Annotated in this window: 51 protein-coding genes (1 of these 51 running past the window's edge); 37 read left to right on the top strand and 14 right to left on the bottom strand. The window is 68.4% G+C overall.

The window, feature by feature from the left end; all coding sequences use genetic code 11:
• Positions 1-104, top strand: partial view of a CHAT domain-containing protein gene (locus OO63_RS47020; protein ID WP_051811276.1) — the 3' portion only. The gene continues 4,672 nt to the left of window position 1, outside the view; only the last 104 of its 4,776 coding nucleotides appear in the window; the start codon falls outside the window, past its left edge; its stop codon occupies positions 102-104.
• Between the two features lie 13 nt (positions 105-117).
• On the opposite strand, the gene OO63_RS47015 is transcribed toward OO63_RS47020, so the two are convergent.
• Positions 118-2,403 (bottom strand): caspase family protein, encoded by a 2,286-nt coding sequence (locus tag OO63_RS47015; protein ID WP_030357984.1) that lies wholly within the window; start codon positions 2,401-2,403, stop codon positions 118-120.
• A 210-nt stretch (positions 2,404-2,613) separates the two neighbouring features.
• Positions 2,614-2,853 (bottom strand): hypothetical protein, encoded by a 240-nt coding sequence (locus OO63_RS28125; RefSeq protein ID WP_051811275.1) that lies wholly within the window; start codon positions 2,851-2,853, stop codon positions 2,614-2,616.
• A 286-nt stretch (positions 2,854-3,139) separates the two neighbouring features.
• Between OO63_RS28125 and OO63_RS28120 the strand changes: the two genes are divergently transcribed.
• The 6 genes from OO63_RS28120 to OO63_RS28095 all read left to right on the top strand — a co-directional run bounded on the left by OO63_RS28120 (position 3,140) and on the right by OO63_RS28095 (position 10,884).
• On the top strand, positions 3,140-3,736 hold the full coding sequence (locus OO63_RS28120) for a DNA-binding protein (RefSeq protein WP_031192622.1): 597 nt from the start codon (positions 3,140-3,142) through the stop codon (positions 3,734-3,736).
• 358 nt (positions 3,737-4,094) lie between these two features.
• Positions 4,095-4,601, top strand: a complete 507-nt coding sequence (locus tag OO63_RS28115; RefSeq protein ID WP_051811274.1) for a hypothetical protein — start codon at positions 4,095-4,097, stop codon at positions 4,599-4,601.
• A 1,734-nt stretch (positions 4,602-6,335) separates the two neighbouring features.
• Positions 6,336-7,610: a type VII secretion-associated serine protease mycosin gene (gene mycP / locus OO63_RS28110; protein WP_033264533.1), complete on the top strand. Its 1,275-nt coding sequence runs from the start codon at positions 6,336-6,338 to the stop codon at positions 7,608-7,610.
• A gap of 1 nt (position 7,611) precedes the next feature.
• Positions 7,612-8,037: a hypothetical protein gene (locus OO63_RS28105; protein WP_030357989.1), complete on the top strand. Its 426-nt coding sequence runs from the start codon at positions 7,612-7,614 to the stop codon at positions 8,035-8,037.
• Positions 8,038-8,068: 31 nt separating this feature from the next.
• Positions 8,069-10,246 (top strand): DUF6571 family protein, encoded by a 2,178-nt coding sequence (locus tag OO63_RS28100; protein WP_030357990.1) that lies wholly within the window; start codon positions 8,069-8,071, stop codon positions 10,244-10,246.
• A gap of 122 nt (positions 10,247-10,368) precedes the next feature.
• Positions 10,369-10,884 carry a hypothetical protein gene (locus tag OO63_RS28095; protein WP_125262007.1) on the top strand — a complete coding sequence of 172 codons (516 nt, stop codon included), beginning with the start codon at positions 10,369-10,371 and terminating at the stop codon, positions 10,882-10,884.
• 63 nt (positions 10,885-10,947) lie between these two features.
• On the opposite strand, the gene OO63_RS28090 is transcribed toward OO63_RS28095, so the two are convergent.
• A complete protein-coding gene (locus OO63_RS28090; RefSeq protein WP_030357992.1) occupies positions 10,948-12,297 on the bottom strand; it encodes a M14 family metallopeptidase in 1,350 nt (449 codons plus the stop codon).
• 150 nt (positions 12,298-12,447) lie between these two features.
• Between OO63_RS28090 and OO63_RS28085 the strand changes: the two genes are divergently transcribed.
• Positions 12,448-13,782 (top strand): Nramp family divalent metal transporter, encoded by a 1,335-nt coding sequence (locus OO63_RS28085; RefSeq protein ID WP_030357993.1) that lies wholly within the window; start codon positions 12,448-12,450, stop codon positions 13,780-13,782.
• A 117-nt stretch (positions 13,783-13,899) separates the two neighbouring features.
• Here OO63_RS28085 and OO63_RS28080 read toward each other — a convergent pair whose 3' ends face one another.
• Positions 13,900-14,973, bottom strand: coding sequence for a chitinase (locus OO63_RS28080; RefSeq protein WP_030357994.1), 1,074 nt, complete (start codon positions 14,971-14,973; stop codon positions 13,900-13,902).
• Positions 14,974-15,864: 891 nt separating this feature from the next.
• On the opposite strand from OO63_RS28080, the gene OO63_RS41695 reads away from it, so the two are divergent.
• The 10 genes from OO63_RS41695 (at position 15,865) to OO63_RS28030 (ending at position 33,792) form a co-directional block, all read left to right on the top strand.
• On the top strand, positions 15,865-19,299 hold the full coding sequence (locus OO63_RS41695; RefSeq protein WP_234311124.1) for a LamG-like jellyroll fold domain-containing protein: 3,435 nt from the start codon (positions 15,865-15,867) through the stop codon (positions 19,297-19,299).
• Between the two features lie 100 nt (positions 19,300-19,399).
• Positions 19,400-25,879 carry an RHS repeat-associated core domain-containing protein gene (locus OO63_RS28070; RefSeq protein ID WP_234311125.1) on the top strand — a complete coding sequence of 2,160 codons (6,480 nt, stop codon included), beginning with the start codon at positions 19,400-19,402 and terminating at the stop codon, positions 25,877-25,879.
• Between the two features lie 36 nt (positions 25,880-25,915).
• On the top strand, positions 25,916-26,305 hold the full coding sequence (locus tag OO63_RS28065) for a hypothetical protein (protein ID WP_030357996.1): 390 nt from the start codon (positions 25,916-25,918) through the stop codon (positions 26,303-26,305).
• 251 nt (positions 26,306-26,556) lie between these two features.
• Positions 26,557-27,540: a hypothetical protein gene (locus tag OO63_RS41690; RefSeq protein WP_037631339.1), complete on the top strand. Its 984-nt coding sequence runs from the start codon at positions 26,557-26,559 to the stop codon at positions 27,538-27,540.
• 110 nt (positions 27,541-27,650) lie between these two features.
• The gene (cpaB, locus tag OO63_RS28055; RefSeq protein WP_030357998.1) at positions 27,651-28,361 is read left to right on the top strand and encodes a Flp pilus assembly protein CpaB; all 711 of its coding nucleotides are present in this window, start codon (positions 27,651-27,653) and stop codon (positions 28,359-28,361) included.
• Positions 28,362-28,427: 66 nt separating this feature from the next.
• On the top strand, positions 28,428-30,083 hold the full coding sequence (locus OO63_RS28050; RefSeq protein ID WP_030357999.1) for a CpaE/TadZ family protein: 1,656 nt from the start codon (positions 28,428-28,430) through the stop codon (positions 30,081-30,083).
• A 152-nt stretch (positions 30,084-30,235) separates the two neighbouring features.
• Positions 30,236-30,568, top strand: a complete 333-nt coding sequence (locus OO63_RS28045) for a TadE/TadG family type IV pilus assembly protein (protein WP_031192619.1) — start codon at positions 30,236-30,238, stop codon at positions 30,566-30,568.
• A 5-nt stretch (positions 30,569-30,573) separates the two neighbouring features.
• Positions 30,574-31,914 (top strand): TadA family conjugal transfer-associated ATPase, encoded by a 1,341-nt coding sequence (locus OO63_RS28040; protein WP_030358001.1) that lies wholly within the window; start codon positions 30,574-30,576, stop codon positions 31,912-31,914.
• A complete protein-coding gene (locus OO63_RS28035) occupies positions 31,914-32,861 on the top strand; it encodes a type II secretion system F family protein (RefSeq protein ID WP_030358002.1) in 948 nt (315 codons plus the stop codon). The genes OO63_RS28040 and OO63_RS28035 overlap by 1 nt, the downstream gene beginning before the upstream one ends.
• A 40-nt stretch (positions 32,862-32,901) precedes the next feature.
• Positions 32,902-33,792, top strand: a complete 891-nt coding sequence (locus tag OO63_RS28030; RefSeq protein WP_030358003.1) for a DUF5936 domain-containing protein — start codon at positions 32,902-32,904, stop codon at positions 33,790-33,792.
• Here the strand turns inward: OO63_RS28030 and OO63_RS42955 are convergent.
• The gene (locus tag OO63_RS42955; RefSeq protein ID WP_234311126.1) at positions 33,789-34,847 is read right to left on the bottom strand and encodes a GNAT family N-acetyltransferase; all 1,059 of its coding nucleotides are present in this window, start codon (positions 34,845-34,847) and stop codon (positions 33,789-33,791) included. The two genes, OO63_RS28030 and OO63_RS42955, sit on opposite strands and share 4 nt — an antisense overlap.
• Positions 34,848-35,271: 424 nt before the next feature.
• Between OO63_RS42955 and OO63_RS28020 the strand changes: the two genes are divergently transcribed.
• The 4 genes from OO63_RS28020 to OO63_RS28005 are packed head-to-tail and all read left to right on the top strand — an operon-like array spanning position 35,272 to position 37,395.
• Positions 35,272-35,487, top strand: coding sequence for a hypothetical protein (locus OO63_RS28020; RefSeq protein ID WP_051811273.1), 216 nt, complete (start codon positions 35,272-35,274; stop codon positions 35,485-35,487).
• Complete coding sequence (locus OO63_RS28015; protein ID WP_267885728.1) at positions 35,484-36,104, top strand: pilus assembly protein TadG-related protein; 621 nt, start codon at positions 35,484-35,486, stop codon at positions 36,102-36,104. Before OO63_RS28020 ends, OO63_RS28015 begins: the two co-directional genes overlap by 4 nt.
• Positions 36,105-36,136: 32 nt before the next feature.
• Positions 36,137-36,736 (top strand): hypothetical protein, encoded by a 600-nt coding sequence (locus OO63_RS28010; protein ID WP_030358007.1) that lies wholly within the window; start codon positions 36,137-36,139, stop codon positions 36,734-36,736.
• Positions 36,737-36,738: 2 nt separating this feature from the next.
• On the top strand, positions 36,739-37,395 hold the full coding sequence (locus OO63_RS28005) for an OmpA family protein (protein ID WP_030358008.1): 657 nt from the start codon (positions 36,739-36,741) through the stop codon (positions 37,393-37,395).
• Between the two features lie 84 nt (positions 37,396-37,479).
• Here OO63_RS28005 and OO63_RS28000 read toward each other — a convergent pair whose 3' ends face one another.
• The 7 genes from OO63_RS28000 to OO63_RS27970 form a co-directional block, all read right to left on the bottom strand.
• Positions 37,480-38,274, bottom strand: coding sequence for an SAM-dependent methyltransferase (locus OO63_RS28000; RefSeq protein ID WP_030358009.1), 795 nt, complete (start codon positions 38,272-38,274; stop codon positions 37,480-37,482).
• A gap of 226 nt (positions 38,275-38,500) precedes the next feature.
• Positions 38,501-39,109 carry a Uma2 family endonuclease gene (locus OO63_RS27995; protein ID WP_030358010.1) on the bottom strand — a complete coding sequence of 203 codons (609 nt, stop codon included), beginning with the start codon at positions 39,107-39,109 and terminating at the stop codon, positions 38,501-38,503.
• Positions 39,110-39,182: 73 nt separating this feature from the next.
• Positions 39,183-39,374 (bottom strand): hypothetical protein, encoded by a 192-nt coding sequence (locus OO63_RS27990; protein WP_199819480.1) that lies wholly within the window; start codon positions 39,372-39,374, stop codon positions 39,183-39,185.
• A gap of 71 nt (positions 39,375-39,445) precedes the next feature.
• Positions 39,446-39,805 carry a hypothetical protein gene (locus OO63_RS27985; protein ID WP_051811272.1) on the bottom strand — a complete coding sequence of 120 codons (360 nt, stop codon included), beginning with the start codon at positions 39,803-39,805 and terminating at the stop codon, positions 39,446-39,448.
• Between the two features lie 75 nt (positions 39,806-39,880).
• Positions 39,881-40,072, bottom strand: a complete 192-nt coding sequence (locus tag OO63_RS27980; protein WP_030358012.1) for a hypothetical protein — start codon at positions 40,070-40,072, stop codon at positions 39,881-39,883.
• Between the two features lie 117 nt (positions 40,073-40,189).
• Positions 40,190-40,654, bottom strand: coding sequence for a hypothetical protein (locus OO63_RS27975; protein WP_030358013.1), 465 nt, complete (start codon positions 40,652-40,654; stop codon positions 40,190-40,192).
• Positions 40,655-40,785: 131 nt separating this feature from the next.
• Complete coding sequence (locus OO63_RS27970) at positions 40,786-41,853, bottom strand: hypothetical protein (protein ID WP_051811271.1); 1,068 nt, start codon at positions 41,851-41,853, stop codon at positions 40,786-40,788.
• Positions 41,854-42,348: 495 nt separating this feature from the next.
• On the opposite strand from OO63_RS27970, the gene OO63_RS27965 reads away from it, so the two are divergent.
• The 6 genes from OO63_RS27965 (at position 42,349) to OO63_RS27940 (ending at position 48,090) form a co-directional block, all read left to right on the top strand.
• Positions 42,349-42,678 (top strand): hypothetical protein, encoded by a 330-nt coding sequence (locus OO63_RS27965; RefSeq protein ID WP_030358015.1) that lies wholly within the window; start codon positions 42,349-42,351, stop codon positions 42,676-42,678.
• A 57-nt stretch (positions 42,679-42,735) separates the two neighbouring features.
• Complete coding sequence (locus OO63_RS27960) at positions 42,736-43,047, top strand: pore-forming ESAT-6 family protein (protein WP_030358016.1); 312 nt, start codon at positions 42,736-42,738, stop codon at positions 43,045-43,047.
• Between the two features lie 55 nt (positions 43,048-43,102).
• Positions 43,103-43,495 (top strand): DUF6507 family protein, encoded by a 393-nt coding sequence (locus OO63_RS27955; RefSeq protein WP_051811270.1) that lies wholly within the window; start codon positions 43,103-43,105, stop codon positions 43,493-43,495.
• Positions 43,492-45,645 carry a hypothetical protein gene (locus OO63_RS42505; RefSeq protein WP_051811269.1) on the top strand — a complete coding sequence of 718 codons (2,154 nt, stop codon included), beginning with the start codon at positions 43,492-43,494 and terminating at the stop codon, positions 45,643-45,645. Before OO63_RS27955 ends, OO63_RS42505 begins: the two co-directional genes overlap by 4 nt.
• A gap of 18 nt (positions 45,646-45,663) precedes the next feature.
• Positions 45,664-46,443, top strand: coding sequence for a BAR domain-containing protein (locus tag OO63_RS27945; protein WP_234311127.1), 780 nt, complete (start codon positions 45,664-45,666; stop codon positions 46,441-46,443).
• 189 nt (positions 46,444-46,632) lie between these two features.
• Positions 46,633-48,090 carry a DUF6177 family protein gene (locus OO63_RS27940; protein ID WP_030358020.1) on the top strand — a complete coding sequence of 486 codons (1,458 nt, stop codon included), beginning with the start codon at positions 46,633-46,635 and terminating at the stop codon, positions 48,088-48,090.
• Between the two features lie 463 nt (positions 48,091-48,553).
• Here OO63_RS27940 and OO63_RS27930 read toward each other — a convergent pair whose 3' ends face one another.
• Both OO63_RS27930 and OO63_RS27925 read right to left on the bottom strand, forming a co-directional pair.
• Positions 48,554-48,745: a hypothetical protein gene (locus OO63_RS27930; RefSeq protein WP_030358022.1), complete on the bottom strand. Its 192-nt coding sequence runs from the start codon at positions 48,743-48,745 to the stop codon at positions 48,554-48,556.
• Between the two features lie 15 nt (positions 48,746-48,760).
• Positions 48,761-49,612, bottom strand: coding sequence for a helix-turn-helix domain-containing protein (locus OO63_RS27925; RefSeq protein ID WP_030358023.1), 852 nt, complete (start codon positions 49,610-49,612; stop codon positions 48,761-48,763).
• 283 nt (positions 49,613-49,895) lie between these two features.
• Here OO63_RS27925 and OO63_RS27920 point away from each other — a divergent pair, with 283 nt between their 5' ends.
• From OO63_RS27920 to eccD, 9 genes are all read left to right on the top strand, one after another.
• The gene (locus OO63_RS27920; RefSeq protein ID WP_030358024.1) at positions 49,896-50,411 is read left to right on the top strand and encodes an ATP-binding protein; all 516 of its coding nucleotides are present in this window, start codon (positions 49,896-49,898) and stop codon (positions 50,409-50,411) included.
• A 623-nt stretch (positions 50,412-51,034) separates the two neighbouring features.
• Positions 51,035-51,364, top strand: a complete 330-nt coding sequence (locus tag OO63_RS27915; RefSeq protein ID WP_030358025.1) for a hypothetical protein — start codon at positions 51,035-51,037, stop codon at positions 51,362-51,364.
• 50 nt (positions 51,365-51,414) lie between these two features.
• Positions 51,415-51,726 carry a pore-forming ESAT-6 family protein gene (locus tag OO63_RS27910; protein WP_030358026.1) on the top strand — a complete coding sequence of 104 codons (312 nt, stop codon included), beginning with the start codon at positions 51,415-51,417 and terminating at the stop codon, positions 51,724-51,726.
• Positions 51,727-51,828: 102 nt separating this feature from the next.
• The gene (locus tag OO63_RS27905) at positions 51,829-52,260 is read left to right on the top strand and encodes a DUF6507 family protein (RefSeq protein ID WP_051811267.1); all 432 of its coding nucleotides are present in this window, start codon (positions 51,829-51,831) and stop codon (positions 52,258-52,260) included.
• Positions 52,257-54,398 carry a hypothetical protein gene (locus tag OO63_RS42500; RefSeq protein WP_051811266.1) on the top strand — a complete coding sequence of 714 codons (2,142 nt, stop codon included), beginning with the start codon at positions 52,257-52,259 and terminating at the stop codon, positions 54,396-54,398. Before OO63_RS27905 ends, OO63_RS42500 begins: the two co-directional genes overlap by 4 nt.
• A 431-nt stretch (positions 54,399-54,829) precedes the next feature.
• Positions 54,830-55,306 (top strand): SUKH-3 domain-containing protein, encoded by a 477-nt coding sequence (locus tag OO63_RS27895; protein ID WP_030358029.1) that lies wholly within the window; start codon positions 54,830-54,832, stop codon positions 55,304-55,306.
• On the top strand, positions 55,269-55,685 hold the full coding sequence (locus tag OO63_RS43945; protein ID WP_078619401.1) for a YwqJ-related putative deaminase: 417 nt from the start codon (positions 55,269-55,271) through the stop codon (positions 55,683-55,685). The genes OO63_RS27895 and OO63_RS43945 overlap by 38 nt, the downstream gene beginning before the upstream one ends.
• A gap of 48 nt (positions 55,686-55,733) precedes the next feature.
• On the top strand, positions 55,734-56,030 hold the full coding sequence (locus OO63_RS47010; RefSeq protein ID WP_078619400.1) for a hypothetical protein: 297 nt from the start codon (positions 55,734-55,736) through the stop codon (positions 56,028-56,030).
• 13 nt (positions 56,031-56,043) lie between these two features.
• Positions 56,044-57,411, top strand: a complete 1,368-nt coding sequence (gene eccD, locus OO63_RS27890) for a type VII secretion integral membrane protein EccD (RefSeq protein WP_051811265.1) — start codon at positions 56,044-56,046, stop codon at positions 57,409-57,411.
• The last annotated feature ends 260 nt before the right edge of the window (positions 57,412-57,671 follow it).

The raw sequence follows: 57,671 nt of genomic DNA, 5'->3' as shown, positions 1-57,671 counted from the left end.
GGGTCCTGCCGCCCACGCTGCCCGCGACCCTCGCGTTCCGGGCCCGCCGCATCGACCCCGACGACCTGAGCGCGTGGGCGGGCTTCACGCACCTCGGCCAGTAGCCGCCAGTAGCCGTCAGCCAGGAACGACCGTACGCAGGCTGATCGTGCGGGCGGTCCAGCGGCCGGGGGAGCCCGAGGTGACGCCGCCGAGGTCGCGGCTGCCGACGGCACCCCCGGGCGGGTCGAGCCGCAGCGCCCCCGTACCGAAGCCGACGACGGCGTCCCGCGCACCCGTGGCTTCCGCGTCCCACGCGGGCAGATGGAACGGCACCGTGTTCAACTCGCCCTCGGCGACGACGAGCTTCAGCCAGTCCCGCGCCGATGCCCCCGGCACGGCGGGCCGGGACGCGGGCAGGGACAGCTGCACCGGCTCGCCGTCCAGCGCGTGGCCGGTCCGGCCGGGGCCGATGAAGTGGCCGGGGAACAGCGCGGAGTGGCTGCCGTAGCTGTCGGTCAGGTCGAGCAGCAGACACCACAGGGTGCGTCCGGGGGAGCGGTTGTGCAGCCGGACGGTCACCCACGGCTCACGCGGCTGCGCCCCTTCCGGCCCGTACGCGCAGACGATCTCACCGCTGCCGTTCGGCACGAGCACCTGTCCCGGCGGGGCGCCCCACGGCGCGATCTCCACCTGGACCAGGTTGTCGAGCACCGAGGGCCGCGGCGCGAGGTCGCGGATCTGGTGCCAGCGGGTGAGGTGCGCGAGACAGTCCACGACGCGCGGTACGTCGCCGGGGTCGGCCAGGGGCAGCGGGGCGGTGAAGGGGGTGTCGTCGCGCCGGAGGATGTGCGCGAGGCCGTCTCGGGGTTCCACGCGGAAGTGGAGGTCGGCGGCGGCTTCGGGGGTGGGGTCGGTGACCGCGCCCGTGCCGGTACCGGTGCCCGTGTCGATACCCGTCCCCGTACCCGTACCCGTGTCGGCGGGAGTCGTGATCAGGCGGAGCAGGGGTGAGGGGCCGTTGCCGGGGCCGGAGGTGGCGAGAGCCTGCCTCAACTCGGCTTCGAAGGAGGGGTGTTGAGGGCCACTGCCCTCGGTAGCGCGAGCCCCGCCCGAAGGCGTCCCGAAACCCACCGTCGCGGGCGCGAGCGCCAACGCCGAAAGGGCCACCGGGTACACCCGTCCGCCGTCCGGTTCCCACCCCACCGGGTCGACGAGCGTGCGATCGGCGTACACCTCCCGCGCCCGCAACACCTGCGCTCGCGCCCGTGTCCGGTCCTGGTCCTCGGCTTCCGCCTGGGCATGTCTCCGAGCCTGGTCCTGGTCCTGGCCCTGGTCTTGGTACTGGCCCTGGCCCTGGTCCTGAGTCCGGGCCTGAGACCACCCCTCGACCGCACCCCCGCCCTCTCCTCCACCTCCCTCCCGTTCGCCGCCCTCCCCTTCGTCCCCCACGACCCGGAACTCTGTCCCCTCCGCCCCCGCCCCGTCCCGCAGCCCGTGCCCCGTCCCGCAGTCGACCTCCCACCCCCGGGTGCCGAGCCGCAGCAGATAGGGGCCCGGCGCCCGGGCCACGGCCCCGCCCAGGAACGGCAGGTCGGCGACGCCCCCGGGCGCGGCCGGGTACAGGACCGGCTGCTGGCCGACGCCGCCGCGCTGGACCCGCGCGTCCGCCGCCGCGAGCAGGTTCCGGTACGTCACGTCGGGCCCCGCGTCCCGGACCGCGCCGAGGAGCGCGTACGTGAACGCGCCGTGCGGCCGGCCATCGAACCTCCCCTCGTACGACAGCTGGTCGAGCCGGCTCGCGGCGAGCAGCACGTGTCGCCCGGCGTCGTCGCGTACCGGCACGTCCCGGGCCTCGGCGGCCCACGGTTCACGAGGGCGCCACGGCTCCGCGCAGGGCGCTGACCGCGCGGCAGCCGCCGACTCCGCGCCGGGCGCCGCCTCCGCGCCGGTCGGCGGCGCGAACCGTGCGACGAGGCCCTCCGGATCCCGAGTCGCACCGCCCGAGAAGCAGCAGTCGAGGACGGCGGCCACGTGCGCGCCGCGCGCGGCGACCGCGTCGAGCAGCGCGCCGAGACGCTTGTCGGGCAGCGGCCCGTCGGCGCACAGCAGGGCCTGGTTGCGGCCGGTCGCCTCGACGAGCAGGTCGGCGCCCGTGGCCCAGGTGTGTGTGCCGTGCCCCGAGAACCAGAACAGCGCCGTGTCCCCCGGCCCCGCGGCCCCCAGGAAGCGCCGGATGCCGTCCTCGACCACGTCCACGGTCACTTCGCCGTCGCACACCACGGCGGTCCTGGCCGCGCCGCTCGTGCGCCGGGTGAGCAACTCGCGGGCGGCGGTGACGTCGTTGACGCAGCCGCGCAGGGGCCTGGCGAGCAGCGGATCGTAGGCGTTGACACCCGCGAGGAAGGCGAAGATCGATCCCATGCCGGGAGTCTGACAGCCGGCCAGCACCGAAGAAATGCCTCAACTGGGCGTTCACTGGCCACTCTTGGGTCCACATCGGGTCCCCGAGGCGGAAGGCCGCCGCCCCAGGAGCAGGTGTCGTCGGCCGCGAGGCCCGCCCCCGTACAAGTCGTCGTACAAGGGAAGCGGTCCGTCATGGAGCCCTGCCTCGCCGAGTCGCGAGACTCCCGGCTAAGGCTGGTCCTGGCTGCTCATCGAGTCTGGGGCTGCCTCGGCCGAGTGGTTGCGGTGCTCGCGGATCTCCGAAGCCGCCCGATAGGCGGCCCAGGTGTCACCGTTCGCGAGGGCGGTGTTCCGCTGCCGGGCCAGCACCCTGCAGACCTCGCAGCCGTGCATCGGAAGGCAGTCGTACAGCCATGGGTCCAGTGGGAGTTCGATGGGTTGCCCGGAGTGTCGCGTCGGCTCGGTCATGTCCGAATCGTGGCTGCGCCTCGCGGACGTATCGACGGGCTTTCGCGGACAGTTGGGACATTCACGGCTAAGGTCGAAGAAGGCCCAAACGTCCGTGTCGCGGAGGTTGACAATGAACACAGCTCTGCGAGTGGCCTTAACGGATGCAGGCCTGACACCGCGACAGTTGGCCGGCCGGGTAGGAGTGTCACGGAAACAGGTGGAACGGTGGCTCGGGGATGCCGAGTTGACCCCGCACGCAAGGAATCGTCAGGACGCCGCGCGGGCGTTGGGAGTGGATGAAGAGATGCTGTGGCCGCAGACCGTCAAGGACCGCATCAAGACCGGCGCCGACCGCGAGATCATTCACAGCTACCCGTATCGCTCGGCCTGTCCCTCGACGGTGTGGTCCGATCTCGTCGAAGGCGCCGAGTCCGAAGTCTTCCTGGCCGGTTACACGAACTACTTCTTCTGGACGCAGATCCCGCGGTTCGCCGACGTCGTGCGCCGCAAGGCCGGAGCCGGTGTGAAGGTGCGGTTCCTCGTCGGCGATCCGGAGGGAGAGGTGACGCGGCAACGTGAGGTCATCGAGGATGTGGCCCTGAGCGTGTCCACCCGCATTCGGATCACCCTCGAGCACCTCGGGCGCCTAGGGTCCCTCCCCGGCCTGGAGGTGCGGCGCGTCAGTGCGGAGGACGCCGTGAACCATGTGTCGCTGTCGGTGTTCCGCTTCGACGACGACGCGTTGGTGACGCCTCACCTGGCCCGGCTGGTGGGACACGATTCACCGCTGCTGCATCTGCGCCGACAGGGCGACTCGGGCATGTTCGCGCGTTTCGCCGAGCACGCCGAAGAACTCTGGGGCCGGGCGGTACCCCACCCTGGCGGGCCGACCGGCTCCTGAGGCCAGGTGCGGGCGCCCGCTGACGTTGCCGGGGCGCGCCGACCGCGGCAGTGCTCGCGCTTTGGCCGGTACGGCACCGTCGTCCACGCGTGCTCCTTCGCGACCGGGCCCGGACAGGGCAAGGCGCCATGCGGCGGCGATGGCGGACCAGCCCGGCAGGCCTCGTGATGGCTGGAACGTGACGCCAAGGGTGATCATCCGACTACGAATGGTCATGCCCCGTGACTAGAGTTGCGTACGCGTTAGCAATAGTTACGTAGCCAGGCGTGGTCACTCCGGGGGTGGACGGGTGGTGTCAGATTCCGGCGGCGTTGCGCCATCAGGGAGATCGGGCGGGGCATCGGGCGGGACATCGGGGATGCCGGATGTGCTCGGCGGCGTGCGGGACGCGGCTGCCGACGTGGCCACGGAGTTCTCGTCGTTCGTCAGGTTCCAGCGGCGCGTCGACGAGCTGATCCGCGACCTCAAGGGATCCCCGGCTGGCCCGGGCAAGGTCGGCCAAGAGCCGCTGGCGCGGGCCCAGTTCGGTGGCGGGGACGGCGCGTGGGCCGAGGCGTCCGGCGTCTTCGGCGCGTACGAGACGGTGATCTCCGAGCTGGAGAACCTGTCCAAGCTCCTCTCCGACTCCATCGAGGGCATGGGCATCGCGGTCCTCGCCGCACACAAGGGCTATCGGAACGTCGACGACGACGTTCGCGATCGCATGGCGGAGATCAGCGCGGGGATCGCGGAGCGGTACGGGTCCGGCGGCGCGGCGGGTGCGGAGGGCGCGGGGGGCTCCGGCGGCCGGGGGAATCAGGACCGGGCGGACCGTGCGGACCGTGGGCCCACGGATCGGGCGGGCGACGCGGGAGGGACGATCTGATGGGCGGCAAGGGGAGCGGTGGCGGCGGTACGTCCTTCGAGTCCATGAGCCACGAGCAGATGCTGGCGTGGCTGGACCAGGCAAACAGCGGCCACGTCCAGGCAGCCGCCGACCGGCTCGTCGCCGCGGCCACGGAGATCCGCCGCATCGCGGACGAGCTGAAGGTGCGACCGCAGTGGGTGCGGTGGAAGGGCGAGGGCGCGTCGGCGTTCCGCACCTGGAGCGGGGACCTGGCCAACTCGACGCTCCGCCTCGGGGACTTCAGCGAGGAGTCGGCGAAGTGGCTGTCGCGCGCCTCGGAGGCCATCGCGACGGCCCAGGCGTCGATCCCGCGCGACAAGGGCGCCGCGCAGGGCAACTTGGCGGCGGCGCAGGCCAACCCCAACGACCCGGACGCGCGGGCGGTCGGCGGGAAGTCGGCGGACGAGCTGGAGCGGATCGCGGCGGGCAAGGAGAAGGTCCGCCAGGAGGCCGCGGCGGAGATGCGGAAGCTGGGGCAGGCGTATCGGTTGGCTGCGGGGCAGCTGGAGGGGTTGGAGAGGCCGAGGTTTCGGCCGTTGCCGGATGCGGTGTTGCCGGCGCCGAGGACTGACCTCCAGACCAAGGAGCCCACCGGGGGACCTACCGCAGCTCCCTCGAGAGCTGCAGGGCCGGTCGGCGGGCCGTCTTCCGAAGGGGCGCCCCGGTCACCCATCGCAGACGACCGACCAAGCGGCGTCGGCGTGGGCCCTGACGCACCAGGCTCGGTGCAGAGGCCGCCCGCGCCGCAGGCACCGGAGCCTGTTGCTGTCGAGCCTGTGGGAGTGGAGATCGACGGGACAGCGACGCTGCCTCCGACGTCTCCGACACCGTCGGCGAATCCGGGTGGCCCACCGAGCGGAGTCAAGCCCGACACCGGTACGACACCACCGATCGGCACGTTTCCGCCAACTTCGGGTACGCGTCCCAACCCGCCCATGAACCCGGCAATCCCGCCAGGTCCAGGGCGTGCGGGGCCCGGCGGCCGCTCGCCCGTGCCACCTGGCCGTGGGCCGGTGGGGCCTGTTCCCGCCCGCGGGCTGCCGCCCAGGCCTGTAAGTCCCCCGGCCCCGACCAGGCCGGTGGTCGGTGGCCCTCCTTCGGCATCGCCTGTGGGCCCGAAGCCTGACCGTGGGCCGGGGGCTTCCCCACCCATGCCGTCGAGCCCGCCAGGCCCGGTGCGGCCCGTCGTTGGTGGTGCGCCTTCCTTGCCGTCCGGCAGGCCGACGCCTGGACCTGCACCGGGACGTGATGGCGTCGTGGGAGGTCGTCCGATGCCGTTGGCGCCCGGTCCGTCCGGCGGGCCGCCGCGAGGCACGGTCATCGGTGGCCCACATGGTGCCGGTACGGGCCCAGGAGGGTCGGGTTCTGGGCGTGCCTCTGAGACCCCCGGGCAACGACCGTTGGGTGCGAGCAACGGAGTCGCAGGGGGGCAGCCTCGGCGGCAGCCAGGCGGGGGCGGTGCCCGCGCTTTCACATCAGGGGGATCAGGCCTCGTACGGGGCAAGAACCCCAGCGGCAGCGGCACCCCTTCGACTCCGTCCGTACGCAATGCCGTGCCGCCTAACGCCTCCCAGCCGCCACGTTCGCGACGTGACGAGGAGCGGAACGGCAGGCCGGACTACCTCACCGAGGACGAGGAGACCTGGTTGCCGAACAGCCGCCGGGTAGTGCCTCCCGTCATCGACTGATCCCGTCCCGAGAGACCAAGAGATCATGAGAGAGCAGATGTCTGCCAGATCGCCGCACAGTCCGCTCCGGTGCATCTTGTCCGGTGTCGTGGGCTTGTTGCTGGGCGGCGTGGCTGCTACGCCCGCTCACGCGGAGTCCGTACGCGAGAAGCAGTGGCACCTCAGCGCTATGAAGGCTGAGCAGATGTGGCGTACCAGCACGGGTGAAGGCGTGACAGTCAGTGTCATCGACACGGGCGTTGATGACGAGATCGCGGATCTGAGAGGCCGGGTCCTCCCTGGCAAGGACATGGCCCCGGCAGAGCCGGGGGACGCGCGGACCGACTATGAGGGTCATGGAACCTCCATGGCGCTCCTGATCGCGGGCGCAGGAAAGGGAAGCAGGGGTAACGGCACGCTTGGCCTCGCGCCCGGCGCCAAGATTCTCCCCATTCGATTGCCGGACTACGGGTTGGATGCGAACCGGCACACCAAAGCGTCCAACGAGGAGTTCAGCCGAGGTATCCGTGTCGCGGCTGACTCCGGAGCGAAGATCATCAACATTTCCATGGGAACCATCAAAGGGTCAGAGCAACTCACTGCTGCGGTGAAGTACGCCCTTGGCAAGGGTGCGCTTGTCTTTGCCTCGACAGGCAACGAAGGAACATCGGCCCTGAGATACCCGGCCGCCACGCCAGGCGTGGCGGCAGTTGGGGCTGTCGGGAAGGACCTCCGTAAGACGAAGGAGTCTCAGTACGGTCCCCAAGTGGACGTTGCCGCACCCGGTGACGAGATCTTCACGGCGTGCCCGAACGGCAAGGGTGGCCCGTGTGAAGGTCACGGTACAAGCGCGGCCACCGCCCTCGCCTCCGCCAGCGCCGCCCTCATCTGGTCCAAGCACCCCGACTGGACCAACAACCAGGTCCTCCGCGTCATGCTCAACACCATCGGCGCCCCCACGGACGGCGCCAAGCGCAACGACTCCATCGGTTACGGCATCGTCCGCCCCCGCGTAGCCCTGCAGAACCCCGGCGATCCGGGCCCACCGGACGAGTACCCGCTGCCGGACCTGAAGCAGTCCAGATCCTCGTCGTCCTCGTCGTCCCCATCCCCGTCACGCTCCGCGGCGGCGACGCCCGACGACGAAGGCAGCCCCGCCGCAGCCCCTGAGACCGCCGACAGCGGAGGCGCGGGCGCTGGCGCAACAGCCTGGATCGTAACGGGCGTTGGTGCCGCGGCGTTGATCGGTGGGGCGGTCGCCGCCCTGGCGGTCCGCAAGCGGCGGGCCGCGGGGAGCGTGCACCTCACGGGGAGGCAATGAGATGGCGTGGGACGAGTGGGAGCAGCTGAAGGCCGCGGCTGCCCAGAGGGCCGCGGCCCGTACGCGGTTGAACCAGGCGGAACCCTCCACCGGTCCCGGCGCCACCGGAGATCTCGTCGTCCACGACGCCGAACTGGGCCGCCTCGGCGGCATCGCCTACCGCCTCCGGGACCGCCTCCGCAGGGACTCCGACCACGCCCGCGAGGCCACCTTCGGCGCCGCTGTCGAACTGTCCAACGAGGGACTGCGCATGGGCACGGCCCTCACCACGCTGCACGACGCGTGGAACTCCAAGTCGAGGACCCTCGTCGACGCGTGCGGCCACATCTCCAACCACCTCGACTTCACCCGCGCACAGCACAAGAAGGACGACGACAAGGTGGCTACGTCCGTCTCGGTGTCGGCCATCGACACGTACATGAAGTGACGGAGCAGGGGTTGGAGACGAGGGCACGAGCATGCTGACCGTTCCGGACCTCCTCGGACTCAGGCTCGGCAAGCTGACCTCCGCCGTGGACGACTGGGAGGCGATGGCGCGGCGCCTGAACGAGCTGGCCACCGGCGGTGGCGGCGCCGACAGTGCGGCCCTGCTCAAGCGCACGGCGGAACTGGCTGACTGGCAGGGCGTCAACGCCACGGTGGGAAAGGCGTTCGTGGTCAAGACGGCATCCGAGTTCGACGACGCCGTCACATCGGCGCGGAGCGTCCTCGCCGTCCTTCAGGGCGCACTCAAGGCTTTGGCCCGGCACAAGGACGAGATGGAGCGGGTGGAGGCCGGCGCCGCGAAGCGCAACATCCGTATCACCCCCGCGGGCGGGGCGGAGGCCCGCTCCCCGCGTGACGCCGCCGAGGACGGAGTTCCCACGCAGGCGGACCTGATCGCCGTCATGCTGGACGCCACCCGCGTCCTGCGTGAGGCCGACGAGACGGACCGCATCGCCGAACGGGCCCTGCGCGCCCTCGCCCGCGGCAAGCACGACTTCTCCGACGTCCGCGTGAACAGCCTCGACCACGCGAAGGACCTCCAGGGCCGCGCGGACGCGGACCGCTGGGCCAAGGAGATCGCCAAGGGTGACGTCGCCGGGTGGAGCGACGCGAAGCTCAAACGCTTCAACGACGACCTCGACCGCTACCGCGACACCCCCGTCTTCGCCGAGCGCTTCGCCACCGAACTGGGCGCCGAGGGCACCCTCCGCTTCTGGCGCGACCTCGCCCACCCGGCCGGCACGTTGGGCGCGGTGGATCGCGAACGCGCCGAGATCCTCGGCGGCGTACAGGACAACCTGAGCCTCACGCTGGCCGCGGCCACCCGGGTCGACAGCCCGGCGATGGACGCCTGGAAGAAGGACATCATCGAGGCTGGCGGCCAACGCCTTCCCGCCGCCCCAGGCACGGGCGGAGGCACCCCGCCGTACGGCTTCGACGTCATGTCGACCCTCATGCAGAAGGGGAAGTTCGACACCAAGTTCCTTCAGGGCTACGGCGACGCGCTCCTGGAACACGAGAAGGGGCTCCCACTCTTCGAGCCCCGGCCGTCCGGGGCCCTGTTCAACCACCTCCCCGACGCCCCCGACGACGCCGTGTCCGGCTTCCTGGAGGCCCTCGGCCACAACCCGGAGGCATCCCTCCAGTTCCTCCACAGCGGCCCTGACGCCAAGAGCCACTGGGACTACCTCGTCGGCCACGGGGAGGGCTCCCGCAACAGCCTGTACGACGCCGCGAAGCCGCTGGGCATCGGCGGCGGCGCCCGCGACCAGTACGAGACGAGCCTCGGCCACGCCCTGGAATCGGCGGCCAACCAGACCCCCTACGACGCCGACGGCCCCCGGAAGCCCCACTCGGACGCCAGCGCGTCCTTCGTCAACCGCCTAGTGGACTACTACGGAAGCAATCCGGAGCACCTGGAGGACTCGAAGCTGCGGGGGAGCATGGGGAACATCACGGCGGAGTACATGCGGGACTTTCAGGACGGGATGAACGGGGAGCGGCGGATCGCGACTCACGGAAGTAACGCGGACCTTGGCTCGGTGGGGGGTTCCACCCTGCGGGACTTCCTGGGTGCGGTCGGAAAGGACCCTGACGCCTACGGCGCCATCCTCAACGCCCAGCAGTCCGTCACCACGGACCTCGTCAATGAGGCCCTTCGCGACCGGGAGGGAATGTCCGACGGAATGCTCGCGATCGACGTGAAGAACCTGGTTTCTCCAGGAGGCCAGATCGCGGGAGTCATGGCAGAAGCGCGCACGCAAGCCGTGTACGACGACAGGATCGCGCGGGACGCGGAGTTCAACGAGGGAATTCGCACCGCTGACAAGTGGGCTGGTCGCGTCATTGACCTCGGAGCCAACAAGTTCCCGGTTGTTGGTGATGTGGTCAGCTGGATCGCTGAGGATGCCCGTGAGTCCGTTGTCGAGAAATATACCCAAGACTCGAGTGGGGCAGCAGGTCAGCAAAGGGAAGATTTCCTGAGTGATCAACTTGAGGGTTCCAGCAAAGCGGTGTTCGACGCGACCCATCGGGCTGCCATCGAGCAGGGCTACTCGGAGCGCAAGGCAACGGCACTGGCTGATGCTGCGCAAAAGGATATCCAGGTCTTCTATAGACTTGAGACTCGGAGTGGGGGCGGCGCCGGATGAGGAAATCCTTCTGGAGCGCTAGTTCAGCCGTAGTGGCAGTCCTCGTAGGAGTTGCCGTATGGCAGTTGTGGCCATCCGATGAAACGGTTGTGTCAGTTCCCGCTCGGGTGTGCGATAAATCGTTGCCTGCGAAAGCCGCAGCTCAAATTCTGCCGAAGAGCGGGAAGAAGTACTTCGAGTACATCAACGGAACTGGGTTCGGTGCCGAATTCCGTCCTGGCGAGTCGCCTCCGACCTGTACCCTCACGGGCGGGGGCCAGCGGATAAGGGTTGAGTACAACCGCCACTTCAACGCGCCCTCCCTCGAGATCATGGCGGCCGATGACGCAAGGGCGAAGGTCAGGGAAGAGTCCAGGACTCCGGGCAATGCGTCACTCTCGATCGGAGAGTCCTACGGATACACTTCGAAGCACGGCGCCGCGCTTCTGATCGACTGTCGGGATGACGGCGAGACCGGAATCATCGAGGTGAGCGTCGATGCCCGGAAGGACTCCTCGGCCAACAGCTCTGACACCGAGGCGTTCGCCGAACTCGCCGCGGAAACCCTCCGCATGGCCACCCGCCAGGTGTACCGCTGTGACAACAGCACCGCTCTCCCCGCTGGCTTGCCCACTCTCGGCACACCCAGGGGCGCCTGACGGCCCAGTGCACGGGGCGTGGGGCGCCCGAACCGGACGCCCCACGCCGTGGTTCAAGCAGGCTCACGAGCCGGAGCAGTACTGCTGCTCCTTCCCAATAGACCGATACATACAATCCGCGTTCTCCAGAAGCTGCAGCACAGCATCCCGGTTCCGCGACGTCTCCCGCTCGATGACCTCGTCCGGCGGGTAGAACCCGCCGCCACCGGCCGACCGCGGGTACATCTCGAAGGTGTAGCCGAAGATCTTCTGGTTGCCCCACAGCCAGTCGTCGATGGAGCCGTCGGTGATGTAGAGGTCGCTGGACTGTTCGGGGGTGTAGCCGTTGCTCGCGGCCATCTTGCGGCCGACCGCGGCGAACGCGTCGCGGTCGTCCTGGGTGAGGCCGGGGGCCGTGTCGGCGTAGGTGTAGCCGTACGGCCACAGGATCAGTTCGCTGTACGTGTGGAAGTCGATGCCGGCCTTGATCTGCTGCTTGCCGCCGACGACCCGGCTGCGGACGAAGTCCGCGACGACCTTGACCTCAGGGGCCGACTCGGCGCGCGGGCCGCGGTAGGTCTCGGAGCCGGTGGAGCCGGAGGAACCGCCGCAGCAGCCCCACTTGAAGTTCCAGTTGCGGTTCATGTCGGTGCCGACGTTGGCCGAACCGGCGTTGGGCTGACGGTTCTTGCGCCAGCTGCGGTAGGACCCGCTGGCGATGTCGTACTCGCCGCCGTCGGGGTTGAGGTCCGGCACGATCCAGATCTCGCGGGAGTCGACGATCTTCTTGACGCGGTCGTCGGTGGAGTAGCCGGCGCCCAGCTCGCGCATCAGGTAGAGGGCCATCTCCACCGTGAGGTGCTCACGGGCGTGCTGGTGGTGGGTGAAGAGGACCTCGGGCTCGGCCTCGTCCGTGCCGACGTTGTCGCTGATCTTGATGGCGACGATGTCGCGGCCCTGGTGCGACTTGCCGATGACGCGCTTGCTCATGAGGCTCGGGTACTGCTGGAGCCGCTGGTCGATCTCCGCGTTCATCTCCGCGTAGTTGTGGTAGCGGGAGTCGGCGGGCGGGAAGTCCCGTACCTCGACGCGCTTGCCGTCGGTGCGGGCGGGCGGCGCGGGCAGGACCTTGAGCGTGTACCCGAGGGCGCGCAGCTTCCTGGCCTGGGCGGCGTCCGCGGTGACGACGACCGCGTGGTCGTCGGCCTCGTCGATGGACACGCCGGTGGCGGCGACCGCCGTGCGGGCGGCGGGGGTCGAGGGGCCGGGGATGGAGTACTGGCGTACGTCCTCGTCGGCCGCGGTGGCGGCGGCCGCCTTCCTGGCCGACGGGGACGAGGAGTCGGACGCGTTGGCGCTGAGGGGCGCCGCGACCGCGAGGGCCAGCATGGCCGCGAGGGCCGCTGATCTCTTTCCGCGTATGCGAAGTCGCATGTGTGCTCCTGTGGGGGTGGGGGGTCGAGCCGTGCGACGTGCGGGCGTGCGGCCCCATGGTCGCGGCGTGGCATGCTCCGGTCAATGGCTCCTTTGAGCCGTCCCGGCGTACCCCTTGTGCACCAGGAGTCTTTGCGCTTTCTTGATCGCATGGCCGAAACCAAGGGTGGACCCAGCGCAGCCGGCGGGGACGTCGCGTCCGCGCCCCGCAAGTCCAGTTGGAAGTACATCGGGCCCGGCATCGTCGTCGCCGCCACCGGCGTGGGCGCCGGTGACCTGGTCGCGACCCTCATCGCGGGCAGCAACTTCGGCTACACCCTGCTGTGGGCCGCCGTCATCGGCTGCGTCGTGAAGATCTCCCTCGCGGAGGCGGCGGGCCGCTGGCACCTGTCCACGGGCCGCACCCTCTTCGACGGCTGGGCGAGCATCGGCCGCTGGACGACGTGGTTCTTCGTCGTGTACGTCGTGATCTGGGGCTTCGTGTACGGGGCCGCCGCGATGTCGTCGTCGGGGCTGCCGCTGCAGGCGCTGTTCCCGGACGTCATGGACCTCAAGTGGTGGGCGATCCTGACCGGCCTCGTCGGCCTGGTCTTCGTCTGGTTCAACAAGTACGAGGTCTTCGAGAAGGTCATGACGATCCTCGTCGGGATCATGTTCGTCGTGACCGTGTACCTGGCGATCCGCGTCACCCCGAACCTCGGCGACGCCTTCGCGGGCCTGCTCCCGGTGCTGCCGGACGAGAAGGACTCGATCCTCAACACCCTCGGCCTGATCGGCGGCGTCGGCGGCACCATCACGCTGGCCGCGTACGGCTACTGGGTCAACGCCAAGGGCTGGACCGACACGGGCTGGATGAAGGTGATGCGCCTCGACAACCGCGTCGCGTACATCACCACGGGCATCTTCGTGGTCGCGATGCTCTTCGTCGGCGCCGAGCTGCTGCACTCCGCGAACGTCGCCATCGCCAGTGGTGACAAGGGTCTGGTCCAGCTCGGCGACATCCTGGAGAAGGAGTACGGGACGGCCACCTCCAAGCTGTTCCTCATTGGCTTCCTCGCGACGTCCTTCACGTCCCTGATCGGCGTCTGGCACGGCGTGAGTCTGATGTTCGCGGACTTCGTGGAGCGCTCCCGCAAGTCGAAGGCGGGCGCCGACGGCGCGGCCCTGAGCGGCGCGGAGGTGGCGTCCGGGGCCCGCGAGAAGTCGCTGCCGTTCCGTGCGTATCTGCTGTGGCTCACGTTCCCGCCGATGATCCTGCTCTTCGAGGGGCAGCCGTTCCGCCTGATCATCATCTACGGAGTGCTCGGCGCGGCCTTCATGCCGTTCCTCGCGCTGACTCTCATCTGGCTGCTCAACTCCTCGCGCACGCCCGCCGAGTGGCGCAACGGCTGGCTGAGCAACGGCATGCTGGCGATCGCGGGCCTGCTGTTCCTGATCCTGTGCGTCAAGCAGGTTACGGACCAGGACTGGAGCAGCTTCTTCTAGCGGCCACGGCTAGCGGCCACGGCTAGCGGCCACGGCTAGCGGCCACGGCTGGCGGCCACGGCCGGGACGTGCGGCAGCGCCGCCGGGGGAGCGGCGGCGCTGCGGTGAAAGGGGGCTCTACGGGAGCCCGTGTACGTGCGGACCCACGGCGTTGGACCACGCGTTGCCGCCCGCCGCGTCCCAGTTGGTCGACCAGGTCATCGCGCCCCGGATGCCGGGGTAGGTCTTGGACGGCTTGAAGGAGCCGCAGTTGGTGCCCTTGGCGAGACAGTTGAGGGCGTTGTTGACGACGGACGGGGCGACGTAGCCCGACCCGGCGCCGCGCGTCGACGCGGGGGTGCCGATGCCGACCTGGGACGGCGCGAGCCCGCCCTCCAGCTGGATGCAGGCGAGGGCGGTCAGGAAGTCCACGGACCCCTGGCTGTACACCTTGCCGTCGCACCCGAGCATGGAACCGCTGTTGTAGTACTGCATGTTGACGACCGTGAGGAAGTCCTTCACGTTCAGGGCCGTCTTGAAGTACTCGTTGTTCTTGTTCTGCATGTCGATGGTCTGCGGCGCCATCGTCAGGACGAGCCCGGAACCGGCCTTCTGCCTCAGCGACTTCAACGCCTGCGTCATGTACGTGGAGTTGAGTCCGTTCTCCAGGTCGATGTCGACGCCGTCGAACCCGTACTGCTGCATCAGCGAGTAGACGGAGTTGGCGAAGTTCGTCGCGGCGGCGGAGCTGTTCACCGCGACGGCGCCGCGCTCACCGCCGACCGAGATGATGACGGACTTGCCCGCGGCCTTCTTCGCCTTGATGTCGGCCTTGAACTGGTCGACGGTGTACCCGCCGAGCCCGGCCGAGTCCAGGTTGAAGGTCACCTGCCCGGGCGTCCCGGTGGCGTCGGCGAAGGCCACCGCGATGATGTCGTACTGGTTCTGCACCTGGCTGAGCTTCTGGACGGTGGCGCCGTTGTTGAAGTTCTGCCAGTAGCCGGTGACGGCGTGCTTGGGCACGGCCCTGGCTCCGGCGGCGGCCTCGGTCCCGGCGGCCTGCGTCCCGGTCGCGGCCCGGGAACCGGCGTCCTTCGCGCCCGGCGCCGCGTCGGCACTCGCGGTGCCACCGGTCGCGAGCCCGGCGATCGCGAGCCCGAGCGCGGCGAGACCTCCGACGAGGGCGCTCCTTGTTCTGCGTGCGCGGTCCATCTTCTGCCTCCGTGGGGGGAGTCGGGGAGGAGGTGCGAAAACGGTGGCCACCGCTGCTTGGTCGTACAAGGTGGTCCAGACCAATGGGGTTGTCAAGAGTTTTGGCGCCGAGGGGGGTGGGTGATGGCATGTCAGGTCGGGTGCAAGCGGCGCTACGTGGAGTGACCGGGCGACTTTCCCTGTGGCTGCATCTGCTCGGTCGCACTCGGCGTGCGATCGCAGCGATGGCGTCGCTCTGGCAAACCTGGACGCCGAGCTGTCGCTGCTCCAGGCTTCTCTCGAATGGCGCGATTGTGTTGCGGGTGCACATGAATGGCTACGGCGCGTAGCGACTTTGGGTCGAAAGGCTCAGCTGGAGCCTCAAGTTCCGTTCCTCTGGGGCCCGTCAGGGGCTCGTCATTGCTCAGCTTTGTGCCGCTGTTCACCTTGACTTGGGGAACTCGCTCCGCGTTTACTCACTCCGCCTGCAAACTTGTGAAGCTCTTGTGACTCTGGGGTGGGGACTGTGAGGCTGAGGTGGGGGCATAGCCATGCCCGAATTCGTGAGAGATCACATCGCGTGACGGGGGGGGGAGTCTCGGCGGCGGCCGTGCTCCTCTCGTTGCTTCCCGCGGTCGCCTTCGCCGTTCCCGAAGGTGAGGTAAACGCCTCGACGCCACCATCCACGCTGACGGAGCAGGCGGCGTCGGAGCGGGCGGTGGCGACCGGTGAGCCGGTCGAAGTCACCATGGAGCGCACCGAGTACACGACGACCACGGCCAACCCCGACGGCAGCTTCGTGCTGACCAGTCCACGGAGCCGCAGCGTGCCCGGGACGAGAGCGGGGCGTGGCGGGACATCGACGTCACGCTGGAGAAGCGTGCCGACGGCACCGTCGGGCCGAAGTCGGCCGTGGTGGATCTAGCCTTCTCGGGCGGTGGCGGCGGCGCGGGGCTGCTGAGCCTCGGAGCCGGTGAGCAGCGGCTAAAGCTCGGCTGGCCGACGACTCTGCCCGAGCCGTCGCTCGACGGCGCCACGGCCACGTACGCGAACGTGCCCGTCAACGGCGTGGACCTGCAACTGACCGCGACGGCCGAGGGGTACCGCGAAGTGCTCGTGGTCAAGACGGCCGACGCCGCCGCGAGTCCGGAACTGGAGAAGGTCAGGCTCACCGCCCGCGGCGAAGGCCTGAGCGTGACACCCGGCGAGGGTGGTGGGCTGCGCGCGGTGGACGCCGACGGGAACGCCGTCTTCCGGGGGCCTTCTGGACAGATGTGGGACTCGGCCGGCGATGCCGCGCCCGCACCTCGCAAGGGATTGCGGTCGGCTGCCGCGGGAGAGCGGCCGACCGGGAACGGCGCCACCGAGGACCCGGCGCTGCCCGGAGCGGGTGACGCGACCGCTGACCTCCCCGTATCCGTTGGGGACGGCGCGGTGTCGGTGACCCCCGACCTCGATCTGTTGCGTGGCGAGAAGACCGTGTACCCGGTCTTCATCGACCCGTCGGTGGGCCTCGGCCGATCCGAGTGGACGAAGCTGTCGTCGGACGGCGACAAGTTCTGGAAGTTCAGCGAGCCCGAGGGCGTGGGCCGCTGCGGCATCGCGGACGACTACTACTGCAGCATGGGCGGCTATACGGACCGGATGTACTTCGAGTTCGGCGCGTCGAAGCTGGCGGGCAAGCACGTCCTGGACGCCACCTTCCGTGCGTACGAGACCTGGTCGTACAACTGCTCGCCGCACTGGGTCGACCTGGAGCGCACGGACAACATCTCCGAGGGCACGCGGTGGCCGGGGCCGAAGCAGCTGAACCAGATGGGCGATCGTTACGTCTCCGCGGGACGGGGAAACCTGTGCAGCCCGGAACAGCCCAACTCCTGGATCGAGTTCAACGACAACCCGGCCGAGAAGGACGAGAACCTCACCTCGACGGTGCGCGCCCTCGCGAACGGCAAGATGTCCCGGCTCACGCTGATGCTGCGCGCCAAGGACGAGGGGGAGCCGCGGGCGTGGAAGCGGTTCGACAACAACGCCGAGCTCAAGGTCTGGTACATGCACAAGCCGGGGGTGCCGACGTCGGTCGGGGCGATTCCGGGGACGGGAAACAAGGCGCAGTGTCGACCCGCGAAGGATCCGCTGACCGTGACGGTGGACTCTCCGAAGGTCCAGGCCAGCGTCCAGACCAAGGTCGAGCAGCACCAGGGCGATGAAGAGGGCTCGCTGCAGGCCGAGTTCGTGATGCAGCGCTCCAGCACGGATACGACGTCCGGTTCGTGGTCCGAGGTGTGGAAGGACTACGAGCCCGACTCAGGCTGGTCCCCGGACGGCACGAGGGAGGAGACAACCACCACCAAGCGCGCCGACGGCGGCCTCTACCGCTTCAAGGCGCGCACTCAGTCGCACTGGGTCTACGGCGGCAAGAAGGGCGACCTCTTCTCCCCGTACTCGAAGTGGTGCTACTTGCGGATCGACTCGACGGCGCCGAAGGAACCGACGATCGAGTCGCACATGCCGTACACGGAGTGTGTGGCCAACGACTGCGCGGCGAACGGACATCCGGGAGCACGGGGCGCCTTCATCTTCAAGCCGAACCGAGCGGACAAGGATGTGCAGCAGTACCGATGGCGGTTGTTGACCTCGGAGGCGGACGCCACGCAGACAGTGAAGGCTCGGCCCGACGGGTCCGGCGTTGCGGCCGTCAGGCCGGGACTCGCAGGGACCCAGACACTTTCGGTGGAGGCCAGTGACCTGAAGAAGGACGGGGAAGGCCGGGTCCGCTGGGGGCCGCCCGCCGAGTTCGACTTCAAGGTCGGCCTGGCCGAAGGCTCGACCGGTCGCTGGCGGTTCGACGACGCCGGCCCGGGATCGAGCAAGCTGACCGCCAACGACACCGGCCAGGTCGGTGCACACCATGACGTCGTCCTGCGCGACGAGGCGGGGACCGGCTGGTCGACGATGGGCCGCCGGGGCGCCGGGGACTACTCGCTGCGCCTCAACGACAACCTCAGCGACCCGGACAAGCAGGTCGGCTACGCCTCCACCGACGGCGTCCCGGTCAATACGCAAGACTCCTTCACGGTGTCCGCGTGGGCGTATCTGACCGACGCCTCCACCAACCGCGCGATCCTGTCCGCCCCGGGCGAGCACGGCTCGGCCTTCACGCTCTACTACTCGTCCGCCGCCAAGAAGTGGGTGTTCAACCGCACCGACCGGGACAAGAACGGTCCTGTCTACATCCGGTCCCTGGCCAACGCCGAGAATCCCCCGCTGAAGGTGTGGACACATCTCGTCGGCGTCTTCGACACCCAGGGCGACACGGACAAGAGCAACGACACGATCCAGCTCTACGTCAACGGGCGCCCGCAGGGGAAACCAGTGGTCCTCTCGGACGAGGCCCCCACGTACACGCCGTGGACAGCCGACCGGAACATGATGGTCGGGCGCTCCAAGGTCGGCGGTGGCTACGGGGACTACTTCCTGGGCCGGGTCGACGAGATCGCCACCTGGCAGCGGCCGTTGGAGCCCGATGAGATCCGCGAGGAGGGCCGCCTCGAACGCAAGGGCGCACCCACCAACGAACTCGTCGGGCACTGGGACGCCACCATCTCCTCCGCCGGCAAGGTCACGGAGAGCCCGGAGGATCCGGACGATTCGTCCAGCACGGCCTTCCCCTACCGCAGGGGCGCGATGGACCTGTCGGACTCGGGTGCCCGGCTGACGGGCGACGACGCGACGGCGCTCGTCCTGGACGGCAAGAGCGGTTATGCCTCGGCGGCGGGCCCTGTTGTCGACGAGACCGGGTCGTTCACGGTGTCGGCGCGAGTGCGGTTGACCAAGTCCGAGCTGGCGGGGAAGTCCGTCGGCTACCGGGGGCTCGTGGCCGGGCAGGCCACGCCGGTGGGCAAGGAGTCGTCCTGGGCGCTGTGGGTGGAGAAGACCGGGGACGACATCTATCGGTGGAAGTTCGGGCGGACCGCGGTCAGCGCCAGTGGAAAGGTCGCCGCCAGCGCTGTCGTCGAGGCGGAGGAGCCGATCGGCCCCGAGGAGTGGGACACCTGGGTCGACGTCACCGGCGTCTTCGATGCGGGTCTCGACTTCACGGACGACGAGGGCGACCAGCGCTTCGGCGTGGCCAAGCTCTACGTCGGGCAGTTCGCCCAGCAGGGCGAGGACGACGCCGGAATCGCACGGCCCCAGCAGGGCGACGGTGCCCTGACGGTGGGGCGCGGATCGGCCGACGGCAAGACCGGCCACTACCTTCCGGGGGATCTCGCGAAGCTGCGCATGTGGACGGGGGCGATGACCCCGGCGCAGGTGACCGACCAGATCGCAGAGCCCTCGACGTAGGCGCGCGGCGGTTTCACCTCGGGTCCTCTTCCCCAGCCTTTCCTCTGCCTTTCGACCGCGTGGGGTCGCCGTCGAGCGACCCCACGCAAGGAGACACGCAATGAAACAGCTCGGCCTCGGGCTGCCCGAAATCAGTCGTTCCGTCAGACGCCGATGGTGTCTTCGAGTCGCCGCAGTCACCGGCTTAGCCCTTCTGCCGGGCCTCCTGTCGCCGGTGGCGTTCACGGACACGGCGTCCGCGGCCACCGATCCGCTGGGTCGACCCAAGCTGGACGCGCCACGCTCGGCCAAGGTGACGCCGTTCACCGCAAGGACGAACGACAAGAACGCCGCTGTCGTACGGAAGTCCGCCGACGCGGGCCGGAAGGCGGCGGCCCGGGCACGAGGCGACCAGCGCCGGATCGTGACCTGGCCCAAGGGCGGCACGGCGACCCTCAAAGTGTCCGCGTCCGGAGCCGCGAAGGCGACCCCCGGAGCTCTGCCGCTCACACTCTCGGAGCCGAAAGCCTCGAATGGCGCTCCGCAGCGGACCGCCGACCGGCTCAAGGTCGAGGTCCTGGACCAGCGGGACGCGAGCAGGCTCGGAGTCAAGGGCGTCGTACTCACGGCGACCGGGCCCAAGGACGGCGGTAAGGCACGCCTGGGCATCGACTACTCGGCGTTCGCCTCGGCGTACGGCGGTGACTGGGCCGGCCGTCTCCAGGTCCTGAGCCTGCCGGACTGCGCCCTCGACACTCCCGGCAAGGCCGACTGCCGTACCCGCGAGCCGCTCGAGTTCACCAACGACCGCAAGGACGAGCGGCTGGACGCGGCGCTGTCGTTCCCTGCCGCCAAGGCCGGTGCGGACGCGGGCCGGACGATGGTCCTGGCCCTTGCTGCTGGCACCAAGTCGGGCTCCGGCGACTACAAGGCCACCCCGCTCGCGGCCTCATCAACCTGGGAGGCAGGCGGCTCCTCGGGCTCGTTCACCTGGTCCTATCCGCTGCGGACACCTCCGTCCGCGGCGGGCCCGAAGCCGGACCTGACGATCTCGTACGACTCCGGCAGCGTGGACGGCCGCACGGCGTCCACGAACAACCAGGGCACGGTCATCGGCGAGGGCTTCGACCTCACCTCGTCCTACATCGAGCGCAAGTACGGCTCCTGCGAGGACGACGGCCACGACAAGAAGTACGACCTGTGCTGGAAGTACGACAACGCGTCGCTGGTCCTGAACGGCAAGGCCACCGAGCTGGTCAAGGACGACACGAGTGGCAAGTGGCGGCTGAAGAACGACGACGCCTCGACCGTCGAGCACCACACCGGCGCCACCAACGGTGACGACAACGGCGAGTACTGGACCGTGACGACCGGCGACGGCACGACGTACACCTTCGGCCTCAACAAGCTGAAGGGCGCGGGCACGGACGACCGGACCGATTCGGTGTGGACGGTGCCGGTCTTCGGCGACGACGAGGGCGAGCACGGCTACGGGGACGGCAGCAGCTTCTCGGACCGGGACAGGAGGCAGGCGTGGCGCTGGAACCTCGACCTGGTCGAGGACACCCGCGAGAACGCCATGACGTACTGGTACGAGGCGGAGCACAACAACTACGACAAGCTCGGCGACGACAACACCGGCACCGATTACACGCGCGGCGGTTACCTCAAGGAGATCCGCTACGGCCAGCGCGCCGACGCGCTGTTCTCCGCCACTCCCGCTGCCTCCCACAAGGTCACTTTCACCTACGCCGAACGCTGCCTGGCCTCCGGCACCGGCTGTGACGAGCTGACCGAGGACAAGCGGGACAACTGGCCCGACGTGCCGTTCGACGCGGTCTGCAAGGACGACAAGAAGTGCACGGGAAACGTCGGCCCGTCGTTCTTCACCCGCAAGCGCATGACCGGCATCAGCACGTACGCGTGGAACGCATCCGCGCGCGAGCCCGCCTACTGGGTGATCGACGGCTGGAAGCTCAAGCATGAATACCTCGACCCGGGAGACACTGGCGACAGCACCGACCAGGCCCTGTGGCTGGAAGAGCTTCAGCACACGGGCAAGCGCGGTGCCGTCGACATCGCCCTGGACCCGGTGAAGTTCACGCACGAATTCCACGCCAACCGGGTCGACGGTGCCAGCGACAACATCATCTCCCTCGACAAGCCCCGGCTGAAGACGGTCACCTCGGAGGCGGGCGCGCAGACGATCGTCTCGTACCGGCCCGCCGAGTGCGTCGCCGGTCAGACCATGCCCAAGCCGGACGAGAACACCCGGCGCTGTTACCCCGTCTACTGGTCGCCCAACGGCGAGAAGATCCCGAAGCTGGACTGGTTCCAGAAGTACCCGGTCTACGCGGTCTCCACGACCGACCCGCGCGGCGGCTCGGAAGCCGTCCAGCACACGTACGAGTACTCCGGTGGCGGAGCCTGGCACTACAACGACGACCCGATGACGCCCGCTAAGGAGCGCACCTGGTCGGTCTGGCGCGGCTATGAAAAGGTCACGCACTACACCGGCGACAAGGGCACCGATCGCCTGAAGACGGTCAATGTCTACATGCGTGGCATGAACGGCGACCGCGTCGCGGGCTCCGACGGTGAGACGCCGGACCGCGACAAGCGCAGGACCGCCGAGTCCGCAGGCATCAAGGCCCCCAAGATCACAGACTCCGACCAGTACGCCGGCTTCGTCCGCGAGACGGTCACGTACGACGGCGACACCGAGGTCTCCGCGACCGTCAACGATCCCTGGTCCAAGCGGACGGCCACGCAGCACAAGTCGTACGCCGACACCGAGGCGTACTACGTCCGCACGGGCGCAACGCATGGGCGCACCCGCGTGACCAGTGGCTCCGAGCCCCGTGACCGGGTCCGCTCCACGAGGACCACGTACGACGACTACGGCATGGCCGAGACCGTCGAGGACCGGGGTGACGACGACGTCGCAGGCGACGAGACTTGCACCCGCACCTGGTACGCCCGCAACGACAAGGGCCTCAACTCCCTGGTCTCGCGCACCCGCACGGTCGCGAAGCCGTGTGCGACCTCGGACGCGGATCTCGAGTTGCCTGCCGACTCCAAGAAGCCCGGCGACGTGGTGTCCGACACGGCGACCGTCTACGACGACCCCGCCGCCACGACCTGGTCGGCCTCCCAGAAGCCGACCAAGGGCCAGGCCACCTGGAGCGGCCGCGCGAAGTCGTACAGCACCGACAACGCTCCCGCCTGGCAGAAGACCGCGACGACGACGTACGACAGGCTCGGCCGTCCCGTGGAGGTCAAGGACACCAACGGCCTGGCGACCGCCACCACGACCTACGAGCCCAAGGCGTCGGGTCCGCTGACGTCCAGCAGCGTGGCCAATGCCAAGCAGCACAAGACCACCACGGAGCTGGACTTCGGCACCGGGGCTCCCGTGAAGGTCACGGACCCGAACGGCAAGGTCATGGAGACGGCGTACGACGCCCTCGGCCGTACCACCCAGGTGTGGCTGCCCAACCGCCTCCGGGCCGACAAGACCCCCAACTACGTCTACGACTACAAGGTCACCAGCAAGGACATGTCGTGGGTGTCCACCGGCAGCCTCAAGGGCGACGGCTCCGGCTACAACACCTCGTACGCGTTCTACGACTCCCTGCTGCGCCCGCGTCAGACCCAGACCCCGACCCCCCTCGGCGGCCGCCTGATTGGCATCACCCTCTACGACACGCGAGGGCTTGCCGTCAGCGCGCAGGGCGACACCTGGGATGAGACGTCCGCGCCGAACAGCAAGCCGGCACAGACCGAGGGCAGCCAGGCCCCGCTCCAGACCGACACCACCTACGACGCGGCGGGCCGCCCCACGAAGGCTGTCACGAAGAACTTCGGCGTGACGCGCTGGTCGACCACCACGGCGTACACCGGTGACACGGTGACCTCGACCGCGCCCGAGGGTGGCCAGGCGACCGCCGAGGTCACCGACGCCCGTGGCCAGGTCACGCTGCGCCGTGAGTACGGCGGCCCGAAGCCGACCGGCACCGAGTTCACGAGCACCCGCTACACCTACACACCCGGTGGGCAGCAGGAGACGATCACCGGCCCGGACAAGGCCAAGTGGTCCTATGGCTACGACCTGTTCGGTCGGCAGGTGAGCGCCGACGACCCGGACAAGGGCGTCACGACCACCTCGTACGACAGCCTCGACCGCGCCCTGACCACGACGGACGTCGAGAAGCGGAAGCTGCTGTACGGCTACGACGACCTCGGCCGCAGGACCGGGATGTGGCAGACCGAGAAGACGGACGCCAACAAGCTCGCCGCCTGGACCTTCGACGGTCTCGCCAAGGGGCAGCAGGACACGGCGGTGCGGTACGACGGTGGCCTGGCCGGCAAGGCGTACACGCAGAAGGTCACCAACTACACGAGTCTCTACGAGGTCAGGGGCAGTGAGCTCATGCTGCCCGAGGACGATCCGCTGGTGGCGGCGGGTGTCCCGAAGAAGCTGGCCTTCAGTACGGGCTACCGCTTCGACGGCAGCGTCAGCCAGTCCTCGCAGCCCGCCGTGGCCGGGCTCGACGCCGAGACGATCGACTACACCTACAACGACACCGGCCAGCAGCTCAAGCTGCGCGGAACCACCGGCTATCTCCAGGGCGCCGCGTTCTCCCCGCAGGGCGACCTGCGCCAGCTCGCGCTCGGCATGAGCGGCGGCGCCACCGACAAGAAGGCCTACCTCAACTACGACTACGAGGCGGGCACGCGCCGCCTCACCCGCTCCTACGTCACCGATGACGTGCACGGATACATGCCGCAGGAGCTGAAGTTCACGCGCGACGACGCGGGCAACGTCACGTCGATCTTCGACGCGACGACGCAGGGCGGCACGAAGAAGGCCGACTTCCAGTGCTTCGACTACGACGGCTACAGCAGCCTGACCGAGGCCTGGACCCCGAAGACCGCGGACTGCGACGCCGCGAAACGCACGAAGTCCAACATCGACGGAGCGGCCCCCTACTGGACGTCGTACACGTACAACGAGGCAGGCCAGCGCAAGACAGAGACCCAGCACACGGCGTCGGCTGACGAGACCACGACGTACGACTACGGCACCCCCGAGGGCCAGCCGCACCCGCTCACCAAGACCACGGGCGCCCGGGCGGCCACGTACGAGTACGACAAGACCGGCAACACCACGAAACGCCCCGGGCCGAAGTCCCAGCAGAGCCTCACCTGGAGCCCCGAGGGCAAGCTGGCCAAGACCCTCGAAGGCACCTCGGAGACGGGCTACCTGTACGACGCCGACGGCGAACTCCTCATCCGTCGCGCCAAGGGCGACGGGGACACCGTCCTCTACCTCGGCGCCACGGAAGTCCGCCTGACGGCCAAGGGCACCAGGAAGACCCTCTCCGGTACCCGCTACTACACGGCCAACGAGCAGACGATCGCGGTGCGCACGACCACCGAAGGCGCAGCTGAATCGGAACTCAGCTTCTTGGCAGCCGACCACCACGGCACGTCGAGCGTGGCGCTGGACGCGACGACGTACGCGGTGACGAAGCGGTACACGTCACCGTTCGGGGCGCCGCGTGGGGAGAAGAGCTCCAACTGGCCCGACGACAAGGGCTTCTTGGGCAAGCCGGTCGACAAGGGGACTGGGCTGACACACGTGGGTGCACGTGAGTACGACCCGCTAATCGGAGCATTCATCACCGTCGACCCGCTTCTGGTACCGGAAAAGCATCAATCCTTGAACGGATACGCCTACGCCAACAACAGCCCTATCACCTTCAGTGACCCCACGGGCTTGGACTTTTGTGGCGATGACCACTGCAGTCCGGGGTCCGGCCGGGTCGACAGGGACGGCAAGTACCACAAGGGAAACCCGAATCCTGGCAGCATGGGCTCCGGGTACGGGGGTGGGGGCACCGCACCCACAGACAACTCGGGCTATACGAGTGCGCGGAACAACTACCAGTGTGGATATTCCTGTGGGAACACAGGAGTCACGGGGTATGGGCCGCGAGTGGACAGGAACTATGCACTGCCCAAGAAGGGGCCCAGTGACCCGTTGGGCTTCCTGCGGAGATTCGTTCCAGATGGTCCTCTCGCTAATATTCTTCAGGGTCGCTGGAAGGAAGCTGCGGCCCAACTGAAGGGTGAACCGTGCCGCGCCGAACGGATGACCTCCTGTATGAGGTCTGGCACTGTTGATGTTGGCGTCGGAGGATTTCTTGGAAAGCCTGCTGGACGGCTTGCCCCGAAGGGATTCGCCAAGCCGAAGCATGTCGTTGGTAAGGGGGACGATCCCCTGGTTCCAGAACTAGTTGACGACATCAATGCTCGATACCCCGGTCACGTGAAGGCGCAAGGGATAGACCTGGTCGGAGGGGATGGGAAGGTGCTCACAGACTTCGACATTGTGACTGGGAACGCGGTGGTTCAGGTGAAAACCGGGTCAGGCAAAGGTGCGTTGAAACAAGCCCTGGCTACACAGCGCCTGACTGACTACCCCGTGATCGTCTACCTCCCGCAGGGGCGAGGTAGTGTGATCAGGGGTCTCGAAAGCTCCGGAATCATGGTCACCCGAGACAAAGGTGTCCTGCTGGATGTCTTGGCTCCTTGATCGATAGCAAGTTTAGCAACTATGAAGGAGCTTTTCGTGCGGCCCACCATCGTGCTCATGAGTCCCTTGGGAGACCATCACCGGGAGCTTGAGGCTCGGCTGCGAAGCGTCGGTGATTACGTCGGCGGGGATGTTCTCGACCGATTGGAATGGAATACGTGCACGTTTGGTGTCGACCTGTCGGGAGACGTTCTTGCGGAATTCGATGAACAGGAGCTAGCCGAAATCGGCGACAAGCTGGGAGAGTTCAGCGCAGTGCTCCTTGAGTATCGTGACGTTCCCTGCGTGCGAGGCCTCTTGAGAGAGATCCTTCCTGGCCTGGTGGGCCTCATCGATACGAATTTCGGCGAGATTCTCGAGTACGGGCGGGTTCTGGAGCGATTCGAGCATGAACCCGATTGGGACTGGAGGGACGTCGCTCGATAGGAAGGACCTCTGCGGGCCTGGAAGCGGCATCGTGGTCCCGCCCCCGAAGGGGGCGGGACTTACTCACACTTCGACGTAGTCGTTGCCATGCTGCGGCAACGAGCCCGACAACCTGTAGGTGAACAGTGGGAAGTTGGGTGTTGAGGTGGCCCCTGCCTGGATATGGTGCTCAGGCAGTAGGTCCAGTACGGCAGGACGACAGGCCCAGGACGACAAGGTGGGCGTGAGGACTCGGAGCCGGGGGTGTGCGCATGCCGACCGCGATAGCCGTCACCAGCCCCGAGCTGGTGCTGCCCTCGCCCGACCGGCACACCCCGACCGCCGCAGTCCTGCAGAGCGCCGTGCAGGCCGCGCGTGCGCACACGGGCAAGGGGTACGCCGCCAAGTCGGCGGCCACGAAGGCCTCCACGAGAGGTTCCGGGAAGGCTTCCGGGAAGGCTTCCGGGAAGGCGCAGGCGTCCCACGCGCAGTCCCTGGACCAGGCGCTCACCGAGATGCACACCCTCATCGAGCACCACGGCTATGTGATCGTGCTCTGCCCGTCCTCCGCGCCGCCCGCCGTCCTGCACCGGCTGCACGCCATCCGGTCCGTCCTCGAGAGCGACCGCATCGCGCTGGTGAGGAGTGACCTGCCGCCGCTCGGGCTCTCCGTCCTCGCACTCCAGCTGCGGCAGTTGTCGATATGCGACTTCAGCCCCGGTGTGCTCGCCTGCGCCGCCCGGCTGCTCAGCCACTACATCTACGCGGGCGCGCTCCTCGGCTCCGTCGCCAGGCTCGACCGGGTGCCGGTGACGCTGCGGTCGCACACCAAGTCATGGGTTCCCGGCGCCCAGTTCGCGGTACTCGCCGCGCCGCGGCCCGAGCTGGTCAAGGTGGGCGGCGACGGGCTCCCGGCCGGGCCCGGGTTCAGCACGAAGCTGCTGTATGCGGCCGGACAGCTCGCCCCCGACTGGGTCGTGGACACGCTCGCGCCCGCCTGGAACGTCCAGGGCTGCGCCGACGTGGAGCTGCCCGGGGACTCGCCCCGCTGGTGGGCCACCGGCAAGCTCGTCGAGTTCGCCGCGGCCATCCCGGACATCTCCGTGCTCTACCAACTGGTGTCGTCCGTGCGGAGGGAGGACTGCCACTGGTGCGGTCTCGAACTCATCGGTGACCGCTGTGCCTTCTGCGCCGCGCCGATGCCGGCGGCCACGCCCGAGCCGTCGGTGCACGCCCTGCCCCGCGGCGGGACCTAACGCCGCACCCGCTCGCGTACCCACGCGTACGACACCCACGCACCACCCCGCTCACTGTCCGTAGCCACATGCACTCGCTGCACGATCGAACGAGGTAGGTAGTCCGGCCCATGAACTCACGCCAGCGCCGAGGCGTCATTCTGCTGGTCCTGTCGGTCCTGTGCGCGCTCGGCGCGTTCGCCGGGGTGCTCTCGGTGATCCGCGACGTGAACTCCAAGGTCGGGCCCGAGGTCGAGGCGTACGAGCTGAAGCGGGACATCGCGCCGTACAAGGAGCTGGAGTCGGACCAGTTCAAGAAGGTCGAGATGCCCGAGCGGTGGCTGTCCGACAACGCCGTGACCAATCTGCGGGAGATCCGCGGGAAGATCGCCGTCACGCAGCTCCAGAAGGGCTCGCTGCTTCAGACCGACATGATCGTGAAGCGGCCCCAACTGGAGCCGGGGCAGCAGGAGATCGCGATCATGATCGACGCGGCGACGGGCGTGGCGGGGAAGATCACGCCCGGCTCCACCGTCAACATCTACGCCACCTTCAAGGCCGAGAGCGAGCGCGGCAAGGACCAGTCGAAGGTCATCGTGGAGGGCGCCAGGGTCATCGACGTCGGGAAGCTGACCGCCCTCGACGGCGATCGCGACGACCGCGACCGCCGCCGCGACGACGAAGCCGTGCCGATCACGTTCGCCCTCGACACACGGGACGCCCAACGCGTCGCGTACGCCGAGTCGTTCGCCTCCCATGTGCGGCTCGCCCTGGTCGGGCAGGGGGGCGAGGCCGACGTGCCGCGCGGGGACCGTACGTACACCCTGGACGAGGACAAGTAAGGGGAGCAGACCTATGTACGTTCCCTCTCAGCGCATCCGCTGGGTCCGGCCCCGGGGAGGCCGCGCGTGATCACCCGCATCCTGCCCGCCGTCGGCGACGTGGACGCCGCCCGCGCCCTCACCGGCCTCGCGGCCCAGCTCCCCGACGCCGAACCCGCCCCGCCCGTCGCCGACTCCACGGCGCTCCTCGACACCCTGGCCCGGCTCGCCGCGGTCTCCCTCGACGAGCTGCCCGAGGTCGTCCTCGTCCACGAACGCATCGCGCCCGTGCCCGCGCTCGACCTGATCCGCGACCTGGTCCTGCGCTTCCCCGCGGTCGGCGTCGTCCTCGTCACGGCCGACACCAGCCCGGCGCTGCTCACCGCCGCGATGGACAGCGGCGCCCGCGGCATCGTCACGTTCCCGCTCGCCTACGACGCCCTCGCCGAACGGGTGCAGGCCGCCTCGGCCTGGTCCAGCGGGATGCGGCGGCACCTGGGGTCGAGCGCCGTCGAGCTGTACGGCGGCGGGCCCGGCGCGGCCGTACCCGGCGGCGGCCAGGTCGTGGCCGTCACCGGTGCGAAGGGCGGCGTCGGCACCACCCTCGCCGCCGTCCAGCTCGCCCTCGCCGCCCAGGCCTCGGGCCGCAGCACCGCCCTGCTCGACCTCGACCTCCAGTCCGGCGACGTCGCCTCCTACCTCGACGTGCAGTTCCGCCGCTCCGTCGCCGACCTCGCCGCCATCAGCGACATCTCGCCGCGCGTGGTCCAGGACGCGGTGTACGCCCACGAGTCCGGGGTCGGCCTGCTGCTCGCCCCGGCCGAGGGCGAGCGCGGCGAGGAGATCACCGACCGGGTCGCCCGGCAGACGGTCAACGCGCTGCGCGGGCGGTACGACGTCGTGGTCGTCGACTGCGGTACGTACGTCACCTCGGCCACCGCCACCGCCGTCGAGATGGCCGACCAGGCCGTGCTCCTGGTCACCCCGGACGTCGTGGCCGTGCGCGCCGCGAAGCGCATGGTGCGGCTCTGGGACCGGCTCCAGATCCGCAAGGCCGAGGAGACGGTGACGGTCCTCAACCGGGCCGCGCGCGGCTCCGAGATCCAGTCGTCCCTCGTCTCCCGCGTCACCGGCACCCGCGCCGCCCGCGCCACCGTGCCCGACGCCCCCAAGGAACTCCAGGCCCCCGTCGACGCGGGCCGCCTCCAGGACCTCGACAGCAAGTCCACGGTCAAGCAGGCGCTGTGGGGGCTCGCGGGGGAACTGGGGCTGGTGGAGCCGGAGTCCACGGGGCACGGGCGGAAGGGCGGCCGGGGGACGCGGCGGCTCGGGAAGTCCGAACGGGGGGACAAGTCCGACCGGGCCGAGCGGGGCGACCGGGGCGCGGTCACACTCGAGTTCGCCGGGATGTTCCCGCTGCTGCTCACCGTGATCGGGCTGCTGTGGCAGTGCGCGCTGTACGGATACACGTACTCGCTGGCCGGGAACGCGGCGGATGAGGCGGCCCGGGCGGCGACGGCGGCGGCTGCCGTGCACGGGGACCATCAGGGGGCCTGCGCGGCCGCGGGCAAGGAGCACCTGCCCGGGGCGTGGCAGGACGCCGACATCTCCTGCGCGCAGGAGGGCGACGTGTGGAAGGCCAGTGTGGACGTGGAGGTCCCGCTGTTCTTCCCGGGGGTCGACGCCGGGTGGAGCGTGAACGCGGAGGCGGGGGCGGCTCGTGAGGGGGAGGACGCGCCGTGAGGCTTCGGGTGCGGTGGTCGTCGGGCGCGCCGGACGCGCGCCGGGCGGGGGCTGTGCGGGTCGCGCCGTGGTCGTGGGGCGCCCGGAGGCCGACGTCACCCCGCCCCCGGCGCCGGAACCGCCCCCGCCGCTACGACGACGCGGGCGTCTCCATGCTCGAATTCGCCGGCTTCCTCCCCCTCCTCCTCATCATCGGCATGGCCGCGATCCAGCTCGGCCTCGTCGGCTACGCCGCGAACCAGGCGGGTTCCGGCGCGCGGGCCGCCGCCCGGGTGGCCTCGCAGGGGGAGGGCGGCGGAGAGGCGGCCGGGCACGCGGCCATGCACGACGGACTCTCCGCCGATGTGAGCGTCAGCGACGGCGGCGACACGTCGAAGGCGACCGTCGTCGTCCAGGTCCCCACCCTCCTCCCCTTCGTCGACACCGACTGGACCGTCACCAAGTCCGCGACGATGCCCAACGACGACCCCGAGGCCGGAGGCTGACCCCGATGAGCCTGAGAGCCCGTATCGCCTCACCCGCCGACGCGGTCACGCCCGACCGCGACGAGGGCCTCGTGGCGACGTACCGCGCGAAGCTCCTCGAAGAGATCGACCTCGCCGAGATGTCGTCCCTCTCCGCGGCCGACCGCCGAGCCCGCCTCGAACGCGTCCTCAACCACATCATCAGCCGCGAGGGCCCGGTCCTCTCCTCCTCCGAACGCGCCCACCTGGTCCGCCGCGTCGTCGACGAGGCGCTGGGCCTCGGCGTGCTCGAACCGCTCCTCGCCGACGCCTCCATCACGGAGATCATGGTCAACGGCCCCGACTCGATCTTCGTGGAGCGCGCGGGCCGCGTGGAACAGCTCCCCCTCCGGTTCGCCTCCGAGGACCAGCTCATGCAGACGATCGAACGCATCGTCTCCACCGTGAACCGCCGCGTCGACGAGTCCAACCCCATGGTCGACGCCCGCCTGCCCACCGGCGAACGCGTCAACGTCATCATCCCGCCGCTGGCCCTGACCGGCGCGACCCTCACCATCCGCCGCTTCCCGCGCGCGTACACGCTCCCCGAACTCATCGGCCTCGGCTCGCTCGACGAACACATGCTGATGCTGCTCGCCGCCTTCGTACGGGCCCGCTTCAACATCATCGTGAGCGGCGGAACAGGCTCCGGAAAGACCACGCTCCTCAACGCCCTCTCCGGCCTGCTCCCCGCCCACGAACGCATCATCACCATCGAGGACTCGGCCGAACTCCAGCTCCAGCAGGACCACGTCATCCGCCTCGAATCCAGGCCCCCCAACGTCGAGGGCAAGGGCCAGATAACAATCCGCGACCTGGTCCGCAACTCCCTGCGCATGCGCCCCGACCGCATCATCGTCGGCGAGGTCCGCGGCGGCGAGACCCTCGACATGCTCCAGGCGATGTCCACGGGCCACGACGGCTCCCTGGCGACGGTCCACGCGAACACCGCCGAGGACGCCCTGACCCGCCTCCAGACCCTCGGCTCCATGTCGGAGGTCCAGGTCCCCTTCGAGGCCCTGCGCGACCAGATCAACTCGGCCGTGGACGTCGTCGTCCAGCTCGCCCGGCACGCCGACGGCTCCCGCAAGGTCGCCGAGATCGTGCTCCTGGTCAGCCACGGCCGCCAGCAGTTCCGCATCGCGCCCGTGACCCGCTTCGTCCCGCAGCCGGTCGGCCCCGACCGCATCGTCCACGGCTATTTCGAGCACCTGCCGCTGCCGCGGCCCGTCGCGGAGAAGCTGTACGTGGCGGGGGAGCCGGTGCCGCCCGCGTACGGGGTGGCGGGGGCCATAGACGTACTGAACACGAGGGAAGCGATCGGCTGATGAACAACCCCACGCTCCTCGCCCTCGGCGCCACCCTCCTCACCGGCACCCTCGCCGTCGCCGGGCTCCAGACGTACGCGTCCGGGCGTGCCCAGCGCGCGGCCCTGGAGGACCGCCTCACCGGCGAGGGCTCCCGACCGGCCCTGGAGGGCGGCGGCCGCGTCCGCCGCTTCACGGCCGTGGACCGCCGCCTGCGCCGCACGCGCCTGGGCCGCGAACTCCACCTGCGCCTCTCCGCCACGGGCCTGGACCTCACCCCCGGCGAGTTCTTCACGTACGTCATGGCGGTCGTCGCCGCCCTCTGGCTGATCGCGGCCGCGTCCCTGGCCCCCTTCTTCGGCCCCATCGCCGGGATCGTGGCCGTCTGGAGCGCGGTCATCTTCCTCAACTGGCAACGCCAGAAGCGCATCGAGGCCTTCATCAACCAGCTCCCCGACGTGGCCCGCATCCTCGCCAACGCCACGGCGGCGGGCCTGGCGCTGCGCACGTCCCTGGCGATGGCGGCGGAGGAGCTGGAGGCCCCCGCGGGCGAGGAACTCTCCCACGTGGCCCACCAGCTCACCCTCGGCCGCTCCATCGACGACACCCTGGAGGAACTGGCCCAACGCCTCCCGTCCCGCGAACTGATAGTGCTTGTGACGACCTTGGTCCTCTCCAACAAGGCGGGCGGTTCGGTGGTGAACTCCTTGCGGAACCTGACCCAGACCCTGGAGGACCGCAAGGAGACCCGGCGCGAGGTCCGCACGATGCTCTCGGAGGTCCACGCGACGGCCTTCACGGTCCCGCTCCTGGGACTGGGATCGCTGTTGCTGATCAACTCGTCGAACGAGGGCGCCCTGGAGCGCGTGACGGGCTCCCCCCTCGGCCAGACCCTGATCCTGATCTCCCTCGGCCTCTACGCCGTCGGCTTCTTCGTGATCAGGCGCCTCGGAAAGATCGAGGTGTGAGGGTGAACTCCGTACGCGTACGAGGGGAGCTGAGCCCCCGATGACCGCCCTGCTCCTCGCCGCCCTCATGGGCCTGGCCGTAGCCGGCGCCGCCCAGGGCATCCGCATGTACCGCGCCGAGGCGAAACTCCCGGCCGACCTCGCCGTGGCCCTGGAGGTGGGCGCGTCCCGCGTCTCGGTCGCGGGCGGGGCGGTGGACCGCCTGGGCATGCGCTTCGCGCCACTCGTGCTGCGCCTCATGGGCCCGAAGCGAGTGACGGCGAAGCGCCGCCGCATCGACATGGCGGGCAACCCGGGCGGCCTGACGATCGACCGCTACGCGGCGCGGCGGGCGGTGTACGGAATCTTCGGCGCCGTCCTCGGCCTGATCTTCCTCACCAACTCCCAGCCCCTCTTCGCCGCCATGACCTTCGCCTTCGGCGCGGTGGCGGCGGACGCCCTGATCTGGCAGGCCGTACGCGAACGCCGCGAGGTCATCGACCGCACCCTCCCGGACTTCCTCGACGTCCTCGCCGTGGTCGTCTCCGCGGGCCTCGGCTTCCGCCAGGCACTGGACCGCGTCGCGGAGAAGTACGAGGGCCCCTGGGCCGACGAACTCCGCATCACCCTCCGCCAGATGGACATGGGCGTAAGCCGCCGCCAGGCCTTCGACGAGCTCCGCAAACGCAACGCCTCCGAACAGGTGGCCCAGTTCGTCTCCGCCCTCCAACAGGGCGAGGAACTCGGCTCCCCCATCGCCGAAACCCTCATCCAACTCGCCACCGACATGCGCCGCACCGACGCCCAGAACTCCCGCCGCCGAGCAGCGAAGACGATCCCGAAGGCGACGATGGTGACGCTGGTGTTCATGCTTCCGGCGACGATGATCCTGATCGCGTCCGGGATGTTCCTGGGGTCGGGGTCGGACTTCGGGTCGATCTTGGGGGACTAGGGACCCAGAGGGCCGGCGGCGGTGGCGTGAGGTGCCCGCAGGGCGGGATTGTTCAGTTCGTTGCCTTTGCTGTGGTAGCGCATTGCGTTGGCGTTCGTCACCACGCTGGCGAGCAGGCAGACCGTCGCCAGGGCGAACACCGGCTTGCGTGCGGCTGCGGCGAATCCGCCGCCGCGCGGGAGCACGAGAAGCACCATGCCGAGCACGGCCGCGAAGAGCAGGTAGCGCCCTCCCCATGTCTCGCCGTAGCCAAGCGCTCCGGTACAGCGGTCGGCGAAGTCACCGACCTCGCCGCAGGATTCACCGTCGTACCCGTCGGTGGTCCAGGCCGCCCACCCCCACCACAACAACGCCAGAGGCAGACCGGCCCAGAAGACGACGGCTTGCCACCGGTGGGCGGGGCGGTCGTGATCTCCGGCGGGGTCGTCGTCCTCCCCGCCACCGGCCGCTGACGCGGCATGGTTCACCGTCGACTCACCGGGCGTTGCCTGCACCTCCCTCGGCTGGTCCACGCGGTAGATGTAAGACGCTGGGCCGTCCGGGGCCGGGCCGGTGCTGCCGACGCGGTGCAGCCCGGCCTTCTCCAGGGCCCGCCAGGCCGCGCGGTTGGCCGCCGGGACGGGGACGAAGACGGCGGGGGCGTCCCTGTGGGCGGTCCAGGTCTGCGCCACGATCTCCCGGATGACGAGTGGGCCGAGGCCCTGCCCGATGTGCGCGGGGTCGCCGATCAGGTAGTCGAGGGTCACTGCCCCGTCGGGTACGTCGACCTGCCCTTCCAGCTCCGCCGCATGCCTCGGGTGATCGGCGAGCCGGCGCCGCCGGACCAGGCCGATCGGTATCCCGTCCCGCATGACCAGCAGGTCCTCGGACGGTTCCGCGCCGCGTGCCGCAGGGCCGAAGTCCCGCGCGATTCCCTCGTCGGACGTGTCGTGAGGCCACCACCGCGCGACGTGCGGCTGCGCGAGCCACACCGACAGCAGCCCGAAGTTCTCCTCGGCCACCGGCCGCCACCAGATCACCGCGCCCCTCCCGCAGTCGTCCTGAGCCGTGCCCACTGTATTGACCTCTCGGGGCGGCCCCGCAGTCGCGCTCCGCCTCACATGCCGGTGGGTGACGTGGAGATGGCCCCGAGGACACCGGGCCGCGACAAGGCGGCTGCTCCCGTACAAAGTGAGGGAAAGCCCTCTGCGGCTGCGAAGGGATGTGCCAGAGTCGGCTGAGTGAGCCAAACGATGCCCGGAACGGCCGAGTTCACCGGAGGGGGTGCGTTGTGGTGACGGTGCACATCCGCTCCTCGGGGTGCATGGTGATCACCCCGAGAGGGAAGGGAACTCGCCAACTTGCGTATCAGGCGTGCCTGGAGCCGCATTGGTCGCGCAGAGTTGCTGCCGAGATACGTGTTGTCGCGTACGTTGCCCCATGACAACAGCGGCGTCGGTGAAGGTCGCGGTATCGGGTGGGAGAGAAAGGTCGTCCGTCGTGCTGAAGGATTACGTACTTGGGGCGTGGGTGAAGTGGACGGTGGCACTGGGCGACCGGATGCGAGGCAGGGACAGGGACCGCGGCGCTGGGTTCGTCGAGTACGCGGGTCTGATGATCCTGATCGCGGGGATCTACACGCTGATCGATGGGTTGGCGCTGGACAACAAGATCTCAGAAGCCATCGGCGACGCGGTCGGCGACGTCATCGGCTGACGCTCAGCAGACTGAGGGACGATCAGGGTTCGACGCTGCCTCTGTACATCTGGCTGACCGGAATTCTGCTCTTCGTCTCGCTGGCGTTCTTCGCGTTCGCGCAGGGGGCCTCGGCGCGGAACGGAGCCCAATCGGCTGCGGACGCAGCAGCGTTGGCGGCGGCGCAGGCAGCCCGGGACGAGCTCATCGATGGGTTGGGCACGGCGATCGAGGCCGGTGAGGGCGATGAATGGCTGGAGTGGCTGGATGGCACCATAGCCATTCCGCAGGGGGAGGCTGAAAGCGCGGCTGACGCGCTGGCGGCCGAGAACGACTCCAAGGTCACTGGCTTCATGCCGGACGAGGTGAACGGCTACCCGGGCTTCTGGGTCCGGGCAACCACGAACTACACAGTGGGGGACTCGATCATCCCGGGCACGGAGACGATGCACGCCAAGGCCGAGGCGACCGCTGTCATCAAGCCACGCTGTGACCTCGCCGAGTCAGCTGATCCGGAGAAGGCCGTGGAGTTCATCTGCGACGGTGATGATGAGCCCATTGAGATCGACCCGGACGACTTCGACCCGGACGACCTCCCCGACGCATCCGACCTGTTCGCCGTGCACCTGGCCGACTGACAAGCGAGCAACGAGAAAAGGAAGCCGTTGAGATGAAGCTTCGGCGCACCACGAAGACCCGCAAGGCAACGACCGCGGTGGCGATCACGACTGGGCTGGTCCTCGCGGTGGCCGGTTGCGGTGGCGGTGATGGCGGGGACGACGACTCGAAGTCGGACAAGGGCAGCTCTTCGGCTCCGGCGGGTGACAGCGGCGACGGAAAGGACGAGCAGCCGAAGGAGTCCGCTGAGGACCAGCCTCTGGCTGAGTCCAAGGGCAGTGGGGTCACCCTCGTCATCGATTCGGCGAAACGGGACGAGGGCGGCTTTGTCACCGTCTCCGGCAAGGTGACCAATACCTCCGGAGGTCTCTGGTCGGGCGGCCAATGGCGTGGTGACGAGCGGGAGTTGCAGGGTAACGGCGGGTCTGTCGCGGGGGCGAGCCTCGTGGACAGCAAGGGCAAGAAGAAGTACCTCGTGCTGCGCGACACCAGCGGCCGATGCCTCTGCACCAAGTTCGAGGGCGGCGTCGACTCGGGTGAGACGGTGGACTGGTTCGCCCAGTTCCCCTCGCCACCCGAGGGGACGACCAAGGTCAACTTCCAGGTGGGGGCGATGCCTCCCGCAAGCATCGAAATCTCCGAGGGCGAGTAACCATGACCCGCTCCCGATCCCTGGCAACCGCCACAGCCACCACCCTCACCGCCTTCCTCCTCCTCGCCCCCGCCCCCCTCGCCTGGGCGGACGACGACGACCCCAGCGCACCCCCCGGCAGCACCACCACCTCCCCACCCCCCAAGCTCGACCCCAACAGCCCCGGCCTGAAGCTCGCCGACGGCGCCACCCTCGCCCCCGCCAAAGTCCTCGACATCAAGTCCGTCGTGGAGGACATGGGCGGGGAGGAGCGCCGCGAGGACACCAACACGGACGTGAAGTTCGCCCTCCAGGCCGAGGTCCTCTTCCCCAAGGACAGCTCCAAGCTGAACCCGGAGGCGGCGGCCCGCATCAAGGCGATCGCCGAGGAGGCCAAGGCCCAGAAGGCGACGGACGTGCGCGTCTTCGGCTTCACGGACAACCTCGGCTCGTACGGCCACGGCAAGAAGCTCTCCAAGGACCGTGCCGAGGCGGTCCACGACGAGCTGGCGACCCACCTGGGCCCGGAGGTCACGTACGCCGTGCGCGGCTACAGCGAGGACTATCCGATCGCGGACAACGGGTCGGAGGAGGGGCGCAAGAAGAACCGGCGGGTGGAGGTGTCGTTCCCGAGGGGTGCATCGGGCGGCGGCGGCCCCACGGCGGCAGGCGGAGGCTGAGAGCGAGACTGAGGACGGGGATCAGGCGGCCTGCACCCCGCCGCCCGCGCCCCTGTCGCACTCGCACCCGCCCCCCAGGCCCACTCAACCCCGCGTACGCCCCACAGCGCCGTACCCCATCACCTCAGTGACCTCCGTAGCCTCGTCCGGCTGCCACTCGAAGAGCGGCACGAGGCCGGGCTCGACGAGGTCCATCCCCTCGAAGAACGCCAGCAACTGCTCGATGGTGCGCGGCTGGTAGGGCAGCGCCCCGGGCGCGGCGGAGTAGACCTCGCACGCCACGATGATCGAGGGCGTGGGGATGTCGTGGCTGAGCATGAGGCAACTGCCGGGGGCGAGCGGTTCGAGGAGGCGGCCGATGAGCGACTGCGCCTCCTCGTCCGAGAAGTGCCCCAGAACGCTGCTGAAGGTCAGCATCACGGGCTTGGTGAGGTCGAAGCGGTCGGCGGCGTGGGCCAGGACGGTGTCGGTGTCGCGCATGTCGGCGTCGATGTATGTGCTCAAGGGCGGGTCCTGGTACGCACCTTGGTGGGCCAGGACGACGGGGTCGTTGTCGACGTACAGCACGCGGGCGTCAGGCTGGTGGCGGCTTACTATGTGGTGGATGTCCGGCGCCAGTGGAAGCCCGGCTCCGAGGTCCAGGAACTGCGTCACGCCCGCCTCGGCCGCCGCCCAGCCGACGGTCCTGCGCAGGAACTGCCGGGCGGAACGGGCGTCGGCGGTGATGCCGGGCGCGAGCTTCTCCACCGCCTCGACTGCCTGCCGGTCCCGCTCGTAGTTGTCCTTCCCGCCCTGGGCCGCGTTCCAGAACCGCGCGCTGCTCACCTCCCCGTCATCGGCCGACGGCAGTCCGGAGTGGTCGACTTTGGGCTCGCCCATGGGGGACTCCTCGAAGATCGTCGGCAGGATCCCGGCCGGACTCGGACCAGGTCCTGCGCAGGCGCAGATGTCTGGTCATGAGACTACGTTCGGGACGGGCAAGATCCCAGCGAATGCCGGTTCTGGGCACGGCATTTGAGGTGCGGACGACGCCATCTGGGGGTGTGCGACCACAGGTCGGCTTCCGGCACGGAGCAGGTTGGAAAGCAGTCGACGACCCGCGGGCTCAGCCGCCGGAGGAGGTGCGGTGCGCGGGCCAGGCATCCCGCAGTTGCCACTCCTTGGCGATGGGCAGGGGCGCTGTGTCCACGCTCAGGTTGCGCTCGCCGACCTCGATGGCGAGCGCCTTCCCGTAAGGGCCGGTGGCGCGTTCCCGGTAGCCGCGGGGAGCGGGGTCCGTGAAAAGCGTCCACGACTGTGTGTACGGGTCCAGGACGAGGCACGCGGCGATACCCGCGACGGCGTAAGCGTGGGGCTTGATCACGTAGTCGTTCTCCACGGAGGACGGAGAGACGATCTCCACGGCCAGGTCGATGGCTTCCGCATCGTAGGGGGCTTCGTCCTCCTCGTCGCCATGCCACACCAGGACGTCGGGGCTGCGGGTCCGCTCCCACTCGGGGTGTGCGAATTCGATCTCCCCAAGGACCGCATCGCCGGCCTGATCCCTGAGCTGGCGGTCGATCTGCTGCTGGGTGCGGTAGTGGGCGGGAGTGACAGGGGACATCATCACGACGCCGTCGACGATATTGACGTCTGTTCCTTCCACGTGCTCTTCGACGCTCTTGGCCAGCGCGAGCAGATGGGGAAGGTTACGAGTGATGTGCTGTTCGGTCACGGTGAGCCACCTTGGTGGGTCTGACGGGGATCGTTCGGTGACGGTTTCAGCGTATCTCCTTCGAATGGAAGGGTCAGGTCGGCCAGGCGCTGACCTGCAGGATGTACACGCATTCGTGCCGGGCGACGGTCAGGTGGAGGAACATCCCGCCAGGGACCAGTGCCGTCTGCACGCCGTCTCCCGCGCCTTGGAACACCGTGCCGTCCAGGTGCAGCGCCGCTGCCGCGCGTACGAGTTCGTCGGCGCGCTTTTCGACTTCAGCCACGAGCACGGGAGGAGCGGGCGTCTCGTCCCCCGACGACGTGCTCTTCGTCCGGGTCGTACTCCCAACGTCAGTTACTCATGCGTGAGTGACTCCCTGGCCGCGGTGTGGAGGGCGCGGATCTCGTCCATGGCAGCCCGCCACGCCGGGTCGTCGCGGTCGGTGTTCTGCGCTGTGTACTCGGCGGCGCGCAGCCGGGCCGCGGCCCCGGGAAGGCGTGCGATCTCGACGGCCACGACCCAGGACTCCAGGAACTGGAGCACCGGGCCGAGAGACCTCGACTGCGCCGCCAGCGCGATGGCCTCGTCCTCCTGCCGTCCCATGTCCGCCAGCCGGTGCGGGGCCACCTGGGCGAGGGCGACGCGGAGTGCGGCAGGGGTTCGTTCAGGCCGAGGGATGATCGGTTCGGTGGGGTCGGTGTGGTGAGCGGCCATCGGAGTCCTTCCTGGGGCGCCACGGCCACCGTACGACAGCCCGCCGCTCCACGCCCCGAGGTCCGGATGCGTCCCTCAGAGCAGGTGGTCGGCCATCCCGGCCTTGATGTCCAGGATCAGGGCGCGGAGCGCCTCACGGCTGTCGGTGAGGTACGTGTGCTCTGCGCCGACGACGGAGATGTAGGCGTTGCCTTCGGGGTCGGTGCCTATGCGGAAGCAGTTGTTTCCTTTGCCGCAGAAGGGCTCTTCCCAGGTGATGTCGGCCATGGCGTACGTCTCCTCAGGGTTGGCGTGCGGCCCTGCGGATCAAGTCGGCGTGAGTGAACATCGGCCCGTGTTCGGACGCGGCGGCCGCCCCCCCATCATGTCGCTGACGGCAGTTCCTCAGGAGCCCTTCAGCCGGTACTCGCAGCCGACCTTCTTCTCGCCGCCGTCGCTCTTGTCGACGATCTTTCCGTCGACCTTGATGGCGCAAGGAGGGAACACGTACTTCAACCCGTCGGGGCCAGGAACTCCCTGCGCGGAGACCTCCAGCAGCCTGCCGGACTTCAGCTCGGCCCCCTCCAGGGTGACCTTGACCGTCTTCGTCCAGGGCAGGGTGACCCGATTCTCGAAGTGATTGGTGTCCGCCATCCAACCCAGCGACGGCTGGCCCTTGCCCTTGACCTCCAGGGTCACCTCATGTGACTGAGGCGCTCCCCACTTGCTGGTCTCGTGCTTCGACGCGGAGGAGTGTGAGCCCTTGTCTCCCTTGCCGCCCTTCGCGTCGCCACCTTCGCCGTCGTCACTGCACCCCGTCAGCAGCGCGGCTGCCGTGACCAGGGCTATGCCGGTGACCGTCTTGCGCATCCATCCTCCATGTCGTCTCACTCCGTGTCTCCGGCGCCCAAAGGGACCCCTCAGAGCAGGTGGTCGGCCTTTCCTTGGCCGGCACCGCCGGCTGAGACGCGTCCGCACACAGAGGCCCACTTATGGGGGTCCTAGTTCGCTCGCCACATGAGCGTCCCAGCCTTCTTGCCCTCTGCGGTGAACTCGATCATCGCAGGGCGGTCACCCTTGGTGAGCAGATGGACGGTGCAGAGGCTGAGCGTACCTTTCGGCTTTAGACGGGTGTTCGGTACTGGGCCCCGGCACTGATCGATGCCCTCGCCCTGTGCGCTGGTGGAGAAGTCGATCAGCGGTGTCGGGGGGACCTCGCCGCCAGCGGCGGTCAGCATACTCACGCCGTCGTCCATGGACGGCAGAAGAGTTTCCTTGCCGGTGTTGCGGTACTCAAGCGTCACGTAGTACGGCACCAGCTTCTTCTGATCGCCGCTCAACTCGAACTTGCTCAGGTCTGCCAGGCTCCCGGCGCGCACGCTCTTGGGAGTGACCTGGATCGGCACGTTGCCCTTGGTAGTGATGTCCTTCCAGAGGGAGGCAGCGGTCTGGTGCGCGGGCAGCAGGTTGCCTCCGTTGTCGTCACCCTTGCCATCACCGACCTTCCACAGCAGCGCATCTCCGCCGTCATCGGTGTACGCGACCGTGGCGGGCTCGCCCTTGGGCACCATCACGAGCTGGCATACCGTCGCGGTGTCGCCTGGCGCGAGCGCGGCTGGACCACCCTTGTCGCAGTCGTCAGGGAGCGGGGAACTCGGTTCGGTGGCCAGGGTGTTCGAGTTCCAGAGGGAGATCGCCTTGCCGGGCGTGCCGTTGGCGAGGGTGATGGTGAAGTTCGACTGCGGGGTCGGTTGCGACAGCGCAGATGAGCCGGTGTTGGTGTAGCTGACGGTCAGGTAGTACGGAACCGTGCCCTTGAGATTGTCGTCCAGCAGTTGGACGTCCTTCAGGTCGGCCGCCGTGCCACGCGCGAGGCGCTTGGGCGCGATCTTCAGTTGATGCGCCTCGTCCCGGGAGCTCCACGTCGCTTTCCGTGCCGTCGACTCAACAGGCAGCGCCTTGGCCGCGGCAGGCTTGCCCGATCCCTTGCCGGCTTCCCCCGTCTCCCCGCCGGAACCATCGGAGTCCGATCCGCTTCCTCCGCAGGCCGTCACAGACAGCGTCAGCACCCCAGCTCCCACAAGCCCGGCTATCCCCCGGCCTACCGACGTCCCTCGGCCCCTCACTGTCCTGGTCATAAGTGAATCACTGTATGCACAGGGAGGCCCGGCCTCTCGCAGGGGCGTGTGTCGGTCTCCCTTCGTTCGTGGTGAGCGGCCTGGACGGACGCTTCCGCGCGGGACACCTCGCAGGGGGCGGCGAGATTTCCTGACCCGCGCCCGGAGGTGACCCAATCGCACAGTTCTGACCAGAGTGGATCCTGCGGCGGAGAGCGGAGCTTGCGCTTGAACGCGTAAGCGCCATGTCGCCGTCCTGCGGGCTCGCCAGCTCGGTGGCGGAATCGTGCGGTCGTCTCCCCAACTGCGTTGCGTCTGCAATGTGATGTGGGAGAGTGTGTTCGATGCGCTACGTGGCGTGAGTGCCGGGTGGGTGTGGAGTGATGTCGTTGCGCCGGTCAACTACCGGTTGGTCGGCGCGAGTCCGAGCGGGGGGGGTGCGGGTTCGTGAAGTTCGACATGGGTGAGACGACGCTGTCTGTGTTGGGGAAGCAGACGTCGGGGTCGAGTGATGATCTGGGGTCGTTGATCCGGGCGTTGGTGTCGGCGGCGGAGCCGTTGGAGGGGAAGTTCAACGGTGCGGGTAAGGCGACGTTTGATTCGTTCAAGTTGCGGGCGGATGAGATCACGGCTGCGTTGAACGGTTCGTTGTCGTCGATTCTGGGTGGTCAGGCGGGGATGGACGAGGCGTTCGGTACGGGTGTGCAGGAGCAGTCGGACAACGCGCACAAGAACATGGGCGCGGCGAACTTCCAGGCGGCGCGCTTCTCCGGCTGACCCGCAGAAGTCCCAACGCACACTTCAACGTTTCACGTCAACACGGGGAGTTTTGTTATGGCTGGGAATCAGGACCGGCGTTCGTACGACACCGGCGCCTCCGCCGACGTACAGAGCAGCTTGCACATCATCATCGGGAACCTGGAGCGGGTGCTCGGTGACCGGGACCGTGCGGTGAAGGCGGCGATGGCCGACTACCAGGCCGACGGCGTCTCGGACGAGTACCACGGCAAGGAAGTTCGCTGGAACAACGCGGCGAACGAGGTGCGGGAGATCATCCGGCTCGTGCGGTCGACGTTGGAGGAGAACGACGGGACGGCGCAGACCACCCTGTCGCGGGCGCGGGCGGCGGTCAACAACATCGGCTGAGCGCCAGGCCACTGGGGGCGTGCGTACGTAAACGGGGATTCGCAGGGGGTTGGGTATGCCGAAGTGGGACGTGACGCCGGCTGGAGTGGGGCTGGTCGCGTCGCAGATGGGCGAGGTCCTTGGCGCCATGAGCAAGATTGTCACGGCGTACGGTGAGGACATGGGGGGCGCGGCGATGGCGTCCGGCACGGTGGCGGAGGGCGGGGCGAGCGTCAAGGGCGGGGCGGGTGGCGGCCTGGTCGCGGCCGCGCTCGCGGAGTTCGCGCAGGGGACCGCGGCCGAGGTGCAGTTCATTCCGGCGCGGGCGGCGAAGTCGGTGGACGGGGCGTTGCTGGCGACGGCCGCGTACGAGGCCGGGGACATGGAGATGGCCACGCGGGCGCAGCGCCATGCGGCCGGCGTGGACGAGCCGGACATGGCGCACGGCTGGACGCGGGGCGACCTGTGATCAAGCCGGAGGACATACCCCAGTTCACCGGCGACTTGGACGCGCTGCAGCGGCACATCACCGGGCTGCGCCGGGACGCGGACGGCATCCGGCAGGCCGGGGGCGCGGCGCACACGCAGTTCCAGGCGATGTCGGCGTTCTACAAGGCCCCGGAGGCGGAGGACCTGTTTGCGTCGACCATGCCGGTGCGCGACAAGGCGGACGCGTTCGCGGAGAAGGTGGAGACGGTCGCGGGCGCGCTGGAGGAGTACGCACAGACGGTCGGGCCGATCGCCGAGAAGCTCAAGCACCTCAAAGCCAAGGCGGGCACATTCATCGCGGGCCTGGACACCGACGGGGGCGCCTTCGGCACGGACTGGACCAAGGACCAGGACAAGGTCGACCAGCACGAAGCATTGTGGAACGAACTCGCGGTAGCCCGGGCCGCGTTCTACGCCGCGGAGATCACCGCTTCCAACAAGATCACGGCGCTGGTGGCCGGCGGCACCAAGTACATGGCGGACACGGGCGGGACCATGTTCGTCCCGCGGGGCGTCACCACGTACGGATTCACTGCCGACGCGCTGAAGAACGCCGACGAACTTCCCTGGGGCACCCCCGCGGAGCGGTCGCACCACGCGTGGGACCTCGGCTATCACGGCAAGCAGTTGCTGTGGGACGGCCTTGTCATGGACGGAATCGTCGGCTCACTCAAGGGCGCCGCCGCGCTGGCGGGCCTGCGGGGCCCTGGTGAGGCACGCGCCGCGTGGAACGGGCTGACCCGCACGCTGGTCGGGACGTCCGTGTACGCGACGGAGATGGGCGGGGGCAGGCCCGGCGGCAGCTTCTGGAACACCGACTTCGTGCAGGGCAGCAAGCCGTACGCGAAGGGGTTCGCCAAGGGGCTTGTGGCCTGGGATCAGTGGAGGACGAACCCCGGCCGTGCGGCCGGCACGACGATCTTCAACTTCGGCACCCTCGGTGCCGGGCCGGTGAAGTTGGCCACGGCGGGGCGGGCGGGGGCGATGGCCAAGGCGGCGAATGCGGCGGCCAAGGCCGGCGAGGGGATGGACCCGATCGTGGCTGCGGCCACGACGGCCCGGACGCTGCCCAGGGTGGCGGACATCGCTGCTGGGGTACGGGCCGGTGGGCGCGGTGTGTTGGACGGTCCCTACCGCTTGGTGGACGAGGGCGGGCACGGGCGGGTGCGCGCTGCCGCGGTGCCGGATACCGCAATGCGGTATACCGATAGCAGGGGCAAAACGATCTACCTGACGGACCAAGGGACCATTGTTGATGAGCACAACAGGGTCCTGGGTGATTTGAAGAAGGAAGGCCAGGGCGAAAGGGAACCCTCTGCGGCACAACGAGCCGCTGCCACAGCAGCCGGAGAGACACCTTCGCATAGGAAACCCGTCCCGGTAGGTGCACTCACTCAGGGCGGTGAGGGGAAACTCGTCGGCCGTGGCGGTGAGAACTCGGGCTCCGGCAGTCGGGATGCGGCGGGGCCTGCTTGGCCCCCGTCCGAAAACCACGGTGCATCGAGTCCCGAGACCTCTGCGCATGCCAGCGGAGGAGGTAGCGGAACAAGCGGGCCTGACGGTGGAACGGGCGACGGTGATACCCCTCACCTAGTACGCCAGGACGATAACTTTGCTGCGGAACACAATCGGAAGGGACAACGCAAGTCGCATCTCAGTTCGGATGGTGATCTTGTGCCCGCTAACCCCGATGGAAACGCAACGGTTGTGGACCACATAGTTGGCCGCGATCCAGCTAAATCGGACAGCCCTTACACGTCGCTCAGCCGGGAGGGTGCTGACGCCAAGGCGTTCGGTGCTGGAAGGATCCGAGTCGATCTAGCACGGCTTGAGCGTGACATAGCTGATGGCAAGGTCACAGGAGTCGAGGTTCTCTCGCCGGAGCGGGTGCAAGCAGAGCTCCAGAGGAGCGCCGATGACATTGCTGGGCGGCCTGTAGACATTAGCCTCCCTCCAGGGGCAACTCGTGCTGACATACCGGAGATTGCGCGTTCGCTTGGCCTGAGCAAGGGGAAAACGAAGCGCATCATGCAGCGGATGATAGACATGATGAACACCAAGCGTGATGAGGAGTGGCTCATCAAGGGTGTTGTCCCGCATCGTTACATCACCGGGCCGTTCGGTGACTGATTACGAAAGGAGGCTTGGGTGAAAAAGCTCAATCCGTTGCTCGGGACCGATTTTGATGGTAATCCCATCGCTGACGTTGACGATTTGGTCTATGGCGGACTGGACGATCCACGGCATCTTGATCGTGTACCTGCTCTCGCTGAGCTTCTTGGTGACTCTGCAGCTCCTGAAGCGGATCGACTTCTGTCGTGCGTGGCGCTGACGACCTGGGGTGAGCCAGCTGGCTATCGAGCAGTAATGAATGCCGCGAAATTGGCAAAACGAGCCCCGTGGTACGAGGTCCTCATCGACCGGAAGTTCTCCGTCGACAGTACTTTCGCGCAGCTCGCGGTAGCTGTCGGTGATAGTGATGAAATCGCATCGGATAAGGGTACGCTCGCACTACGGACCGAGGCCTTCAGATCTCTCGTGCAAATTGCGGACGGTGAATACTTCGAGGACAAGCTGGGGGAAATTATTGATGCCGACTCCCTGAGGGCCGTGCTGGGCGATATCGAGGAGGCCATGCAGCGGGGAATCCATTCCCTCGCTTCCGGAGTCCCTCAGCGATTCGATCTCGCTACTCAGCTGGTCGACCTTGCCGCATCGGTAGCCCTCATCGATGGGCGAACGGCATCGAAGTTTGTTATGGATGTGCTTAGAGTCGCGCCGTCGCAACGTGCAATGGTTCACGCGGCCACACTGCTCCAGCGGTCGCGAGACCAGGAAGTCCAACAGCTCGGTGAGTATATGAAGTCCATCGGAGACGAGCGCGTCCGGCAGATGGTGGCGGAGACCCGGCTGGATGGGACGGCTTGACGCCCTTGGCCCAGAGCGAGCACAGCTTGTGCTGTGGCCTTGCGTGCCCCGCCTACGACCGACGGATGACTACCGAGGTCGATTGGAGATATTCAGCCGAAGTTTCTCGCCCAGGACGGCTGGCTCGGCGAGTTTCCCCACGCGAGATGGCCAAAGTCTCAGCGACCGCCTAACGGAGACCGACACCACGTGACCAAAGACGTCATAGCCCTCACCTCCACCATGCCCGACACCAAGTCCATCGTGGCCGGGCTGTTCGCGGGTGGCCCCGACCTGGAGGTCCGTACGGTGGCGGACGGTGCGGTCGTGCAGTTGTGTGCGCCGGACGGGCGGACACTGGTGTCCGTTGAGGCGCCGTTCCTCGTGCACACTCCGGGTGAGGCCCAGCGGCTGCTCAGCCCTGACGTGACGGTTCCCGAGCTCCCGTTCTGGTGGACCGAGGCGCGTGCCTCCACCGCCGTCGAGGAGGCCGACCGGCTCGCCGGTTCCTTCGCGGGGCGGCTGGCCACCGTGCTGGGCGGCACCGCCTGGCCGCCGGAGGCCGCACACACCGACGTCGTCCCCGTGGCCCCGGACGAATCCGACGCAGCCTCGGACGAATCCGGCCGAGGCCAGGGCCAATCCAGCCGAGCCCCGGCGATCACATCCCCAGCCGTCGACGCCCTCACCGACAAGGCGGCCGTCGTCATCCAGGACCGGCCCGTCATCGCCATGACGAGCTGGCTCTCCGACGCCCTGCGCGAGGCCGCCGCCCACGACCGCGCCCTGACGATCGTCACCCCGCCCCACACCACCCTCACCCTGCCCACCCGCATCGCCCTGCACGGCCACCCCAACCGCTGGGTCGTCCAACTCCCCGACTCCGAATCCGGCTCCGGCTACTACGACGGCCTCTCCGGCGCCGAACTCCACTGGGAGGGCGACGCCTTCGTGCCTGTGCGTGACGCGGACGGCACCACTCGGGTCGCCGACGCGTTCCAACCCGCCCCGGACTCGGGCGAGCGCCAGCTCACCCTCAACATCCGCACCAGACACGAACCCGATGAACACCTCGTCCTGGGCGGCGCCCTCGAAGCCTCCTTCCGCCACCTCACCGGCGCACCCCCGGCCGGCTGGAGCACCGCCGAACCGGTCAGCCTCCCGTGGTCCACCCGCCAGCTCACCGCCCTCGCCCGCAGTCGCGCGCCGCAGCCCACCTGGCTCGTCGCCGTCGGCACGCCCAGCCGTCCGGCCATGGCGACCGTCCACGTCACCCGCACCACCGCCGGGGTCGAGGAGGACATCACCCTCACCCTGGGCTACGGCCCGGACGAGGCCGCCCCACGCGACGCCATCGCGCCCCTGGCCGAAGCTCTGGCCGCCGAGCACGGCCTGACCTCGATGCTCACGTCGCTCCGCGCCGCCCGGCGCGACCTCACCGTGCCCCCGCACTTCGAGGCCCCGCCTGCCCCGGTCGCTTTCACCCTCGGCCCGGACGCGGTACGCGGCATCGGCCTCGCCCACGCCGCGCGTCCGCCACTCGACACTGCCCCCGCACGCCTCGGGCCCACGGCCGCACCCTCCCTCCACTACCCACTGGGCGACGGCAACGACCCCTCAGCCTGGGAGCGGCTGCAGCAACTCATGGACCACCTCAAGGCGGCATGAGCCGGGCGCGACGACACCGGGCAACCAGAACATGAACGATCGAGAAGACGTAGGCCGCGTCCCGTCCAGATGCAGGGCCTCCGCGGCCCGTTCCACTTCGGCGGCGCGCTCTTCCACTTCCGCCACGAGCGCGGGAGGTGGGGGCGTCTCGCCCCCGATCACGTGCTTTTCGTCCGGGTCGTACCCCCAGCGTCAGCTACTCATGCGCGAGTGACTCCCTGGCTGCGGAGTGGAGGGCGCGGATCTCGTCCATGGCCGCCTGCCACGCCGGGTCGTCGCGGTCTGTGTTCTGCGCTGTGTACTCAGCGGCTCGCAGCCGGGCCGCTGTCCCGGGAAGCCGCGCGATTTCCACGGTCACTGCCCAGGACTCAAGGAACTGGAGCATAGGGCCGAGCGATCTCGACCGTGCCGCCAGCACGATGGCCTCGTCCTCTTCCCTGCACTGCGAGGCCGTATGTGTCACTCACAGCAGGTGGTCGGCCTTGCCCGCCTTGATGTCCCGGATGAGCGTGGCGAGGGCTTCGCGGGTGTCGGTGAGGTACGTGTCCTCGGCGCCGGCGAGGGCTATGTAGGCGTTGCCTTCGGTGTCGGTGCCTATGCGGAAGCAGTTGTTGCCTTCGCCGCAGAACGGCTCTTCCCAGTGGATCCCGGCCACGGTTTCTCCCTGCTCTCAGAGTTCGCGCGCGACTCTGTGGATGAGGTCACGCGATGCCGCGGGCGACAGTGCCGCGTCGTCCCACCAGTCGAGGTGAGAACGGTACTTGGTGAGCTGTGCCTCGGCATGAGTGAATTCCGGCCCGTGTGCGGAGTCCAGCTGCACGGTGTCGAGCTGGGGAACAACCCCTTCCGCGTACAGCAATGCGTGCCCGGCGCCCGGAAACGCGCCGATGCTTGTCGGTATGACGCGGACCTCGGCGTTCTCGCGCTCGGCGACGGCGGCCAGTTGTGTGAGCTGCTTCCGCGTCACGTCGGTGCCCCCGAACGGCATACGCAGCGCGACCTCGTGAACGTACGCAATGTAGGCGAGAGGCTGTGGCCGTTCGAGGACCCGCTGGCGGTCCATGCGGTGTGCGACCCGCAGCTCGACCTCCAGACGGGTCAGAGGTGGCAGCACGGCTGTGAAGATCGCGCGGGCGTAGTCCTCGGTCTGGAGCAGACCCGGTACGTGCAGCACCTGCGCGGTGCGTACGCGCGCGGCGTGCCACTCCAACTCGGCGATGTTCAGCAGCCCGGGCGGCAGTGTGCCCCGCTGCCTCTCCCACCAGCCGCGCTCCTTGTTCTCGGCGATGGCCACCAGGGCGTCGACATAACTCTCGTCCGCACAGGCGTAGTTGCAGGCCAAGGTGCGGATGCGCTCGCCGGAGACGGGGCGGATGCCTGACTCGATGTTGGAGAGCCGTGTCCGGTCAATTCCGAGCAGTCCGGCGGCGTACTCCGTGGTGGCTCCCGCCGCGACGCGCATCCTGCGCAGCTCGGCCCCCAGACGCTTCTGTCGCTCTGTCGGCGTGGTTCTGGTCGGCATGCCGCCCCTTCTTGTGGCGTGGAGGGCCACAGTCTGCCCTCCGGAGCGGGCAGCGGTCCATGTGCATGGGGGGTAATTATCTCTTTCTGCGTGGACACCGTGACCCGGAATCCCTACATTGAGTAACGCATCGCTTACTGCTCGACGCAGTCGGAAGCGCATCGCGTGAGCCTGCCCAAAAGCAAGAAGACCCCTCCTTCCCTGGGAGGGGGTGGGCCCGCGCCAGGGAGACAGGCCACCGACAGCGCGACTCTCAATGCCCTTGCCGCCACCGGAGGTTGACATGCCGTTGCCCGTGGTCACCGCTTGCCCCGACAGTCTGCTGGACGACGTACACGCGCACGGGGCGGACCGCCCGCCGACCCCCGACGACCTCACGTACAGCCTCACGCTGCCCGCGTCGGCGACGAGCCCGGCGATCGCGCGCCGCGCGGTGGGGGCCATCCTGCAGGCGCACGGCCTGCGGGGGCTGACGGAGGCGGCGGTCCTAGTCACAGCCGAACTGGCCACCTGTGCTTACCGGTTCACGCCCACCGAGGAGGTGTACCTGCGGCTGCGCCACCGGGACGGCGCCCTGCGGGTGATCGTCTACGACGGTCACCCGCGCCATACGAACCCCCGGCTCGCCGAGATCTGCGACGAACGGCGGGGCGCGGCCCTGAACCTGATGGCGTGCGTGGTGCGGGCATGCGCGGGTGACTGGGGTTTCGGGGACGCGCGGGAGCCGGGCGGTGGGACGCGGATGTGGGCGGTGGTGCCGGGGGAGGGGGCACGGGCGTACGGCGTGCAGCGGGGGTGAGTGGTGCCCGAGGGCGCAGGGGCCCGCCCGGTGCGCCGGTTTCGGGTCGGAGCGTGCTCCCGGAAGTGTGGGCGTCCGGTTCGGCGCTACGGCCGGGCCGTACGGCAACTCGAAAGGCCGCCCCTGTGCGTACCGCAAGAGTCCTGACACTGGCCGCTGTCGCCGCCGTCTCATTCATGGTCCTTGGCGCGACGACCACCTCCGCCCTGCCCGCTCCTCCCGAAGGCGGCTCCGTGAACCCGCAAAGCACCCAGTGGACGCAAGGTGGTCAGCGCGGCGATGCGGTCTTCCTCTTCGGGTGCGGCGCCTCGCCGAGCGGCTGCACCTGAGCCGTCGGTGAAGAGTGGGGTTCCGGTGGCGGGCTTGCTGTCCAGCCGACCCTGGGCCTGCCGCGGCGTTTGAACTGTTCGAGAGGGGCCGGGCAAGGGTGACTGAGCCTGAAGCTGATGTTGGCGCAATCACTCGGCCTCACGCTCAACTGCGTTGCGCTTGCAATGTGATGTGGGACGGTATGTTCGATGCGCTACGGGGCGTGAGTGACTGGTGAGCGCGACGTGATGTTGTTGTGCCGGTCAACTATCCAGCCGAAGTTGTGAGTTCGAGCGAAGCGGGGGTGTGGGTTCGTGAAGTTCGACATGGGTGAGACGACGCTGTCTGTGTTGGGGAAGCAGACGTCTGGGTCGAGTGATGATCTGGGGTCGTTGATTCGGGGGTTGGTGTCTGCTGCGGAGCCGTTGGAGGGGAAGTTCAACGGTGCGGGTAAGGCGACGTTTGATTCGTTCAAGTTGCGGGCGGATGAGATCACGGCTGCGTTGAATGGTTCGTTGTCGTCGATTTTGGGTGGTCAGGCGGGGATGGACGAGGCGTTCGGTACGGGTGTGCAGGAGCAGTCGGACAACGCGCACAAGAACATGGGGGCGGCGAATTTCCAGGCGGCCCGTTTCTCCGGCTGACGGTCCCGAACTCAAGACCTTCAACACATCGCCACGGGGAGTGGTTTGTCATGGCGGGGAATCAGGATCGGCGTTCGTACGACACGGGTGCGTCTGCTGATGTGCAGGGCAGTCTGCACATCATCATCGGGAATCTGGAGCGGGTGCTCGGTGATCGGGACCGGGCGGTGAAGGCGGCGATGGCGGACTATCAGGCCGATGGTGTGTCGGACGAGTACCACGGCAAGGAAGTGCGCTGGAACAACGCGGCGAACGAGGTCCGGGAGATCATCCGGCTCGTACGTTCGACGTTGGAGGAGAACGACGGGACGGCGCAGACCACGCTGTCGCGGGCGCGGGCGGCGGTCAACAACATCGGCTGACCCGCAGTTCGGAGCACGGAACAGGAAGCAGGGGACTTCATGGTCAGGCCGCGTGACACGGCGCGGTCCGGCTGACGGGGATCAGGGGAGTCAAGGGGGCGTGTGGTGACGGCGTGGGACATCGAGCCCGGTGGGGTCGGCAACGTACTGAAGCGGGCCGGCGGTTCGGCTGAGCGTATGGCGAAGGCCGGTCAGAACATGCAGGAGACGTTGCCGAGTGCGGCGGCTTCGGCGGGCACGATCGCCGAGGGGGGACACGAGGGGGACGGGAAGCCGGACAAAGACGGCAAGGGTGGGATACAGGGGCCGGTTGCCTCGGCCCTTGGGGTGTTCGCCCGGCAGTGGAACGAGGACCTGCGGTACATCTCGCGGCGTGCCGCGAGTTCTCTGCTCGGCGCGCACCTGGCCACGAAGGAGTACGTGGAGGGCGACCTGAGGATGGCCGCGAGCAGGAACCGTGACGCCATCAACGGCATCGTGCCCGACATGCCCGGGGTCAAGGGCGGCGGCGGTGACGGAGGTGGCAAGAGATGAGCAACGAGCCCATCGACCCCAATGGGATACCGCAGTTCACCGGCGACCTGGAGCAGCTTGAGCGGGACGTGGCGGACCTGCGGCGCGAGGCGTCGCAGTTCCGTGACGCCGGCGGGGACGTCCACTCCGACTTCCAGGGACTCTCCGCGTTCTACGAGGCGCCGGAGGCGGAGCAGCTGTTCGCCACGACGAAACCGGTGCAGACGAAGACGGACGCGTTCGCCGACGACCTGGAGAAGGTGGCCCAGGCACTCAGCAGGTACGCGACCCGTGTGCGGCCGATCGTGAAGAAGCTCAAGGATCTCCAGACGGAGGCCAGCGCCTTCTACATCGATGAGATCTCCACCGATGACGACTGGCGCAAGGACGACGACAAGCGCGAACACAACAACCGGTTGGTGGAGGAGGTCAAGGGCTACACGCAGACCTTCCGCATCGCCGAAATGGACTGCCACAACGCGATCACCGCGCTGGTCGGCGGCATTCGGCTGACGCTCAGCGACGACGGCACCAGCAGTTGCGGCACGTACGGCTACACCGACAGAGTCCTCGACCAGGCGGAGAAGTTTCCCTGGGGCGGCAAGGTCGAGAAGGAGCGGGACGGGCTGGACTGGCTGGCCCACAAGGCGCTGGACGTCGGCAAAGGCTTCTTCGTGGACGGCGTCGGCGGCACGATGAAGGCGCTCGGGACGCTGGCGGGCCGGGACGGTTGGGGCGCCGCTGGGGAGGCGTGGAAGAACCTGGCCAAGCTGGGCACCGGTCTCTCGCTCACCATGACCCCTGTGGGCGGGCTGTTCTGGATGGCCAAGGACGAGCAACTGCCCGGCTGGCTGCGGGACTCCCGCCGGGCCGTCGTCGACACGGGCAAGGGCCTGATCGCGTACGACCAGTGGAGCAAGAACCCGGCACGGGCCGGAGGCCTGGTCGGCTTCAACGCCGTCACGATCGTGGCGACGCGGGGCGCGGGCTCCGCGGCGAAGACGGGTGCGGCGGCGAAGACGGTTTCGGCGATCGGAAAGTTCGGGCGGGCGGTGGATCCGTTCACTTACGCCGCCAAGGGTGTCCAGTTCGGGGTGACCAAGGTCGGCGACCTGATGGCGCCGCTGAGGAGTATGCGCTCGGGCGGGTACGCGGACATGGCCGGCGGACCGTACCGGCTGGCGGAGCGAGGCTCGGACGTCCCTGCGCGCCCTGCGGCTGTGCCCGACGATGCGCGGGCGTACGTCAACCGCAAGGGCGACACGATCTTCATGACGCGTGAGGGCGTCATTGTGGATGAGCACGGCACGGCGCTGGGGCGCATGGACGAAGCCGGGCAAGGGCAGAGGGAGTTCGCTGGCGCGGCGGCCAACCACTCGGCAAACAACGGCAGTCACGACCTGGCGCGTGATGGGAGGCATGGTCCAGCCAACTCAACAGCCGACCCGACAGACCTGACCGGGTACGGGCGTCACGACATCGCTGACACGCATGCCATGGGAACTCGCCGTGACTACGAAGACCGGGTCGCACCCGAGTCGTCGGTTCCTGCCCCTCCCAAAGAGCCAGGCGACATCGTGCTGGCGACGGGAGACCATGTCTACTTCCGAGACGATGCGACAGCCATCGGCTACGATCGAAGTACCCTTATAAACTTCGACCTCGCAAAGCCGTTGGATGGTTATCACGATGCCGTAGTCCATGGCAATGATCGAGGATTTTTCGTGCCTGGTCACGTCAATGAGTCAGGTGTTGGATTTCCTGTCGGTGATGTGCACCCCTCTCATATAGCCGAAGCAATTAGAAATAATCCTGGCTATGGTGGCGGGCCGGTGCGACTCCTCTCGTGCCACACCGGATGGCTTTGCGATAATAGAGTTGTGGACGTGCCGCATGGGGCCTCAGATGCGTGGGCGAAAAGCGATGGAGCAGATGGAGTTCCAGGTGAATTCAGTGAGGTGCCATCGGCGGCTGACTCGCTCTCCATTACACGAAACGTCCGGCACAACCCGGCAGCGCAAGAGCTCGCGAATGAACTTGGCGTGCCCGTGATGGCGCCAACCAACAAGGTCGGTGTCGCGCCGCTGCGTGGACCCGGACAGACGCCTACGATCGCAGACAATGGGTACTGGCGGATCTTTCTTCCGCTCGTCAAGTAGAAACAGAGACCTCTGTGCTGATTGCAGACCACTTCAAGGAACTCTGGTCGCCGAAATTCGGCCCGCCCCGCGGTAGCGTGAGCGAATTTCTAGGGCCCTGTGGGTACGCTGACCAAGATGATATTGCGAGCTATCTCCGTGCAGGACATGAGATCCTCTCGGTTATGGGCTCCTCGCAAGACGCCCTCGAGCCAGAGGGGCAGATCCTGGGAGGAGACTCCATTTACACGGACGGTGATTGGCTGTGGCGTGGTGACCTGTGGCACTATGTGCGAGCCCATCATATTCAGCTTCCCGAAGCCTTCCTTGCTCGCATTCGAGAGCGAGGGTACTCGATGCCAAATGTGGAGCACTCAAGGCTCCTGGAAGTCCTGGAATATGTAGAGGCGAGATGGTGAAAGGGCTGACGCTGGATGTGACGGAAACAGAGGATGGATACCAGTGGCCTGTCGTCAACGGTGCGTGAGTGGCTGGAGCTGAGCGGTTGGTCTCCCGGGCGGGACATCGGCGAAGCTGAGGCCGACCGGTTGATCGGTGTGCGCCTGCGAGACGCCGAGCGGCAGGGGTATCCTTTGATGCCGAACGATCCGGCAGTCCGAGTGATCCGCTCCTTCGGGCTGCTGACTCTTACACACCCTCGAGGGGGCCTCGCTCTGGAGATGAAGCCGACCGTTGGGTTTGACGGAGATGCTGCTCTCATCACGGAATTGGGCGAGAACCTCGGGCGCCAACTCTTTCCAGTCGGGCACGATTCACACGATTTCGACCCCCTGCTGGTCGACGAGAGTGGTCGATTCTTCTTCCTTCACCACACCGGGGCCTACTTCTGGGGATCGAATACACAAGAAGCCCTTCATCACTTCCTGAGTGATGCCGAAGAAGTGGACGCGGAGGATTTCTTTGTTTGAGCAATATCCGACAGTCGCGTCATCCCTGCTCGTGGGAGGCATTGTCGTCAGCCAGACCAGCCTTGTCGGGGCGGAGCAGCCGAACCTGCATCCAGCGGTGCGGGAGTTCGTTGGCTCCCTACCGGCGAGGCAGAGGCAGGGTTTCAACGAGAGGTGTGCCGAATCGGCGCTTGTTTCAGACCAGTTGTGGCGTCTTGATGCAGAACGGGGAGATGGGCGCGCCACGACCATCGCGGAAGCCGTCCCGCACTTTGAAGGCGCCGCGATGATGTCCCGCCTGATTCGTCCGGAGGGTGACCCTGGCCACGGGAAGCCCGCACAGCCGTGTGCCGTTTGCGCCTCGCTTCTCGAAGTGCTGCACGTCAGCGTTGTCGGCTGAACGTGTGCGCCCCAAGGGCACTGCTGGCATGACGCGTGAGGGAATGTGATGGCTGCTCAGGACTACGACAGTCAGTTGTTGGAGTCCGTCTCCGTTCGGCGGCGGCGGCTTCGGGATGCGTTGTTGTTCGGGGGTGAGCGGCAGCGGCGGTCCGTGGATGAGCGGGTGGGGAAGGGGTTCGCCGGGATTGTGATCGCCGCTGTGTTGTGTGCGGGGTGTGTGGGGTGGTCCTTTGTGTCGCACCGGGTGATGAAGGAGAAGCCGGGAGGGAATGCGCCCGGCGTTACCCGCACTTCTTCGGATGGTGTGTCCGAATCGCCCTCTACGAGTCCCACTTCTCGGTGATAGGTTCGAACTTGTGATATCTGCGGGGGCATTGAGCCGTAACCAGGGTCGTGTGACGTTGAGTCGGGTGACCTTGGTGGGGGAGCGGCGGCGAGTGGATCTCGTACTGCCTTCTCAGGAGCCGATCGGGCTGTTGCTGCCTGAAGTCATGCGGCTGTTGGACGATCAGGTGGGGGACCGGCCCGCGCTGCGGCATCTCGTGGCCGCGGACGGGTCTGTGCTGCCGCAGGACGGCACGCTGGAGTCGGTGGGCGTCGTCGACGGCGCGGTGCTGCGGCTGGTGCGGGTGGAGGACGCACCGTCTGCGCCTGTCGTGCATGACGTGACGGACGAGGCTGCCGAGGACTTGGACGTGCGGGCCTGGCGGTGGGGCGACCGGGCTCGGCAGGTGGTGTGCGGTGGCGCTGTCGTGGCGTGGGCGCTCGTCGCAGGAGTGCTGGCCCGGGGCGAGTTCGACGGGGCTCGTGTGGGGGGTGGGCTGCTGGGAGTTGCCGGGGGCGCAGCCCTCCTTGGGATGGTGTTCGGGCGGGTTCGGCGTACGAGTCTGGCTGTCACGCTCATATCTGTGGCCGGTGCGCTCGGGGTGTTCGGGGCCTGGACTCTGGGCGACGCCCATGGGTGGGGAGCCGGCGCACAGTTGGCCGGGGTCGGTGGCGCTGTCGCTGTGGCCCTCGCTCTGCTGGGCTGGTGCACGCCCGTCGGGCGAGGCGCGCTTGTCGGCGCCGGGGCACTCGCGGGGTGCGGTGTCGCCTGGGAGGCAGCCCTCGGGCTCCAGAACGACGGTGCCCGCGTGGGGGCTGTGCTCGGCGTCCTGTCCGTGGTCGCCCTGGGCGTGCTGCCGCGGCTCGCGCTGATGACGTCGGGGCTCGCCGGACTCGACGACCGGCGTTCGGGCGGAGTGTCCGTCAGCCGGTACGAGGTCGGCAGCGCGTTGGCCGCCACACACCGCGGGCTCGTGCTCGCGACCCTCGTCCTCGCGGGGTCCGCCACGGTCGCGGGTGTTCTCACCCTGAGCGAACCGGACGACGTCTCGGTCTGGGAGGTGCTGCTCGCCGTGGCCGTCGCGCTCGTTCTCGCGCTGCGGGCACGGGCGTTTCCGCTGAGCGCCGAGGTGGTCGGGCTGCTGCTTGCCGCGGCCGTCGTCGTGGTGCGGCTGGTGTGGGTGTGGCAGGAGCACTCCGGCGTGGCGGGGCCGCTCGTGCTGCTCGTCGTGCTCGCCGCGGCTCCGCTTCTCGTACTCGCCGTACGACCCGCCGAGCACGTGCGGGTGCGGCTGCGGCGTTTCGGGGACGTCCTGGAGTCGGTGGGCGTGATCGCGCTCGTGCCGCTGCTGCTCGGTGTGTTCGGTGTGTACGGGCGTCTGCTCGACACCTTCGCGTAGGAGGTGCGGAACATGGCACAAGGACGGGACGACTGGCAGCGCGACGTGCTCCGGGACCTGGGCGCGCAGCCGGGCGCGAGGACGGGAACGAGCAGGCCTGATGAGGGCACGGCGCCGATGAGCGCGTCGGCCGTCCGCACGGAGGCGAGTGCCCCAGGCGCTCCCGGGCCCGCTGCCGGCCCGGCTCGTACACAGGTCCCCCTCACTTCTCCGGCAGCACATCCCGCCGCCCCCCGCACCCACGTGACCCCCCACACCCC

This window comes from Streptomyces alboflavus, assembly GCF_000716675.1.
Lineage (GTDB): Bacteria > Actinomycetota > Actinomycetes > Streptomycetales > Streptomycetaceae > Streptomyces > Streptomyces alboflavus.
This window is presented reverse-complemented; position numbering and strand designations above follow the sequence as displayed.

Bases quoted from the DNA above. Each gene is read 5' to 3' on its own strand.
- OO63_RS28085 (WP_030357993.1), top strand. From the start codon at position 12,448: ATGGCCGAAACCAAGGGTGGACCCAGCGCAGCCGGCGGGGACGTCGCG.
- OO63_RS27980 (WP_030358012.1), bottom strand. From the start codon at position 40,072: ATGGCCGACATCACCTGGGAAGAGCCCTTCTGCGGCAAAGGAAACAAC.
- OO63_RS47015 (WP_030357984.1), bottom strand. From the start codon at position 2,403: ATGGGATCGATCTTCGCCTTCCTCGCGGGTGTCAACGCCTACGATCCG.
- OO63_RS28045 (WP_031192619.1), top strand. From the start codon at position 30,236: ATGCTCGAATTCGCCGGCTTCCTCCCCCTCCTCCTCATCATCGGCATG.
- OO63_RS28010 (WP_030358007.1), top strand. From the start codon at position 36,137: ATGAAGCTTCGGCGCACCACGAAGACCCGCAAGGCAACGACCGCGGTG.
- OO63_RS28080 (WP_030357994.1), bottom strand. From the start codon at position 14,973: ATGGACCGCGCACGCAGAACAAGGAGCGCCCTCGTCGGAGGTCTCGCC.
- OO63_RS47010 (WP_078619400.1), top strand. From the start codon at position 55,734: ATGGCTGCTCAGGACTACGACAGTCAGTTGTTGGAGTCCGTCTCCGTT.
- OO63_RS27960 (WP_030358016.1), top strand. From the start codon at position 42,736: ATGGCTGGGAATCAGGACCGGCGTTCGTACGACACCGGCGCCTCCGCC.
- mycP (WP_033264533.1), top strand. From the start codon at position 6,336: ATGAGAGAGCAGATGTCTGCCAGATCGCCGCACAGTCCGCTCCGGTGC.
- OO63_RS28115 (WP_051811274.1), top strand. From the start codon at position 4,095: ATGCCGGATGTGCTCGGCGGCGTGCGGGACGCGGCTGCCGACGTGGCC.
- OO63_RS27895 (WP_030358029.1), top strand. From the start codon at position 54,830: ATGGATACCAGTGGCCTGTCGTCAACGGTGCGTGAGTGGCTGGAGCTG.
- OO63_RS28120 (WP_031192622.1), top strand. From the start codon at position 3,140: ATGCTGTGGCCGCAGACCGTCAAGGACCGCATCAAGACCGGCGCCGAC.
- OO63_RS42500 (WP_051811266.1), top strand. From the start codon at position 52,257: ATGAGCAACGAGCCCATCGACCCCAATGGGATACCGCAGTTCACCGGC.
- OO63_RS27910 (WP_030358026.1), top strand. From the start codon at position 51,415: ATGGCGGGGAATCAGGATCGGCGTTCGTACGACACGGGTGCGTCTGCT.
- OO63_RS28100 (WP_030357990.1), top strand. From the start codon at position 8,069: ATGCTGACCGTTCCGGACCTCCTCGGACTCAGGCTCGGCAAGCTGACC.
- OO63_RS28035 (WP_030358002.1), top strand. From the start codon at position 31,914: ATGAACAACCCCACGCTCCTCGCCCTCGGCGCCACCCTCCTCACCGGC.
- OO63_RS41690 (WP_037631339.1), top strand. From the start codon at position 26,557: ATGCCGACCGCGATAGCCGTCACCAGCCCCGAGCTGGTGCTGCCCTCG.
- OO63_RS27920 (WP_030358024.1), top strand. From the start codon at position 49,896: ATGCCGTTGCCCGTGGTCACCGCTTGCCCCGACAGTCTGCTGGACGAC.
- OO63_RS43945 (WP_078619401.1), top strand. From the start codon at position 55,269: ATGCCGAAGAAGTGGACGCGGAGGATTTCTTTGTTTGAGCAATATCCG.
- OO63_RS27955 (WP_051811270.1), top strand. From the start codon at position 43,103: ATGCCGAAGTGGGACGTGACGCCGGCTGGAGTGGGGCTGGTCGCGTCG.
- OO63_RS27975 (WP_030358013.1), bottom strand. From the start codon at position 40,654: ATGCGCAAGACGGTCACCGGCATAGCCCTGGTCACGGCAGCCGCGCTG.
- OO63_RS27925 (WP_030358023.1), bottom strand. From the start codon at position 49,612: ATGCCGACCAGAACCACGCCGACAGAGCGACAGAAGCGTCTGGGGGCC.
- OO63_RS28125 (WP_051811275.1), bottom strand. From the start codon at position 2,853: ATGACCGAGCCGACGCGACACTCCGGGCAACCCATCGAACTCCCACTG.
- OO63_RS28005 (WP_030358008.1), top strand. From the start codon at position 36,739: ATGACCCGCTCCCGATCCCTGGCAACCGCCACAGCCACCACCCTCACC.
- OO63_RS28040 (WP_030358001.1), top strand. From the start codon at position 30,574: ATGAGCCTGAGAGCCCGTATCGCCTCACCCGCCGACGCGGTCACGCCC.
- OO63_RS28070 (WP_234311125.1), top strand. From the start codon at position 19,400: ATGAAACAGCTCGGCCTCGGGCTGCCCGAAATCAGTCGTTCCGTCAGA.
- OO63_RS28090 (WP_030357992.1), bottom strand. From the start codon at position 12,297: ATGCGACTTCGCATACGCGGAAAGAGATCAGCGGCCCTCGCGGCCATG.
- OO63_RS28105 (WP_030357989.1), top strand. From the start codon at position 7,612: ATGGCGTGGGACGAGTGGGAGCAGCTGAAGGCCGCGGCTGCCCAGAGG.
- OO63_RS27985 (WP_051811272.1), bottom strand. From the start codon at position 39,805: ATGGCCGCTCACCACACCGACCCCACCGAACCGATCATCCCTCGGCCT.
- cpaB (WP_030357998.1), top strand. From the start codon at position 27,651: ATGAACTCACGCCAGCGCCGAGGCGTCATTCTGCTGGTCCTGTCGGTC.
- OO63_RS28030 (WP_030358003.1), top strand. From the start codon at position 32,902: ATGACCGCCCTGCTCCTCGCCGCCCTCATGGGCCTGGCCGTAGCCGGC.
- OO63_RS28000 (WP_030358009.1), bottom strand. From the start codon at position 38,274: ATGGGCGAGCCCAAAGTCGACCACTCCGGACTGCCGTCGGCCGATGAC.